The organism is Streptomyces sp. NPDC024555 (assembly GCF_055559335.1).
The window spans coordinates 1-57671 of record NZ_JBVHKV010000004.1 but is presented as its reverse complement, the minus strand read 5'-3'; the positions used below and the strand labels follow the sequence as shown (position 1 = coordinate 57671).

The window sequence follows — 57671 nt, the reverse complement described above, 5'->3', positions numbered from 1 at the left end:
CCCGTACGCGAAGCTCTTCGAGGAGCGCGTGATCTTCCTCGGCGTGCAGATCGACGACGCGTCCGCCAACGACGTCATGGCGCAGCTGCTGTGCCTGGAGTCGATGGACCCGGACCGGGACATCTCCATCTACATCAACAGCCCCGGCGGCTCGTTCACCGCGCTCACCGCGATCTACGACACGATGCAGTTCGTGAAGCCGGACATCCAGACGGTCTGCATGGGCCAGGCCGCCTCCGCCGCCGCCGTGCTGCTCGCCGCGGGCACGCCGGGCAAGCGCATGGCGCTGCCCAACGCCCGCGTCCTGATCCACCAGCCGTCCTCGCAGACCGGCCGTGAGCAGCTCTCCGACCTGGAGATCGCGGCCAACGAGATCCTGCGCATGCGGACCCAGCTGGAGGAGCTGCTGGCCAAGCACTCCACCACGCCGATCGAGAAGATCCGCGACGACATCGAGCGCGACAAGATCCTGACGGCCGAGGACTCCCTCGCCTACGGTCTGATCGACCAGATCGTGTCGACCCGCAAGAGCGCGGCCGGAGCGGCCGCCTGACGTCGGCCTTTACCCCTTGGCACGGCCCTCACGTCCGGCCCCGGCCGTGTGAACCGTGCCAAGGGGGGCCCGAACGGGGGGCCAGGCAAGGTACCGTCGGATAGAGGCACCAGGAGCCGCTGAACCAGGCGTCTCCCAGGCGAAGGGGAAGCACCTCGTGGCACGCATCGGTGATGGCGGCGACCTGCTCAAGTGCTCGTTCTGCGGAAAGAGCCAGAAGCAGGTGAAGAAGCTCATCGCGGGACCCGGTGTGTACATCTGCGACGAGTGCATCGATCTCTGCAACGAGATCATCGAGGAGGAGCTCGCGGAGACGAGCGAGGTGCGCTGGGAGGAGCTTCCCAAGCCCCGCGAGATCTACGAGTTCCTGGAGGGGTACGTCGTCGGGCAGGAGCCCGCGAAGAAGGCCCTCTCCGTCGCTGTGTACAACCACTACAAGCGGGTCCAGGCCGGCGAGAACGGCGGCGCCGGGAGCCGCGACGACGCGATCGAGCTGGCCAAGTCGAACATCCTGCTGCTGGGTCCCACGGGCTCCGGCAAGACGCTCCTCGCGCAGACGCTGGCCCGTATGCTCAACGTCCCGTTCGCCATCGCCGACGCGACGGCGCTGACGGAGGCCGGCTACGTCGGCGAGGACGTCGAGAACATCCTGCTGAAGCTGATCCAGGCCGCCGACTACGACGTCAAGAAGGCCGAGACCGGGATCATCTACATCGACGAGATCGACAAGGTCGCCCGCAAGAGCGAGAACCCGTCGATCACCCGCGATGTCTCCGGCGAGGGCGTCCAGCAGGCCCTCCTCAAGATCCTTGAGGGCACCACCGCCTCCGTCCCGCCGCAGGGCGGCCGGAAGCACCCGCACCAGGAGTTCATCCAGATCGACACGACGAACGTGCTGTTCATCGTGGGCGGCGCCTTCTCCGGCCTGGAGAAGATCATCGAGTCCCGGGCCGGCGCCAAGGGCATCGGCTTCGGCGCCACGATCCGCTCCAAGCGGGAGATCCAGGCGAGCGACCAGTTCCAGGAGGTCATGCCGGAGGACCTGGTGAAGTTCGGGATGATCCCCGAGTTCATCGGCCGCCTCCCCGTCCTGACCTCGGTCCACAACCTGGACCGCGAGGCCCTCCTCCAGATCCTCATCGAGCCGCGCAACGCGCTGGTCAAGCAGTACCAGCGCCTCTTCGAACTCGACGGCGTGGAGCTGGACTTCGAGCGCGAGGCCCTCGAAGCCATCGCCGACCAGGCCATCCTCCGCCAGACCGGCGCCCGCGGCCTGCGCGCGATCATGGAGGAAGTCCTCCAGTCCGTGATGTACGAGGTCCCGTCCCGCAAGGACGTCGCCCGCGTCGTCATCACCGCCGACGTCGTCCGCAACAACGTCAACCCCACCCTGGTCCCGCGCGAACCGCGCACGATCGGCAAGGGCGACGAGGGCCGGCACGAGAAGTCCGCGTAGCGGCCGTTTCTCCCCGTCACGCACGCGAAGGGGCGCCCGACCGGTGGATCCGGTGGGGCGCCCCTTCGCGGTGCCGAAGGTCAGAGCTTGGTGCGGGAGGTGTTGTAGAGCTTGGCGGTGATGCCGGCGACATCGTCCTGGCTCATGCCCTTGCCGGACATCGACAGCGCCACGTCCACACCGAGCACGGTGCCGACGGTGCTGTAGTCGGCCCAGACGCACACGGGGATCTGGAATTCCTTCGGCCCCTTCGCGACGGTCCCGTCGCCCTTCTCGTTCGTGATCTTGAGGTCCTGGCACTTCATGAGGGCGCCCTTGAAGCCGTCCGGCGTGACGGCCTTGGGGCTGCCGACGAGCTGGACGTCCATCCCGTTCTCGCCCTTCTTGAAGTCCGACTCCGCGTTGTTGAACGCGTTGTCGATGACCTTCGCCGGGTCGGTGACATCGCCCCAGTAGCCGGAGAGCGTGATCGACTTCGCCCCCATCGGGTTCGCCTCGGATCCCGACTCGTACGTGCCGCCCGCCTTCTGCGGGTCCTTGATGCCGAGCCCTTCGAGCCTGGTCTTCTCCTCGCCGGTCGCCGCACCGGACTCCCCGGAGCTGGACCCCTTCTTGTACCCGTCCAGCGTCGCCGCGGGCGTCAGCTTGTACCCCTTCGTGGAGTCCGCGACATCGCTGTTGCTCGCGCCGCCGCCCGAGGTCAGGAAGTACACGCCGCCGGCGATGACCGCCAGGGCGACCACGGTGACGCCGACGATGAGGCCGGTCTTCTTCTTGGGCTCGGCCGGGGGGAAGCCCGGCTGCTGGCCGTAGACCGGCTGGCCGCCGTACGGGGGAGTGGGGGGCTGCTGGCCGTAGGGGCCGGGCTGCTGGGGCTGGGGGTAGCCGTAGCCCGGCTGCTGCTGGGGGACTCCCTGGGGCGCCTGCTGCGGGTAGCCGTATCCGGGCTGGCCCTGCGGCGGCTGCTGGCCGTACGGGCCCGGCTGCTGCTGGCCGTAGGGTCCGGGCTGGCCCTGCGGGGGGCCGCCGTACGGTCCGGGCTGGCCCTGCGGCGGCTGGCCGCCGTACGGGCCCGGCTGGTTGTAGCTCATTGCGGTGTCCCCTGTTCGTGATGCTTACGCGTTCCGAACATCCTGGCGGAAGCTTCGCGCGCGTGGAGCACCGGGAGGTACACCGTTACCGAACAATCCCGTTTCAGTGCACTCCTGTGACGGCTCTAAACTGTGGTGCGTGACCGACAACGCAGCGCACCAGCCAGCCAGCAACCCCGAACTGCCGACCCAGTACACGCCGGCCGCGGTAGAGGGGACGCTGTACGAGCGCTGGGTAGAACGCGGTTACTTCGAGGCGGACGCCAAGAGCGAGAAGCCTCCGTTCACGATCGTCATCCCCCCGCCGAACGTCACCGGCGCCCTCCACCTGGGCCATGCCTTCCAGGTCACGCTGATGGACGCGATCACGCGCCGCAAGCGCATGCAGGGCTTCGAGACCCTCTGGCTGCCCGGCATGGACCACGCGGGCATCGCCACGCAGAACAAGGTCGAGCAGCAGCTCGCCGAGGAGGGCAAGTCCCGGCACGACATCGGCCGGGAGGCCTTCGTCGAGAAGACCTGGCAGTGGAAGGAGGAGTACGGCGGCCGGATCCTCGGCCAGCTGCGCCGCCTCGGTGCCGGTCTCGACTGGTCGCGTGAGCGCTTCACCATGGACGAGGGCCTGTCCCAGGCCGTCCAGACGATCTTCAAGAACCTGTACGACGACGGTCTGATCTACCGCGCCGAGCGCATCATCAACTGGTGCCCGCGCTGTCTGACCGCGATCTCCGACATCGAGGTCGACTACCAGGACGACGACGGCGAGCTGGTCTCGCTGACGTACGGCGAGGGCGACGAGACGCTCGTCGTCGCGACCACCCGCGTCGAGACGATGCTGGGCGACACCGCGGTCGCCGTCCACCCGGACGACCCCCGCTACGCCCACCTCGTCGGCAAGCGGATCAAGCTGCCGCTGACCGACCGCACCATCCCGGTCGTCGCCGACACCCACGTCGACCCCGAGTTCGGCACCGGCGCCGTCAAGGTGACGCCCGCCCACGACCCGAACGACTTCGCCATCGGCCAGCGCCACGGCCTGGAGATGCTCACCGTCATGGACGAGCGGGCCATCATCACCGTGCCCGGCCCGTTCGAGGGGCTCGACCGCTTCGAGGCCCGCGCCGCCATCGTCGCCGCCATGCGCGAGCAGGGCCGCGTCGTCGCCGAGAAGCGCCCGTACACGCACTCCGTCGGGCACTGCTCGCGCTGCAAGACGACCGTCGAGCCGCGCCTCTCGCTCCAGTGGTGGGTCAAGGTCGAGACGCTCGCCAAGGCCGCCGGTGACGCGGTCCGCGAGGACCGGGTCGCGCTGCACCCCAAGGACATGGAGAAGCGGTACTTCGACTGGGTCGACAACCTCAACGACTGGTGCATCTCGCGCCAGTTGTGGTGGGGCCACCGCATCCCCGTCTGGTACGGCCCCGAGGGCCAGGTCGTCTGCGTCGGACCCGACGAGCAGCCGCCGAGCGGCGAGGGCTGGACCCAGGACGAGGACGTCCTCGACACGTGGTTCTCCTCCGGGCTGTGGCCCTTCTCCACGCTGGGCTGGCCCGAGCGGACCCCGGACCTGGAGAAGTTCTATCCGACCGACGTCCTGCTCACGGGCCACGACATCATCTTCTTCTGGGTCGTCCGGATGATGATGTTCGGCCTGTACGCGATGGACGGCGAGGTCCCGTTCAAGACGGTCGCGCTGACCGGGCTCGTCCGCGACGAGTTCGGCAAGAAGATGTCGAAGTCCAACCCCAACGCCGTCGACCCGATCGACTGGATGGACGCCTACGGCTCCGACGCGGTCCGCTTCACGCTGGCCAACGGCGCCAACCCCGGTGCCGACGTCCCGATCGGCGAGGACTGGGTCAAGGCCTCCCGCAACTTCGCCAACAAGATCTGGAACGCGACCCGCTTCGCGCTGATGAACGGCGCGACGACCGAGGGCGAGCTGCCGCCCGCCGAACAGATGTCGGCGAACGACCGGTGGATCCTCTCCCGGCTCAACACGGTCGTCGCCGAGGCGGACGCGTACTACGAGGACTTCCAGTTCGCCAAGCTCTCCGACGCCCTCTACCACTTCGCGTGGGACGAGGTCTTCGACTGGTACGTCGAGCTGTCCAAGACCACGTTCTTCGCCGGCGGCGAGCCGGCCAAGGTCTCGGCCCGGGTCCTCGGCGAGGTCCTGGACAAGCTGCTGCGGATCCTCCACCCGATCGTCCCCTTCGTCACCGAGACGCTGTGGACCGCGCTCACCGGCCGCGAGTCCGTCGTCGTCGCCGAGTGGCCGGAGGACTCGGGCTTCCGCGACCCCGCCGCCGAGCAGGAGATCGCGCTCGTCCAGCAGCTCGTCACCGAGGTCCGCCGCTTCCGCACCGACCAGGGCCTCCAGCCCGGCCAGAAGGTCCCGGCCGAGCTGACCCTGACCGGGACGCCGCTGGCCCCGCACGAGGCGGCCATCCGCCAGGTGCTGCGGCTCCAGCCGGCCGGCGAGGGCTTCCACGCCACCGCCTCGCTGCCCGTCGCCGGGGCGACCGTCGCGCTGGACCTGTCCGGCACGATCGACGTCGGCGCCGAGCGCAAGCGGCTGACGAAGGACCTGGAGGCGGCGCAGAAGGAGAAGGCGCAGGCCACCGGGAAGCTCGGCAACGAGGCGTTCCTGGCCAAGGCCCCGGACAACGTGGTCGACAAGATCCGCGGCCGGCTCGCCAAGGCCGAGGCCGACATCGAGCGGATCACCGGCCAGCTGGCCGGACTGCCCCAGGGCTGATGTGCTGAGCACGGAGCCCCCGCACACCCGACCGACCGGGCGCGCGGGGGCTCCGTCGTTCCCGGCCGGCGCGGGCCGTGGCGCCGCCCCGGGCGGCTGCGCGCGTTGTCGGTGCCGGTCCGTAGACTGGGGCCCGTGAGTGAGCCCCGCCCTTCCGACCGGCACGACGCCTCCGATTCCGACGACGCCTTCGCGGAGATCGTCGGCGAAGCGACCCAGCGCGACCCCGACCTGGCGGTGATCGAGGCCGGGAGCCGTACGCTGCGCGCCGCCTCCGGCCCGCCGCAGGCCGACGAGGTCCCCGCCCGCCCCGCCGACCCGGAGGTGGACAAGGCACTGCGCGCGGTGGAGCAGGAGCTCGCCGGGCGCTGGGGCGAGACCAAGCTGGAGCCGTCCGTGGCGCGGATCGCCGCGCTGATGGACGTCCTCGGCGAGCCCCAGCGCGCCTACCCGTCGATCCACATCACGGGGACCAACGGCAAGACGAGCACCGCCCGCATGATCGAGGCCCTGCTCGGCGCCTTCGACCTGCGCACCGGGCGGTACACCTCCCCGCACGTCCAGTCGATCACCGAGCGGATCAGCCTGGACGGCGCCCCGATGGACCCGGAGCGGTTCATCGCCACCTACGAGGACATCAAGCCGTACGTCGAGATGGTCGACGCGCAGCAGCCCTACCGGCTCTCCTTCTTCGAGGTGCTGACCGGCATGGCGTACGCAGCCTTCGCCGACTCCCCGGTCGACGTCGCGGTGGTCGAGGTCGGCATGGGCGGCAGCTGGGACGCGACCAATGTCATCGACGCCGGGGTCGCCGTCGTCACCCCGATCTCCCTGGACCACACCGACCGGTTGGGCTCCACGCCCGGCGAGATCGCGGTGGAGAAGTCCGGGATCATCAAGCAGGGCTCCACGGTCATCCTGGCGCAGCAGCCCGTCGACGCCGCCCAGGTGATGCTGAAGAAGGCCGTCGAGGTCGACGCCACCGTGGCCCGCGAGGGCATGGAGTTCGGCGTCGTCTCCCGGGAGGTCGCGGTCGGCGGCCAGCTGCTGACGCTGCGCGGCCTCGGCGGGGAGTACGACACGGTCTTCCTCCCGCTGTACGGCGCCCACCAGGCGCACAACGCGGCGGTGGCCCTGGCGGCCGTCGAGGCGTTCTTCGGCGTCGGTGCCGAGCGGCCCGGCGCGCTGGACGCCGACATCGTCCGCCGCGCCTTCGCCTCGGTGGTCTCGCCGGGCCGCCTGGAGGTCGTCCGCTCCAGCCCGACCGTGATCCTGGACGCCGCGCACAACCCGGCGGGCGCCCTCGCCACCGCGGAGGGCCTGTCCGAGGCCTTCGGCTTCTCCCGGCTGATCGGTGTGGTCGGCGCCAGCGGCGACAAGGACGTGCGGGGGCTCCTGGAGGCCTTCGAGCCGATCTTCGCGGAGATCGTCGTCACACAGAACTCCACCGAGCGCGCGATGGACGCGGACGCCCTGGCGGCCGTCGCCGTCGAGGTCTTCGGCGACGAGCGGGTCCAGGTGGAGCCGCGGCTCGACGACGCGCTGGAAGCGGCGATCACCCTCGCCGAGGAGGAGGACGAGTACGCGGGCGCCGGGGTGCTGGTGACCGGTTCCGTGATCACGGTCGGCGAGGCCCGGCTGCTTCTGGGAAGGCGCTGACCCGTGCGTACGCTCTGTGCATCGACCCTGATCGGTGAATTCTTCGTCATCGGTTTCGCCGGGCTCGTCGCGATGAAGTCCGACGATCTGACGTCCGCCACGGTCTGGACGGTCTGCGGCATCGGCATGCTGCTCTCCGTGCTGCTGTGCGGGATGATCACCCGCCCCGGCGGCGTGCAGCTGGGCTGGGTGCTCCAGGCCGCGCTGGTCGCCAGCGGATTCGTGGTTCCGATGATGTTCATCCTCGGTCTGGCCTTCGGCGGCCTGTGGTGGGCCTCGGTGCACTACGGTCGCAGAATCGACGAGGCCAAGGCCCGCTGGGCCGCCCAGGAGGAGGCCCAGGCGGCCTCCGGCGCCTGAGCCCGGCGGTCCGCCCGCCGGCCGCCCCCTGTAATCTCGCCTCACCGCACCCGTATGCCTGCAAGGAGCCGCACATGACCCAGCGCACCCTCGTTCTTCTCAAGCCCGACGCCGTCCGTCGCGGTCTGGTCGGCGAGATCGTCGGCCGCATCGAGCGCAAGGCCGGCTGGAAGATCACCGCGCTGGAGCTGCGTACCCTGGACCGCGCCACACTGGAGCAGCACTACGCCGAGCACGTCGGCCGCCCGTTCTACGAGCCGCTGGTCGAGTTCATGCTGTCCGGCCCCATTGTCGCGCTGGTGGCCGAGGGCGAGCGGGTCATCGAGGGCGTCCGCGCCCTGGCCGGTCCGACCGACCCGATCGCCGCCGCGCCCGGATCGATCCGCGGCGACTTCGGTACGATCACCCGGGAGAACCTCATCCACGCCTCGGACTCCGAGGAGTCCGCGGAGCGGGAAATGAAGCTGTTCTTTCCCGGTCTCTCCTGAATCCGGATCAGCCGAACAGCGCTCATGACCTGGGGCGACCGAATTAATTCGGTCGCCCTTCGGCATAGGGTCCCGGATCGCGGGAACGCATCCCCTCGACGTAACGTCACCATGAGTGGAACGGCCACCCGTTCTGCCCAGCATGGCGAAGGACCCTCGCGCTGTGTCGGTGTTTCCGGCACTACGATGGAAGCTTCCACGCCCGCAGCGCTCATCTCGCCTACCAAATCAAGCCATCATCGCTTTCACTTGGGAAGGCCCGACGCATCCTCATGGGGAACAAGGGGAACTCAATGTCGTTCATCGGCCGTGACATGGCTATCGACCTCGGGACTGCCAACACGCTGGTGTACGTCAGGGGGCGCGGCATCGTCCTGAACGAGCCGTCCGTCGTGGCCATCAACACCAACACCGGCGGCATCCTCGCGGTCGGGTCCGAGGCCAAGAAGATGATCGGCCGTACGCCGGGCAACATCGTCGCCGTACGGCCCCTGAAGGACGGCGTGATCGCCGACTTCGAGATCACCGAGCGGATGCTCCGCTACTTCATCCTGAAGATCCACAAGCGGCGCTACCTGGCCCGCCCCCGGGTCGTGGTCTGTGTGCCCTCCGGCATCACCGGGGTCGAGCGACGCGCCGTCATCGAGGCGTCGACCCAGGCCGGGGCCCGCCAGGTGCACATCATCGAGGAGCCGATGGCGGCCGCGATCGGCTCGGGTCTGCCGGTCCACGAGGCCACCGGCAACATGGTGGTCGACATCGGCGGCGGCACCACCGAGGTCGCGGTCATCTCGCTCGGCGGAATCGTCACTGCCCAGTCGATCCGCGTGGCCGGTGACGAACTGGACAACGCGATCATCCAGCACATCAAGAAGGAGTACTCGCTCCTGCTCGGTGAGCGGACCGCCGAACAGATCAAGATCACCATCGGTTCGGCCTACGACCTGGAGAAGGACGAGCACACCGAGATCCGCGGCCGCGACCTGGTCTCGGGGCTGCCCAAGACCGTGGTCATCTCCGCCACCGAGGTCCGCAAGGCCATCGAGGAGCCGGTCAACGCGATCGTCGACGCGGTCAAGACGACGCTGGACAAGTGCCCGCCGGAGCTGTCCGGCGACGTCATGGACCGGGGCATCGTCCTCACCGGCGGCGGCGCGCTGCTGCGCGGACTGGACGAGCGGCTCCGCCACGAGACGGGCATGCCGATCCACATCGCCGAGGACCCGCTGGACTCCGTGGCCCTCGGGTCCGGCAAGTGCGTCGAGGAGTTCGAGGCGCTCCAGCAGGTGCTGGACGCCCAGCCCCGCCGCTAGAACACCACGCCCTCCGCGCGGACGCTGCCGCTCCGCGCGGAGGATCGTTGATATACAGGCACGAACATTCCTACGAGGAAGGCACGGCCGCCGCACGTGAGGGACACACGAGAGAGCCGGCTGCTCCTGGTGCTGCTGATCGCCATCGCATTCGCATTGATCACGGTGGACATCCGCGGGGGCGAGGCATCACCGGTGGACGGCGCCCGGCAGGCCGCCGCGACGGTCTTCGGACCGGTGGAGAACGGTGTGGCGGCGGCGGTGGACCCGGTGGGCAACGCCATAGGGGCCGTCCGCGCCTCCGGCAGCCGCCACGACAAGATCGCCGAGCTGGAGAAGCAGAACGCCGCGCTCAAGGCGGAGCTGGGCAGCGACGACCGCAACCGCAACCGGGTGCGCGAGCTCGACAAGATGCTGAAGAAGTCGGCGGCCGGCCAGTACGGCATCAAGGCCGCCGAGGTCATCGCCATAGGAGCGGCCCAGGGCTTCTCCTGGACGGTCACCATCGACGCCGGCTCCAAGGACGGCGTCAAGCGCGACATGACCGTGCTGAACGGGGACGGACTCGTCGGCCGCGTCACCACCGTCGGCCCCGACACCGCCACGGTGCTGCTGGCCAACGACCCCGACTTCACCGTCGGCACCCGCATGGAGTCCACCGACGAACTCGGCTTCGCCACCGGCCAGGGCTCGCGCCCGCTGTCCGTCCAGTTCCTGAACGGCAAGGCCAAGGTCAAGAAGGGCGACCGGCTCGTCACCTTCGGCTCCAGCAAGGACAAGCCCTTCGTGCCGGGCGTCCCGGTCGGCGAGGTCGTCCGGGTCGACCCCTCCGGCGGCGACCTGACCCGTACCGTCTACGTCCGTCCGTACGTCGGCTTCACCAAGCTCGACATCGTCGGCATCGTCGTCCAGGCCCCGCGCGAGGACCCCCGCGACATGGTCCTGCCGAAGAAGCCGAAGGCCCCGGCCAAGCCGAAGCCCACCCCGACCGTCACCGTCACCATCTCGCCCAACGGCGACATCGTCGACACCGAGGGCAACGTGGTCGGCAACATCCACCAGAGCCCACCCGCGAGCCCGGATCCCAGCGGGAACGCCACACCGAACGCCGGCAACGCGGTCAACGAACAGAGGTAGAGCTGATCCCCATGCGCCTCCACCGGACTCTGCTCTCCGTCCTCCTGGTCGTGATCGCCCTGGTCGTCCAGGTCTCCGTCCTCGCCAGGCTCCAGCTCCCCGGCGCCGTGCCGGACCTGCTGCTCATGGTCGTCGTCGGACTGGCCTTCGTGTACGGGCACGTCAGCGGGGCCCTCATCGGCTTCGGCGCCGGGCTCCTCGCGGACCTGGCCCCGCCGGCCGACCACGCCGCCGGGCGCTACGCCCTGGTCCTCTGTGTGATCGGCTACCTCGCCGGACTGGCCCGGCCCGAGAACGGGCAGCTCAGGTCGGCCTTCGTGCCGATGGCCGTGGTCGTCGCCGCCGCGATCGGCTCGACGCTGCTGTACGCGGGCGTCGGCGCCCTCGTCGGCGACACGGCCGCCCGCCATGTGGGCCTGGGCAGCCTGCTGTTCACCGCCGCCGTGTACGACCTGCTGCTCGCCCCGTTCACCGTTCCGCTGATCATGGCGATGGCCAGACGCACGGTGCACGATCCGCTGACCGAGTCCTCCTCCGGCCGCGGGGACGCCGCCGCGGGCTGGCTCGCCGCCGGTTCCGGTCTGCGGATCGGCAGCCAGCGCGGCGGACTGCGCGTGAAGGCCGCCCGCAACCGGGCCGCCCGCGCCGGACGCATCAAGGGAGTCAAGCGACTGTGAGGCCGCACCAGCCCGGGGCCGCCCGCACCGCGGCCCCGACCAGCCCGACCACCACCGGGGGCGCCCCGTGACCAACATCCCCGAGACGGGCCGGACCCAGCGCGTCCAGATCCGCCTCGTCGTCATCCAGGTCCTCGTCTTCTCGCTGCTGCTCACCCTGGGCGGCCGGCTCTGGTACCTCCAGATCCGCAACGGCCAGGAGTACTCCGACGAGGCCAAGAACAACCACGTCCAGCAGGTCGTCCAGCCCGCCGCCCGCGGCTCCATCCTCGACGCGCGGGGGGTGCCGCTCGCCGACAACGAGACCCGGCTCGTGGTCTCCGCCAGCCGCACCGAGCTGCTGAAGATGGACGACGACGGCAAGAGCGTCCTGACCCGGCTGGCCGGCGTCCTCGGCATGAAGCCCAAGGAGGTCCTCGACAAGGTCCGCCTCTGCGACGCGAAGACCCCGCAGCCCTGCTGGAACGGCTCGCCCTACCAGCCGATCCCGGTCACGGACGAGGCCACCACCCAGCAGGCCCTGACGATCCGCGAACGGGCCGAGGACTTCCCCGGCATCACCGCCGAACCCACCGCCGTCCGGCGCTACGCCGCGCCCGGCAAGGCCAACACCGCCCAGGTCCTCGGCTATCTCTCGCCCGTCACCGACGAGGAGATCACCAAGGCCCAGGACACCGACTCGCCGTATCTGCGCTCCGACATGGTCGGCCGCTCCGGCCTGGAGCGCACCTACGACAAGGAGCTGCGCGGCAAGGCGGGCGTCACCCGCTACGAGGTGGACAACCTCGGCCGGGTCATCGGCCACGCCAAGAACGACGAGGCGGAGGCCGGTTCCAGCGTCGTCACCTCGATCGACGCCCGGGTCCAGGCCGTCGCCGAGTACGAGCTGAACCAGGCGATGAAGGTCGCCCGTACCGAGTTCGACAACAACACCGGCGAGAACTACAAGGCCGACTCCGGTGCCGTCGTCGTCATGGAGGCCAAGACCGGCCGGGTCGTCTCCATGGCCTCGCTGCCCAACTACGACCCCAACGCCTGGGTCGGCGGCATCTCCGCCAAGGACTACGCCAAGCTGACCGGGAAGAACTCCAACTTCCCGCTGCTCAACCGCGCCATCCAGGGCCAGGCCGCACCCGGCTCCATCTTCAAGGTCATCTCCTCGACCGCCGCGGTCAACGCCGGATACCCCTTCGACGGGCACTACCCCTGCCCCAGCTCGTACTCCATCGGCGGCCAGACCTTCAAGAACTTCGAGTCCCAGGGCTACGGCGACATCACCATCGGCCGCGCCCTGGAGGTCTCCTGCGACACCGTCTACTACGGCCTCGCGCACCAGGAATGGCAGAAGGACGGCGGGAACAGCCCGAAGAAGAACCCGAAGGACTGGTTCTACAAGACCGCCCACCAGTTCGGCCTCGGCAAGGAGACCGGCATCGACCTCCCCAACGAGGTCAGCGGCCGCGTCCCGGACCGTGAGTGGAAGAAGAAGTTCGCCGCCGCCAACCACGACGCCTGGTGCAAGCAGGGCAAGAAGGACGGCACGTACGTCGAGAAGATCGCGTACGAGAACTGCCTCGAAGGCGACAAGATGCGCGCCGGTGACTCGGTCAACTACTCGATCGGCCAGGGCGACACCCTCGTCACCCCGATCCAGATGGCCACCATCTACGCGGCCATCTCCAACGGCGGCACCCTCTACGACCCCACCGTCGGCAAGGCGATCGTCAGCGGCGACGGCAAGACCGTCCAGGAGATCGAGCCCAAGGCGCACGGCAAGCTGCCGTTCACCAAGAAGACGCGCAACGAGATAGACGAAGCCCTCGCGGGTGTCGCGACCCGCGGTTCGGCCGCCTGGCGGTTCGGCGGCTGGCCGCAGGACAAGATCCCGATGCACGCCAAGACGGGTACCGCCGAGGTCTACGGCAAGCAGACGACCTCGTGGTTCGCCACGTACACCAAGGACTACTCGATCGTCATGACGATCTCCCAGGGTGGTACGGGTTCCGGCGCGTCCGGCCCCGCCGTCCGCAACATCTACAACGCGCTCTACGGCCTCGACGCCTCGGGCAAGCAGGACCTCAAGAAGGCCCTCCTGCCGACGCCCCAGAAGTCGCTGCCGAAGATCCAGGCCGACGGCACCATCGACGCCCCGACGATCAAGCCGTACAACCCCGACTCGCAGAAGCCGGCGGGCGAGCAGACGCTCGCCGCGGTGCTCGGGAGGCGTGACTGATGGCCGGATTCTCCGTCCCGCGCTACGGCCCGGAGCGCTCCGGCTGGGGCCGGCTCATGGCCCGCGACTCCGTCGTGCGCCGGCTGGACTGGCCGCTCCTCGGCTCGGCGATCGCGCTCTCCTTCATCGGCTCGCTGCTCGTCTGGTCGGCGACCCGGGGACGCGACTCGCTCACCCACGGCGATCCGTACTACTTCCTCTTCCGCCACGCCCTCAACACCGGCATCGGCTTCGCGCTGATGGTCGGCACGATCTGGCTCGGCCACCGCACCCTGCGCGGGGCCGTCCCGATCCTCTACGTGGTCTCCGTGCTGCTCGTCATGGCGGTGCTCACCCCGCTGGGCGCCACCGTCAACGGCGCGCACGCCTGGATCCTGCTGCCGGGCGGTTTCTCCCTCCAGCCCTCCGAGTTCACCAAGATCACGATCATTCTCGGGATGGCGATGCTGCTCGCCGCCCGGGTCGACGCCGGCGACCAGGTCCACCCCGACCACCGGACCGTCGCCAAGGCCCTCGGCCTGGCCGCCGTCCCCATGGTGATCGTCATGGGGATGCCCGACCTCGGCTCGGTCATGGTCATGGTCGTCATCGTGCTCGGCGTCCTGCTGGCCTCCGGCGCCTCCAACCGCTGGGTCTTCGGCCTCCTCGGCGCGGGCGTCGCCGGCGGTGTCGCCATCTGGCAGCTCGGACTGCTCGACGACTACCAGATCGCCCGCTTCGCCGCCTTCGCCAACCCGGCGCTCGACCCGGCCGGCGTCGGCTACAACACCAACCAGGCCCGCATCGCCATCGGCTCCGGCGGACTCTCCGGCACCGGCCTCTTCCACGGCACCCAGACCACCGGCCAGTTCGTCCCCGAACAGCAGACCGACTTCGTCTTCACCGTCGCCGGCGAGGAACTCGGCTTCCTCGGCGCCGGACTGATCCTGGTCCTCCTCGGCATCGTGCTCTGGCGCGCCTGCCGCATCGCCCGCGAGACCACCGAGCTGTACGGCACGGTCGTCGCCGCCGGGATCATCGCCTGGTTCGCCTTCCAGTCCTTCGAGAACATCGGCATGACGCTCGGCATCATGCCGGTCGCCGGACTGCCGCTGCCCTTCGTCTCCTACGGGGGCTCCTCGATGTTCGCCGTCTGGGTGGCCATCGGGCTGCTCCAGTCGATCCGGGTGCAACGGCCGATAACGGCCTGAGCGGTTTCCCCGGGGCGCGTTAGGTTCGTCGTATGGCGGACTCCAAGCGCGAGATCGAGCGGAAGTACGAGGCCACCGACGCCACCCGGCTGCCCGACCTGACCCGGGTGGCCGGCGTCGCGGCCGTGGACCACCTCGGCATCACCGTCCTCGACGCCGTCTACTACGACACCGAGGACTTCCGGCTCGCCGCCGACCGCCTCACCCTGCGCCGCCGCACCGGCGGGTCCGACGCCGGCTGGCACCTCAAGTTCCCCGTCTCCTCGGGCATCCGGGACGAACTGCGCGCCCCCCTCTCGGACGCCCTGCCCCCGGACCTGGCCGCCCTCGTCCGCTCCCGGGTCCGCGGCGCCGACCTCGTCCCCGTCGTCCGCCTCCGCTCCGCCCGCGACGTCCATCTGCTGCGCGGACCGGACGGAGCGCCCCTCGCCGAACTGAGCGTCGACGCGGTCCGCGCCGAACGGCTGCACGGCCCCGGCCGCTCCACCGCCTGGACGGAGATCGAGGCCGAACTCGCCGACGACGCCGACCCGGCCTTCCTCGACGCCGTCGAGGAGCGGCTGACGGAGGCCGGGATCCGCCCCTCCGCCTCCGCGTCCAAGGTCGCCCGCGCCCTCGCCGAGACCGCCCCGGACACGCCCCCCGGCCCCCGCCCGGACCCGCCGCGCACCGCGGGCGACCACGTCCTCGCCTACGTACGCGAACAGGCCGCCGAGATCGTCGCCCTCGACCCGGCCGTGCGCCGGGACCTGCCGGACTCCGTGCACCGGATGCGGGTGGCCACCCGACGGCTGCGCAGCGCCCTGCGCAGCCACCGGACCGTGCTGGACCGCACCGTCACCGACCCCGTCGCCGGGGAACTGCGCCGGCTCGCCGCGGAACTGGGCGTCGACCGCGACCAGGAGGTCCTCGACGCCCGGCTGCGCGCCCGGCTCGACACCCTGCCCCGCACCCTCGTCCTCGGCCCGGTCCGCGCCCGGCTGCGCCTGTGGTCCACCGCCCGCCGCGCCGGTACGCGCCGGCGCACGCTCGCCGTCCTCGACAGCGCCCGCCACCTCGCCCTGCTGGACGCCCTGGACGCGCTCGTCACCGACCCGCCCCTGCTCCCGGCCGCCGCCGGACCGCCCGGACCCGAGCTGGCCCGCGCCGTGCGCCGCGACCGCCGGCGCCTCGCCCACCGCGTCGACCGGGCCCTGGACCTCCCCCCGGGCCCCGGCCGCGACCGCGCCCTGCACGACGCCCGCAAGGCCGCCAAACGCGCCCGGTACGCCGCCGAGACCGCCCGCCCCGCCCTGGGGAAGCCCGCGAGGAAGGCCGCCAAGCGCCTCAAGGCCGTACAGACGCTCCTCGGCGACCACCAGGACGGCGTCGTCGCCCGCGAGGCACTGCGCACGCTCGCCGTCCAGGCCCACGCGGCCGGCGAGCCGTCGTTCACCTGGGGAGTGCTCTACGGGCAGGAACAGGCGGAGGCCGCGGCGCGCGAGCGGGAGCTGCCCGCGGTGTGGGCGCGGGCCGCCCGGGACGATCTCGGCGCGGCGTCCGGACGCTGAGCGTCGCGGTACGCTGGATGGTCACCCCTGCCGGCTCTCGAAAGTTCGCGATGTCTGTCGATTCGGTCTTCCCACAGCTCGAAGCTCTGCTCCCGCATGTGCAGAAGCCCATCCAGTACGTCGGCGGTGAGCTCAACTCCACCGTCAAGCCGTGGGACGAATGCGACGTCCGCTGGGCGCTGATGTACCCGGATGCCTACGAGGTCGGGCTGCCCAACCAGGGCGTCATGATCCTCTACGAGGTGCTGAACGAGCGCCAGGGCGTCCTGGCCGAGCGCACCTACAGCGTCTGGCCGGACCTGGAAGCGCTGATGCGCGAGCACCGGGTGCCGCAGTTCACCGTGGACAGCCACCGCCCCGTCAAGGCGTTCGACGTCTTCGGGCTCAGCTTCTCCACCGAGCTGGGCTACACCAACATGCTCACCGCCCTGGACCTGGCCGGCATCCCGCTGGCCGCGAAGGACCGCGGCCTGGACGACCCGATCGTGCTCGCCGGCGGCCACGCCGCGTTCAACCCCGAGCCGATCGCGGAGTTCATCGACTGCGCGGTCATCGGCGACGGCGAGCAGGCCGTCCTGGAGATCACCGAGATCATCCGCGCCTGGAAGGCAGAGGGCCGCCCCGGCGGCCGCGAGGAGGTGCTGTTCCGCCTCGCGAGGACCGGCGGGGTGTACGTCCCGGGCTTCTACGACGTGGAGTACCTCCCGGACGGCCGCATCGGCCGTGTCGTGCCGAACAGGTCCGGCGTCCCGTGGCGGGTGTCCAAGCACACCGTCATGGACCTCGACGAGTGGCCCTACCCCAAGCAGCCCCTCGTCCCCCTCGCCGAGACCGTCCACGAGCGGATGTCCGTCGAGATCTTCCGCGGCTGCACCCGCGGCTGCCGCTTCTGCCAGGCCGGCATGATCACGCGCCCCGTGCGGGAGCGAAGCATCACCGGCATCGGCGAGATGGTGGACAAGGGACTCAAGGCGACCGGCTTCGAGGAGGTCGGCCTGCTCTCCCTCTCCTCGGCCGACCACACCGAGATCGGCGAGATCGCCAAGGGCCTGGCCGACCGCTACACCGAGGACAAGATCGGCCTCTCGCTGCCCTCCACCCGCGTGGACGCGTTCAACGTGGACCTGGCCAACGAGCTGACCCGCAACGGGCGCCGCTCCGGCCTCACCTTCGCCCCCGAGGGCGGCTCCGAGCGCATGCGCAAGGTCATCAACAAGATGGTCTCGGAGGAGGACCTGATCCGGACCGTCGCCACCGCCTACGGCAACGGCTGGCGCCAGGTGAAGCTGTACTTCATGTGCGGCCTGCCCACCGAGACCGACGAGGACGTCCTCCAGATCGGCGACATGGCGGTCAACGTCATCGCCAAGGGCCGCGAGGTCTCCGGGCAGAACGACATCCGCTGCACCGTCTCCATCGGCGGGTTCGTGCCCAAGCCGCACACCCCGTTCCAGTGGGCGCCGCAGCTGAGCGCCGAGGAGACCGACGCCCGTCTCGCCAAGCTCCGGGACAAGATCCGCGGCGACAAGAAGTACGGCCGCTCGATCGGCTTCCGCTACCACGACGGCAAGCCCGGCATCGTCGAGGGCCTGCTCTCCCGCGGCGACCGCCGCGTCGGCTCCGTCATCCGCGCGGTCTACGAGGCCGGCGGCCGCTTCGACGGCTGGCGCGAGTACTTCAGCTACGACCTGTGGATGAAGAGCGCCGAGGCCACGCTGCCGGAGTACGGCGTGGACGTCGACTGGTACACCACCCGCGAGCGGACCTACGAGGAGGTCCTGCCCTGGGACCACCTCGACTCCGGCCTCGACAAGGACTGGCTCTGGGAGGACTGGCAGGACTCGCTCGACGAGACCGAGGTCGAGGACTGCCGCTGGACGCCGTGCTTCGACTGCGGGGTCTGCCCGCAGATGGACACCAGCATCCAGATCGGCCCCACCGGCAAGAAGCTCCTGCCGCTGACGGTCGTGAAGTAGCCGCGTGCACGCCATGACCGGGTGACAGCTCGGTGACGAAGGCCCGGCCGGGAAACTTCCGGCCGGGCCTTCGCGTCATGAGGGGCATGGAACAGGGAGAGCACCCGGTCCCCGAACGGACCGGTCACGGGGCGCACGGGACGCCCGCGCGGTACGAGGCCGGCGACGGCTGTCTGACCGCGGCCATCAGGATCCCGGTGCGGATCGTCGTCCTGGTCCTCGTCCTGCCGGTGCGGATGGTCTGGGACGCCCTGGTCGTGACGGCCCGCGCCGCCGACCGGGCGGTGCTGCGCCCGGCCGGCCGCGCCCTGGCACGGCTCTTCGGGATCCTGGTGGCCGCCCCCGCCCGCTGGCTGTGGCACACGGTCCTGACCCCGCTCGGCCGCGGACTGCTGTGGCTCGCGACGGCCGTCCTGGTGCGCCCCTGGCCCGCCCTCTGGCGGTACGTCCTGGTGCCCGGCGCGCGGTACGGGATCGTCGCCCCGCTGCGCCTGCTGTACGCGCACGTCCTCACCCCACTGGGCCACGGGCTGCGCTGGGTGTACCGCTCGCTGCTCGACCCGGCCGGACGGTGGACCGCCACGGCGGCGCGGTGGCTGCTCGTCGCCCTGCTCGTCGTTCCCGCCGTGGCCGTGTGGCGCTACGTCCTGGTGCCGCTCGGCCGGGCCGCCGCCTGGCTGGTCGAGCACCTGCTCGTGCTGCCGCTGGTGTGGACGTACCGGAGCGTGCTCACCCCGCTGGGCCGGGGGATCGCCTGGCTCCTCGATGTGCTGGCCCGAGGCGTGGCGGCCTGCTGCCGGGGGGTGTGGACCGCTCTGCGGTGGCTGGTCGTGGTGGGCCTCGTCACTCCGCTGCGGTGGCTGTGGCGCGCGGTCCTGGCCCCGGTCGGGCGCGAGGTCGTCGCCGCGTTCGCGGTGGCCTGGCGGATCGCCGGGATGATCTCGCGGGCCGTCGGGCGGCTCCTGGCCCGGCTCGCGTGGTACCTGGTCGGCGCACCCGTGCACTGGGCCTACCGTGCGGTGCTCACCCCGGTCGGCCACGTCCTGCGCGACGCGGTGCTGGCACCCGCCGGACGGCTGGCGCGCACGATCGGCCGGACCGCCCGGGAGACCCTGCGCACGGCCCGCGAGACCGTCCGCCGGGCCCGCCGGGACGCCTGGCGGGCACTGGCCGGAGGGGCCGGTGAACCCGAGCCCCGGGAACCGGCGGGCGTCCTTGCGCGTACTCTGGGTAGTACAACGACTGTGCCCAGCGCGGCGCCCGAACCAGAGATCTCCCTGCGGAAAGCGAAAGCCGACCCGCGGGGGTGAGCCGGACCGGACACCCCGGGCCACCCGCATTTCGAGGGCGGCGTGCCACCGCGTCCGCTCCGCACCGAGGAGAAGAACCACTGGGCAAGCGACAGCCCGAAGGCCCGCCGCCCGCACCGGCGGTGCAGCGCATCCGACTGCGCTACACCAAGCGGGGCCGCCTCCGGTTCACCAGTCATCGAGACTTCCAGCGTGCCTTCGAGCGGGCGCTGCGCCGCTCCGAGGTGCCCATGGCCTACTCGGCGGGCTTCACCCCGCACCCCAAGGTCTCGTACGCCAACGCCGCACCCACCGGCACGGGCAGCGAGGCCGAGTTCCTGGAGATCGCCCTCACCGAGGCCCGCGATCCGGAGACCCTGCGCGAGCTGCTCAACGACTCGCTGCCGGACGGTCTGGACATCACCGACGCCGTCGAGGCCCGCACCTCGGGTCTCGCCGACCGGCTGACCGCCTCCGTCTGGGAACTGCGGCTGGACGGCGTCGAGCCGGCCGAGGCCGAGAAGGCCGTGGCCGCGTTCAACGCCGCCGAGAGCGTCGAGGTCGAGCGCCGTACCAAGAACGGCATGCGGAGCTTCGACGCACGCGCCGCCGTCGTCGACCTGCGGGCCCTTGATCATCAGCCTGATAGGCCCGGGGACAAGGCCTGTGCGATACTGCGGCTGGTTGTTCGGCACGTGACACCTGCCGTTCGGCCTGACGACGTCCTGTCCGGTCTCCGCGTAGTGGCCGACCTGGCGCCGCCGGTCCCCGCAGCGGTGACCAGGCTGGCGCAGGGGCTCTTCGACGAGGAGTCCGGCACGGTGACCGACCCGCTCGCGCCCGACCGCGAGGCAGCCCCGGCCGCCGGGACCGCCGTCGCGACGGCGCCGGAAGGTGCAGGTTCCGCGTAAGGCGGTCGTTGTAGCGCAGCCCTCGGACTCGGGAGCCACCTGGGCCGGGCCGCGCGCTGACCCATAAGACTTTCGCCAGGCCGTGCGCACCACGCGTACGGAACCGGCGAGCCAGACATTCAGCCCCCGTGCGGCGCCCGCGCCCCGGACGGCAGAGCCGCGTGGACACGCGGACCGTGCCGGACCGGAATCAGACGCGGCGCCCGGGAGCGCGACGGGAGAAACGCCCGCATGCCCCAGCCGACCGAACCCGGCACGACCGGGAACGCAGAAGACAACAACACCCCCGGCGACAAGCTGCCGCCGCGCCGCAGGCGCCGCGCGGCCTCCCGCCCGGCGGGCCCGCCCACCACGGGCGCACCGGCAGCCGAGGCTCCGGCCATACCGGCCGTTGACGCCGGAGTGTCGGAGAACAGCACCGAGAACGCCGCGGAGGCCGAGGCCGCGCCGCCCGCGCGCACCCGCCGCCGCGCCACCCGCAAGGCGACGTCCCCCGCCGGACCGCCGCAGGCGGCCGAGACCGTCGAGGTCGTCGAGAGCGCCGCGCCCGCCGCGTCCGCCCCGGTGACCGAGGAGGAGCCCGCCGCCCCGGCCGAGGCCCCGCGCCGCCGTCGCGCCACCCGTAAGGCCACCGCGCCCGCCGGTGCGCCGCAGGCCGCCGAAGCCGCCGAGTCGGTCGAGGAGACCGTCGTCGCCGAGCAGGCGGAGCCCGCCGAGGCCGTCGCGCCCGTCGAGTCCGCTCCGGCCGAGACCCCGCGCCGCCGTCGCGCCACGCGCAAGGCCACCGCGCCCGCCGGTGCGCCGCAGGCCGCCGAGCCCGTCGAGGCCGTTGCGGAGACCGTCGTCGCCGAGCAGGCCGCGCCCGTCGAGGCACCCGCCGCCGAGGCGCCGCGTACCCGTACCCGCCGCCGGGCCTCCGCGCCTGCCGGTGCGCCGCAGGCCGCCGAAGCCGCCGAGTCGGTCGAGTCGGTCGAGGAGACCGTCGTCGCGGAGCAGGCGGAGCCCGTCGAGGCCGTCGCGCCCGTCGAGTCCGCTCCGGCCGAGACCCCGCGCCGCCGTCGCGCCACCCGTAAGGCCACCGCGCCCGCCGGTGCGCCGCAGGCCGCCGAGCCCGTCGAGGCCGTTGCGGAGCAGCCGGGCGAGAGCCTGCCCGAGGAGGCCGTCGAGGAGCTGGCCGCCGAGAGCGCCGAGATCGAGGAGGCCGCCCCGCGCGGCCGTCAGCGCCGCCGGGCCACCTCGCCCGCCGGCCGGCCCGAGTTCACCGCGAAGGCCGAGGAGCCCGCGCGCCGCGGCCGCCGGGCCACGCGCCCCGCCGTCGCCGTGTTCCAGGCGCCCGTCTTCGCCGAGCCGATGTTCCAGACGCCGGAGACCGCGGCCGCCGCCGCTGCCGCCGCCGCGTACGACGAGGAGCCCGAGGACGAGATCACGGCGGAGGAGCAGCCGGCCGTGGAGGCCGAGCCCGCCGCGCAGAGCGGCTCGCGCCGCCGCCGTCGCCGCCGTGGCGAGGCCGCCCCCGCCGAGGAGCAGGCCGCCGCGCCCGTCGAGGAGCACGCCGAGGACGAGCAGGAGCCGGAGCACGAGGCCGAGGCCGAGACCGAGCAGGACGCGGAGGACGCCGACGAGTACGGCGACCGTCCCTCGCGCCGCCGCCGCCGTGGGGGCCGTCGCCGCCGCCGCGGCGAGTCCGCCGACGAGGACTCCGCCGAGCAGCACCCGGAGGACGCCGACCACGCCGAGGACGAGTCCGCGCGGGCCCAGGAGCCGGAGGACGAGGGCGACGAGGAGCAGGACGACCACGACTCCGCCGCCTCCGGCTCCAGCAGCAGCCGTCGCCGCCGTCGCCGTCGCCGTCGCAGCGGGGACGCCTCGCCCGAGGCCGAGTCCGGCTCCGACGACCCGGAGCGCACGGTCGTCAAGGTCCGCGAGCCCCGCAAGAAGGACGCCGAGCGCGAGCCCGGCACCGGCTTCGACGAGGTGCAGTCCATCAAGGGCTCGACCCGGATGGAGGCCAAGAAGCAGCGCCGCCGCGAGGGCCGCGAGCAGGGCCGCCGCCGCGTGCCGATCATCACCGAGGCGGAGTTCCTGGCCCGCCGCGAGGCCGTCGAGCGCGTCATGGTCGTCCGCCAGTACGGCGAGCGCACCCAGATCGGCGTCCTCGAGGACAACGTGCTCGTGGAGCACTACGTCAACAAGGAGCAGGCCACCAGCTACGTCGGCAACGTCTACCTGGGCAAGGTCCAGAACGTGCTGCCGTCCATGGAGGCCGCGTTCGTCGACATCGGCAAGGGCCGCAACGCCGTGCTGTACGCGGGCGAGGTCAACTTCGAGGCGCTCGGCATGGCCCACGGGCCGCGCCGCATCGAGACCGCGCTCAAGTCCGGCCAGTCCGTCCTCGTCCAGGTGACGAAGGACCCGATCGGCCACAAGGGCGCCCGCCTGACCAGCCAGGTCTCGCTGCCCGGCCGCTACCTGGTCTACGTGCCCGAGGGCTCGATGACCGGGATCAGCCGCAAGCTGCCCGACACCGAGCGCGCCCGGCTCAAGACCATCCTCAAGAAGATCGTCCCCGAGGACGCGGGCGTCATCGTGCGCACCGCCGCCGAGGGCGCGAGCGAGGACGAGCTGCGCCGTGACGTCGAGCGGCTCCAGCAGCAGTGGGAGGACATCCAGAAGAAGTCGAAGAGCACCGGCAGCTCCAACGCGCCGACCCTGCTCTACGGCGAGCCGGACATGACCGTCCGGGTCGTCCGCGACATCTTCAACGAGGACTTCTCCAAGGTCATCGTCAGCGGTGACGACGCCTGGGAGACGATCCACGGATACGTCTCGCAGGTGGCGCCCGATCTGACGGACCGCCTCTCGCGGTGGACCTCCGAGGTCGACGTCTTCGCCACCTACCGGATCGACGAGCAGCTGATGAAGGCGCTGGACCGCAAGGTCTACCTGCCTAGCGGCGGCTCGCTGGTGATCGACAAGACCGAGGCGATGGTCGTCGTCGACGTCAACACCGGCAAGTTCACCGGCCAGGGCGGCAACCTGGAGGAGACGGTCACCAAGAACAACCTGGAGGCGGCCGAGGAGATCGTGCGCCAGCTGCGGCTGCGCGACCTCGGCGGCATCGTGGTCGTCGACTTCATCGACATGGTGCTGGAGTCCAACCGGGACCTGGTGCTGCGGCGTCTGCTGGAGTGCCTGGGCCGCGACCGTACGAAGCACCAGGTCGCCGAGGTCACCTCGCTGGGCCTCGTCCAGATGACCCGCAAGCGGGTCGGCCAGGGTCTGCTGGAGTCCTTCTCCGAGACCTGTGTCCACTGCAACGGGCGCGGCGTGATCGTCCACATGGAGCAGCCCGGCACGTCCGGTGGCGGCGGTGGCGGGAAGCGGTCCAAGAAGCGCCGCGGCGGTTCGGGCCACGACCACGAGCACGAGCACGAGCACGAGCACGTCTCCGAGCACGACCACGAGCACGTCTCCGAGCCCGAGACGGAGACCGAGGCCGAGGTGGCCGCCGAGGTCGCCGCCCCGGTGGCGCTTCCCGAGCCGGAGTTCGTCCCGGACGAGGAGCTGTACAGCAGCCCGGCCGAGGCCGAGGCCGCCGCCACGCGCGGCCGCGGCCGTCGGCGGGCGACGCGCAAGGCCACGGCGCCCGCCGGTGCCCCGAGGACCGCGTCCGCCCCGGCCCCCGTGGCCGAGCCGGCCGCGGAGCCGGAGACCACCGAGGCGCCGGCCGCCCCGGCCGTGGAGGCCGAGGCCCCCGTGGCCGAGGCGCCGCAGGGCCGCACCCGTCGCCGGGCGACCCGGAAGGCGACCGCCCCGGCGGGCGCCCCCGCCGCGGCCGAACCGGCCGAGGCCGCCCCGGCCGCCGAGGAGCCGGCACCCGCCGAGGAGCCGGCGCCCGTCGCCGACCCGGTCGCGGCCGAGGACCCGGTCGTCGAGGCGCCCGCGGAGGCGCTCGTCGAGGAGCCGGCCCCGCCGCGCGCCCGTCGCCGGGTGACCCGCAAGGTCAGCGCGCCCGCGGGCCCGCCCGCCGGTGCCGAGGAGGCCGAGGTCGTCGTGGTCACGGCGGCCGAGCCGGAGACCGCCCCCGAGGCGGAGGCCGAGCCGGCCCCCGCCAAGAAGGCGGCCCGCAAGACGGCGAAGAAGGCCACGGCCAAGAAGGCCGCCGTCAAGAAGACCGCGGCGAAGAAGACCGCGGCCAAGAAGACGACGGCCAAGAAGGCGGCGAAGAAGACGGTGGCGGCCGAGCAGTCCGCCCCGGCCCCCGTCACCGCTCCGGCCGACGAGGTCTGACCCACCTGGGGCCCGTACGGGGGCCGGTGCCACGGCGACCGGCCCCCTGCGGGCCCCGGCACCGCGCGCGACGCAGTCGGGCCGGTCCCGCCACGGGGCCGGCCGGCTGCGTTCCGGCGCCGGGCCGCCCCCGTACCCGACACGGAAGTCCCCGTACATGCACAAGATCCAGAAGGCCGTCATACCCGCCGCCGGGCTCGGTACCCGGTTCCTGCCGGCGACCAAGGCGACTCCCAAGGAGATGCTGCCGGTCGTCGACAAGCCGGCGATCCAGTACGTCGTCGAGGAGGCCGCCGCCGCGGGGCTGAACGACGTCCTGATGATCACCGGGCGCAACAAGCGGGCCCTGGAGGACCACTTCGACCGGAACTACGAGCTGGAGTCGGCGCTCACCCGCAAGGGCGACGACGAGCGGCTGGTCCGGGTCCAGGAGTCCAGCGACCTGGCGACCATGCACTACGTCCGGCAGGGCGACCCCAAGGGCCTCGGCCACGCGGTGCTGTGCGCGGAGCCCCATGTCGGCGCCGAGCCCTTCGCCGTGCTGCTGGGCGACGACCTGATCGACCCGCGCGACCCGCTGCTGGCCCGGATGACCGAGATCCAGGAGCGCGAGGGCGGCAGCGTCGTCGCGCTGATGGAGGTCGCCCCCGAGCAGATCCACCTGTACGGCTGCGCCGCGGTGGAGACCACCGCGGAGGACGACGTCGTCCGGGTGACCGGACTGGTCGAGAAGCCGGAGACCGGGGACGCCCCGAGCAATCTGGCCGTCATCGGGCGCTACGTCCTCGACCCCGCCGTCTTCGCGGTGCTGCGCGACACCGAACCGGGCCGCGGCGGCGAGATCCAGCTCACCGACGCACTCCAGCAGCTGGCCATGGACGAGAAGCTCGGCGGTCCGGTGCACGGCGTCGTCTTCCGGGGCCGCCGCTACGACACCGGCGACCGGGGCGACTATCTGCGCGCCATCGTCCGGCTCGCCTGCGAACGCGAGGACCTGGGCCCCGACTTCCGCGACTGGCTGCGCGGCTTCGTGTCCACCGAACTCTGAGCGCCGCCGCCCGGCGTCCGCACCCCATCCGAGACACCCGTACCGAGACCGAGGAGACACCCCATGATCGGCATGATCCTGGCGGCCGGCGCCGGCCGCCGTCTGCGCCCCTACACCGACACCCTGCCCAAGGCCCTCGTGCCGGTCGGCCCCGAGGGCGACGAGGAGAGCCTGACCGTCGTCGACCTGACGCTCGGCAACTTCGCCGAGGTCGGCCTGACCGACGTCGCGATCATCGTGGGCTACCGCAAGGAGGCCCTGTACGAGCGCAAGGCCGCCCTGGAGGCGAAGTACGGCGTCAGCATCACGCTGATCGACAACGACAAGGCCGAGGAGTGGAACAACGCCTACTCCCTGTGGTGCGGCCGTGACGCCCTCAAGGACGGCGTCATCCTCGCCAACGGCGACACCGTGCACCCGGTCTCCGTCGAGAAGACGCTGCTCGCCGCCCGCGGCGAGGGCAAGAGGATCATCCTCGCCCTCGACACGGTGAAGCAGCTCGCCGACGAGGAGATGAAGGTCGTCGTCGAGGACGGCAGGGGCGTCCGCCGGATCACCAAGCTGATGGACCCGGCCGAGGCCACCGGCGAGTACATCGGCGTCACCCTCATCGAGGGCGAGGCGGCCGAGGAGCTGGCCGACGCGCTGAAGACCACCTTCGAGCGCGACCCCGACCTCTACTACGAGGACGGCTACCAGGAGCTGGTCAACCGCGGCTTCAAGGTCGACGTGGAGCCGATCGGCGACGTCAAGTGGGTCGAGATCGACAACCACGACGACCTCGCCAAGGGCAGGAAGATCGCGTGCCAGTACTGACCCGGCTGATACCCGCGCCGGTCGTCGTCGACATCCGGGCCGGCGCTCTGGCGGATCTGGCGACGGTCCTCGCCGATCAGCGGATCTCCGGCTCCGGCAAGCTGGCGATCGCGATCAGCGGGGGTTCCGGCCGGGCGCTGCGCGAGCGGCTCTCGGACAGCCTGCCGGGTGCTTCCTGGTTCGAGGTGGGCGGCGGCACGCTCGACGACGCCGTCCGCCTCGCCGAGGCCATGAAGTCCGGCCGGTACGACGCCGTCGTCGGGCTCGGCGGCGGCAAGATCATCGACTGCGCCAAGTTCGCCGCGGCGCGCATCGGGCTGCCGCTGGTCGCCGTCGCGACGAACCTGTCGCACGACGGTCTCTGCTCCCCGGTGGCGACCCTGGACAACGACGCGGGCCGCGGCTCGTACGGCGTCCCCAACCCGATCGCCGTCGTCATCGACCTGGACGTCATCCGCGAGGCCCCGGTCCGCTTCGTGCGGTCCGGGATCGGGGACGCGCTCTCGAACATCTCCGCCGTGGCGGACTGGGAGCTGGCCCACCGGGTCAACGGTGAGGACATCGACGGTCTCTCCGCGGCGATGGCCCGGCAGGCCGGCGAGGCCGTGCTGCGCCACCCCGGGTCCCTCGGCGACGACGGCTTCCTCCAGGTGCTGGCCGAGGGGCTGGTGCTCACCGGCATCTCGATGTCGGTGGCGGGGGACAGCCGTCCCGCGTCCGGGGCCTGCCACGAGATCAACCACGCCTTCGACCTGCTCTTCCCCCGGCGCGCGGCCAGCCACGGGGAGCAGTGCGGTCTGGGCGCGGCGTTCGCGATGCATCTGCGGGGCGCGTACGCCGAGTCGGTGCGGATGGCCGGGGCGCTGCGGCGGCACGGTCTGCCGGTCACCGCGGAGGAGATCGGGTTCACCGCGGAGGAGTTCGTCTCCGTCGTGGAGTTCGCCCCCCGCACCCGGCCGGGCCGCTACACGATCCTGGAGCATCTGAACCTGTCCCCGGACCGGATCCGGGACGCCTACGCCGCGTACACCGAGGCCGTCGCGGCCTGAGCCGGAGCCCGGTTTGACCGGGCTGTCCGGGGCCCGTAACCTTGACCCTCGGCGTTTGTTCGCCACACCTCTGAGCACTGACCTCCCGCTCGTACGGGAGAGGCCGCTCGTCCAATCCGGATCATCGCGGGCCCCGGCCCGTGTGGGCGGCTGGCATCAGGGGTTTCCGCTTCGAGTGAGAGTGAGATCCGCGTGTACGCCATCGTGCGCAGCGGTGGTCGCCAGCACAAGGTTGCTGTCGGCGACATCGTTGAGGTTGACAAGATTTCCACTGCCAAGGTGGGCGACACGGTAGAGCTCTCTACCCTGCTCGTTGTCGACGGCGACGCCGTGACCAGCGACCCGTGGGTCCTGGACGGCATCAAGGTCCAGGCCGAGGTCGTGGACCACCACAAGGGCGCGAAGATCGACATCCTTCGCTACAAGAACAAGACCGGCTACCGCCGTCGCCAGGGTCACCGCCAGCAGTACACGGCGATCAAGGTCACCGGTATCCCCGCGGCTGCGAAGTAAGGGACTGAGGAGACATGGCACACAAGAAGGGCGCATCGTCCACCCGGAACGGGCGCGACTCCAACGCTCAGCGGCTCGGCGTGAAGCGCTTCGGCGGTCAGGCCGTCAACGCCGGTGAGATCCTGGTCCGCCAGCGCGGCACCCACTTCCACCCGGGCACGGGCGTCGGCCGTGGCGGCGACGACACGCTGTTCGCCCTGGCCGCCGGTGCGGTCCAGTTCGGCACCCACCGTGGCCGCAACGTGGTGAACATCGTTCCGATCGCCGGCTGAATCCCCGGCGCTCGTCGAGCGTGATGACGTGGAGGCGGACCTCACTTCCTGTGACGGGAAGTGGGTCCGCCTTTCGCGTGTTGTCCCTCGGGGACGCACGCGCGAGACTTTTCTGTACGGAGTAACTGGAGGTTCCACCCATGACCACCTTCGTGGACCGCGTCGAACTGCATGTCGCCGCGGGTAACGGAGGCCACGGCTGTGCCTCCGTCCACCGTGAGAAGTTCAAGCCGCTCGGCGGCCCGGACGGCGGCAACGGCGGCCGTGGCGGCGATGTGACCCTGGTCGTCGACCAGGACGTCACCACGCTGCTCGACTACCACCACCACCCCCACCGCAAGGCCACCAACGGCCAGCCCGGCGCGGGCGACAACCGCACCGGCAAGGAGGGCCAGGACCTGGTCCTGCCCGTGCCGGACGGCACCGTCGTCCTGGACCGGGCCGGCAACGTGCTCGCCGACCTGGTCGGCCAGGGCACCGCCTTCGTCGCGGGCCAGGGCGGCCGCGGCGGCCTGGGCAACGCGGCGCTGGCCTCCGCCCGGCGCAAGGCCCCCGGCTTCGCGCTGCTGGGCGAGCCCGGCGAGGCCCGGGACATCGTCCTGGAGCTGAAGACCGTCGCCGATGTCGCGCTGGTGGGCTACCCGAGCGCGGGCAAGTCCTCGCTGATCTCGGTCCTGTCGGCCGCCAAGCCGAAGATCGCCGACTACCCGTTCACCACCCTGGTCCCCAACCTGGGCGTGGTCACGGCGGGCTCCACCGTCTACACCATCGCCGACGTCCCCGGGCTGATCCCCGGAGCCAGCCAGGGCAAGGGCCTCGGCCTGGAGTTCCTGCGCCACGTCGAGCGCTGCTCGGTCCTCGTGCACGTCCTGGACACCGCCACGCTGGAGTCCGACCGCGACCCGGTCTCCGACCTCGACATGATCGAGGAGGAGCTGAAGCTGTACGGCGGGCTGGAGGACCGGCCCCGCGTCGTCGTCCTCAACAAGATCGACATCCCGGACGGCCAGGACCTCGCGGACATGATCCGCCCCGATCTGGAGGCCCGCGGCTACCGCGTCTTCGAGGTCTCGGCGGTCGCCCGCACCGGCCTCAAGGAGCTGTCCTACGCGCTGGCCGGCATCATCGCCGAGGCGCGCGCGGCCAAGCCGGTCGAGGAGGCCACCCGTATCGTCATCCGGCCCAAGGCCGTGGACGACACCGGCTTCACCGTGACGCTGGAGGACGACGGCATCTACCGGGTGCGCGGCGAGAAGCCGGAGCGCTGGGTGCGCCAGACCGACTTCAACAACGACGAGGCCGTCGGCTACCTCGCGGACCGGCTCAACCGGCTCGGCGTCGAGGACGAGCTGCGCAAGGCCGGGGCGCGGGCGGGCGACGGCGTCGCCATCGGCGCCGAGGACAACGCGGTCGTCTTCGACTGGGAGCCGACCGTCTCGGCCGGTGCGGAGATGCTCGGCCGCCGCGGCGAGGACCACCGTCTGGAGGAGCCGCGCCCGGCCGCCCAGCGGCGGCGCGACCGCGAGGCGGAGCGCGACGAGGTCAGCCAGGAGTACCAGGACTTCGACCCGTTCGCGTAACGAGGTTCCCGTCAGGGGTGTGTCCCCCGCACCGGCCGGTCCGGTACGGGGGACACACCCCTTTCGTCGTACGGATGTACGGTGATTCGACTGGATTTCGTACGCCATCACCAGGCTCGGTAGGCTATGGTCAAAGATTCGATAAACTTTCACTCCCCGCACAACCCTGTGACCTTCCTGTCCGTCTTCCTGGTGCGGGGGCCTGCCCTCGTACCAGCCGAGGGGGTAGGGGGAGCGCGGTGAAGACCGTGCGAGGCTGCCCTGGGACTGCCGCGCGACGCGGCCCAGCCGAAAGACGCAAGTGAAGATTTCATTTCTGGTGCGCGACCTCTGCCACATGGGCGGAGTGGTGAGTGCGACGCAGAACCTCGCGGGTGCGCTCGCTGCCCGGCACGAGGTGGAGATCGTCGCCCTTCGCAAGGTGCGGGACGAGTCGTACTTCCCCCTCGACCCGAGGGTGTCGGTGCGCGTCCTGACCGATCTGCGCAAGCACTCGCCGACATCGGACCTGGACGACCCGCTGATCGAGGTCTTTCCCAAGGTGTACCCGGTCGACCCGGCGGAGAAGAAGCCCGTGGTCAGCCGGCTCGCCGAGCTGCGGCTGCTCGAATTCCTCGCCACCACCGACGCGGACGTCGTGGTCAGCTCCAGCCCGCGCAACACGATCATGCTCTCGTACGCCGAGGGGAACTACCTGCGGGTCACGCAGGAGCACTCCATGCCCTCGATCTACGCGAAGTACTACCAGGGCCGGCTCTTCAAGGCGTACCACTCGCTGGACGCGCTCACCGCCCTCACCCCCGAAGAGGTCGTGAGCATCGGCAACCAGGTGCCGGGCGTGCGCAACCGCCTGGCCGTCATGCCCAACTGCGTGCCCGCCGCCCCCGTCCAGTCCAAGAGCACCAACAAGGTCATCATCGCGGCCGGACTGCTCAAGGAGAACAAGAACTTCGCCGCCGTCATCGACGCCTTCGCGACGGTCGTGGCCAAGCGCCCCGACTGGCGGCTGCGGATCTACGGCGGCGGCACCGAGAAGGCCAATCTGCGCAAGCAGATCGAGACCCTCGGCCTGCACAACACCGTGACCCTGATGGGGCCCGCCGCGCCGGTCTCGCCCGAGTTCAGCAAGGGTTCGGTCTTCGTCCTGCCGTCCAAGCGCGAGGCCTTCGGCAACGTCATCGTCGAGGCGATGGCGGCCGGTCTCCCGGTCGTCAGCACCGACGCCGACCACGGCCCGCGCAACATCATCACCCACGGCGAGGACGGGCTGATCGTCCCGCGCGGCGACACCGCCGCCATGGCCGAGGCCATCCTCGAACTGGTCGAGGACGACGAGCGCCGCAAGCGCATGGGCGCGGCCGCCGTACGCAACGCCGTGCGCTTCCACGAGCCCGCCAGCTGCGCCCGGTTCGAGGCGATCCTGCACGACGCCGCCGCCCGCCGCGCCCTGCCCACGACCGCCACCGCCCAGGTGGACGGCATGGGCGCGGTCCACATCGACGTCGGCACCCTGCCCCCCGAGGGCCACGGAGCCGAGATCGTCTGCCGCCGGACCGGCCGCAACCCGGCCGAGGAGCGCTTCGCCATCGACCCCGACGGCTCCGCCGTGGTGCCCTGGCGCGGCGGACTGCCCGAGGGCACCTGGGAGCTGTCCGTCCGCGCCCAGGACGGCAACGAGGTCCCGCTCACGGTCGACGGCTACGGCTGCGACGTACGCGATCTGCTCAACGTCCCGCTGCCCCGCCAGGCCGGCGCCCCCGCCCTGGAGTTGCTGCTGCCGCACCGGGGGGAGATGGACCGGCTGCGCATCCGCAGTGTGGTGCGGGAGACCCATGTCGAGATAGACGCACTGGACGTGGACAACGAGAGCGTCGAGGTCGCCGCCGCCGTCTGGGGGGTCGCCCCGGGCTCGGGCGCGATCCTGGAGGCCGTCCACCGCAAGGACAAGGAGCGGGTGCTGTCCTTCCCGGTGACGGCCGGCGAGGACGGCCGCATCACCGCTGTGGTCGACTGTGCCACGCTGGTGCGGGAGCACGAGGGACCCGAGCAGATCTGGGACGTGTGGCTGCGTCCCGCCGCCGGGGCGGAGCGGGTGCAGGTGGGCAAGCTGGCCACCGACGTCCTCGCCCCCATCGGGGTGTTCACCTTCCCCCGCCCGGTGATCCGCATCCTGCCCGACCCGAGCAGGACCCTGCTCGCCAAGGTCGGCCGCAGGGTCACGCGCACGCTCAACGGCGGCAAGCCGGCCCCGCGCCCCGTCACGAAGGTCGAGATCCGGCCGTACTACACGGCGCTGTCGCAGCTCGCCTTCAAAACCGTGGACGTCGCCCCGTAACGGAAGCGCCCGCACCGCCGCCACACGAAGGGGGCGGCCCGGAGAAGGAATCCCCGGGCCGCCCCCTTCGGCGTGTGCCGTTACTTCTCGCCCTTCAGCTCCGTCGCCTGCTCGATCATGCGGTCCACGACGCGCTGCGAGGCGCTGCCGTCGTCGAGGTCGCAGAAGAGGTGGTGGAAGCGGTCGAAGCGCTCGCCGTACTGCGGCCACACCGTGTCGATGTCACGGATCGAGTCGATCAGCTCGGAGGACGTACGGACCAGCGGTCCGGGGGAGTCCTTCTCGAAGTCGAAGTAGAACCCGCGCAGCGTGTCCCGGTAGTGCTCCAGGTCGTACGTGAAGAAGAGCATCGGCCGCTTGAGGTGCGCGTAGTCGAACATCACGGACGAGTAGTCGGTGATCATGATGTCGGACGCGAGGTACAGATCGGCGATGTCCGGGTACTCGGAGACGTCCCAGACGAAGCCGTTGCCCGCGCCCGGCACCTGGTCGACCACGTTGGAGTGGCGGCGGATCAGCAGGACGTGGTCGTCGCCGAGGCGGCGGCGGGCGTCCTCCAGGTCGAGCCGCAGGTCGAAGGAGTACTGACCGGCCCGGTGCGACTGGTCGTCGCGCCAGGTCGGCGCGTAGAGCACGACCTTCTTGCCCTCGGGCAGCCCGATGCGCTTCCTGATCGTCTCGGCGAGCTTGTCCCGCTCCTCCGAGTACAGGTAGTCGTTGCGCGGGTAGCCGGCCTCCAGGATCTCCCCGTCGTACGAGAACGCGCGCTTCAGGATCGGGGTGCTGAAGCGGTTGGAGGAGACCAGCATGCTCCAGTTCTTCGCCTCCAGCTCCAGACGCTTCTGGTACTCCTTGTCGAAGTGGAGCGTGTCGATGTCATGGCCGATCTTCTTCAGCATCGTGCCGTGCCAGGTCTGCACGATGACCTGGCCGGGACGGCGTACGACCCACTCGGGCAGGTGCGCGTTGGTCACGATGTACTTGCTGGAGGCCAGCGCGTCGAACCACTCGGTGCCCCACATCCGGACCTTCTCGGCCGTCGGGGGCAGCTCCACCTGGCCGTCGCGGACCGCCCACAGGTGCTTGAGGTCGGCGCCCCGGCGCACCAGCTCCTCGTGCATGGCACGCGGGCTGTCCGAGTACTGCTTGCCGTTGTAGCTCAGGTAGAACACCTGGTCGCGCAGCGGCTCCTGGCACTTGGCGTCGTAGACGTCGCGGCGCAGCTGGGCCTGGCGGTACGGGCCGCGCTCCACGTCGGCCAGCTCCGAGCGGCAGTTGAGCTGCGGGAAGTCGTGCCAGCGGGCCTCCAGCCAGTAGCGGCGGCCCCTCAGCGTGGTGTGCAGCGGGAACTGGTCGGAGGCGAGGCGGTCGATGACGAACTCGACGTCCGGGCCCTCGGTCCGGCGGAGGAAGAAGTTCCACCGGCCGGCCTTGAGCGGGATGGTGCCCTGGGCGCCGCCGCCCAGCGTCGACGGGTCGAAGGCCGTCTCGTAGGAGCCGTCCGCGCTCCAGGTGATCGGGACCAGCCGCTCGTCGAAGCGCTCCTTGGCCTTCAGCAGCAGTTCCGAGCCGACCAGGTGCAGCGGGGCGTGGCCGGACAGCACGATCTTGCCGTCCCGCTCGCTCACCTTGGTCATCACGGCGCGCTCGGTCTGGCCGCGGAACTTCAGATAGCCGTTGTGGCCGGCGATGACCGCCAGCTCGCGCCTGGACGCCTGCGGCTCCGTGCTCGCGGGCAGCGGGAAGCGGGCGTCCTCGATGCCCTCCTGGACGACGGGGCTCAGCCGGCGGGGCTGGGCGTTCTCGTCCGGTCCGGAGACCATGAGCGCGGTGCTCCAGTTGCGGACCCGGGGCTGGGCGTGGCCCTCCGTGGTCTCGGAGGTGACCAGGGCGATATCGGCCAGCGGCACCTCGACGCGGAAGGAGTGGGGTGCGGTGCCGCCCGCCTCGACGCTCACGTCGTAGCGGTGGATCTCCCCGCTCGCCTGGTTCGAGACCTGCAGCGTGACGGTCTCGTCGCTCGCCACCGGCGTACGGATCTCGCCCCGGACCACGATCCGGTCGCCGTCCAGCTCACGGCCGGTCACCAGCGCGTTGACCCGCTCGATGCGCAGCTTCAGGGCGGCGCCCTCGACGCTGGGCAGCATCCGGTGGTTCTCGTCGAGCCACTGGTAGGGCGGGAAGTTGGCGGCGCTGCCGCCGTTGGACTGGATGCCGCGGCGGCGCAGCAGCCCGGAGGACACGACGATGACACCGATGTGCCATATGCCCTCCTCCCACTGGCCGTTGTGGCGGAGCTTGGCCGGGTCGAAGGAGAACTCCCAGCCCGACCAGTCGTAGTTGTAGCGCTTCTGCCAGGTGTCCGAGGTGCGGCCGGGGCGGTAGACGTTCTTGGCCGGGAAGACCAGCCGGCGGCGCGAACCGCCCTTCTTGATCTGGATGAACTTGGCGGTGCTCCGCCGGTTCGGGATGTCGATCTTGTCGATCCAGGCGTCGCCGGTCAGCAGCAGCTTGCCCTTGCGCCACTCCACGCCGACCAGAGGGGTCCTGAGCTCCAGGTCCTTGTCGATGCGCAGGGTCTTGCGGGAGAGCGTGACCCCGCTGCGGTCCAGGGCCTTGAACCCGGCGTACTTGCGCAGGAAGCCGCTGACCTCGACCGGTTCGCGGCGGCGCTGGTCGGCGAGCAGGTCGATCAGCTCGGAGACGGCGCCGCGGCGCACCAGCGCGTACTGCACGCGCAGCACGGCGGGCAGCTCGTCCAGGACCTGCGGGTCGACCTGGTCGAGGTAGCGGTTGGCCGCGATCAGGAAGGCCTCGCGGTACTCCTCGTCGCCGTCCGGCACCACGTTGAGGAAGATGCGCAGGTCGTCGCGGAGCACACGGGCGTCGTACTCCCGCTTGAACTGGGCCCACTTGGCTCCGGGCCGGCCGGCCAGGAACTGGGTCACCGTCTCGCAGGCGGCGACGCGGTCGCGGACGCCCTGCGGGTCGGTCCGGCGCTGGGTGATCGATGGGGCGGACTCGCCCTCGCGCAGCCGCCAGTAGTAGACCGGCTCGCCGATCAGGTCGATGGCGTCGGCCAGGTAGTGGGCGCGCAGCACCACGGCGCTGTCCTCGTAGAGCACGCCCTCGGGAAAGGTGAAGGAGTGCTTCTCCCAGAACGTGCGGCGCCAGACCTTGTTGCACGAGATGCGGTCGGCGACGAGCTTGGGGTACTCGGAGATGTGGGTGCGCTTGCGGGCCTCGCCGGCCAGCATCTTCATGAGCGGGACCTGCCAGGACCGCTCGCCCTTGACGTGGAAGACGTTGCCGGTGGCGAAGTCGGAGCCGGTCTCGTCGAGGCTGGCGACCATCATGCGGTAGCCGTCCGGCGGGATGACGTCGTCGCTGTCGAGGAACGCGAAGTACTCGCTCTCGGGCGCCATGTTGGCCAGACCGGCGTTACGGGCCGAGCCGAGGCCGCCGTTCACCTTCGTCACCAGTTTGAAGCGCGGGTCGCGGGCGGCGAAGGCCTCGGCTATCGCCGCCGAGCCGTCGGTCGAGCCGTCGTCGACCATGACGCATTCGAAGTCGGCGAAGGTCTGCGCCTCCACCGAATCGAGACACGCCTCCAGATACGCCTCGACGTTGTACATCGGCACGATGACACTGAGCCGGGGGGTCATGTTGTTCGGCATTCCTTTCGGGTCAGACCCGCTCGACCGGTTCGAGCGCCTGGGCAGGAGATGGTGCGGGCTTGCGGTCGGCAAGCGGGACGACGGGAAGGACGTTCTTCTCGCCGAGGAAGACGGTGCGTACGACACGCTCGGCCGCGTGGCCGTCGTCGAAGTCGCAGAAGCGCTCGCGGAAGGCGCTGCGGAAGCGGGCGGACTTCTCGCTGTGCCACTCGTCGGAGCGGAGGATCCCGGTGAGCTGTTCCTGGCTGGTGGCGACGGCACCGGGCGGCTCCGCCATCAGGTCGAAGTACGTGCCCCGGACGACCTTGTACGTGTCCCAGTCGTCGGCGAAGATCACGATCGGCCGGTCCAGGTTGGCGTAGTCGAACATCGCCGAGGAGTAGTCGGTGATCAGGGCGTCGGCCGCCAGGTAGAGCTGTTCGACGGCCGGATGCGCGGAGACGTCGACGACCCGGCCGCTGGCCTGGAGTGCGGCGAGCTTCCCGGTCGGCTTGTAGAAGTAGTGCCCGCGCACCAGCAGCGTGACGTCGGGGCCCAGCTCCTCGGCCAGCTTCGGCAGGTCGATCCGCGGGGTGAACTCCTTCTGGTACTCGCGGTGCGTCGGCATGTAGAGGAAGACCGTGGAGCCGTCGGCCACGCCCAGCTCGCGGCGGGCCTGCGCGACCTCGCGGGCACCGGAGTTGATCAGCACGTCGTTGCGCGGGTAGCCGGTCTCCAGCGAGGTGTACGAGCAGGGGTACACCCGCTCCCACACCGAGGTGGAGAAGCGGTTGGAGGCGAGGCTGTAGTCCCAGCGGTCGCAGCGCCGCAGCAGGTCCTCCATGTCCATGCTGGTGGAGGCCGGGTAGTTCGCCTGGTCCAGGCCCATCGTCTTCAGCGGGGTGCCGTGGTGGGTCTGGAGGTGGATCTGGCCCTCGCGCTTGACCAGCGCGTCGGCGAAGTTCACGTTGTTGACGAAGTACGTGCCCCGGGCCAGCGCCGTCCAGTACTCACGGGAGCCGACGACGACCGTCTCGACGCCCTTGGGGACCCGCTTCACATGCTCGGCGCGCACCGCCCAGACCCGGCGGATGTGCGGGGCCAGCCGGGCCAGCTCGGCGTCGATCGCGGCCGGGTTGCAGGAGTAGCCCCGGCTCCAGTAGGCGGAGAAGACCGCGAGGTTCGGGTCCAGGGGCAGCCGCAGCTGCGACTGGTAGATCATCCGCATCGCGGCCCGCTTGGCCCGGCCGACCCGCTCGACGTTGCGCGCCCGGGTCCGGTTGCGCACCCGGCTGGCCCGGGTGACCCCGGTCAGACCGGAGTAGGAGTCCATGCCGAGCAGGGCGTACTTGTATCCGCGGCCGCCGCCCGGACGCTCGAAACCCTCGGGCATCCGTCGTTGGTAATCGGCCGCCGCCCGGTGGAAGAATTCGGACCGCGCACCCTTCGGGAGGCGGCCCGGCTTTTCCATGACGGTGAGATAGTGGTCGACCATTTTGCGGAAAATGGCCGGCCGCCAGGAATCGAGTTCCGGGCGCTCGTCGAGATAGGCGAAGACGCGGTCGTACTGGTCGAACACGTCGAAATGCTTGCGGCTGACCGTCTTGAGGATGTTCCCGCCCTCGCGCCGCTGGCGGTAGAGCACACAGGTGCGGTCGAGCAGGGCGATGCGCTCGGCGGTGACCAGCGTGGAGTACGTCCAGGGGGCGTCCTCGTAGTAGCCGGTGGGGAAGCGGAAGCCGTGGGCCTCGACGAAGTCCCGGCGGTAGGCCTTGTTCCAGACGATCTGCAGCAGGTCCAGCAGCTCGGGGCGCTCGGAGAGCGGGAAGACGTCCGGGCCGGGGCGGGAGAGCAGCTCGGCGCGCTGGTTGGGCAGCAGCCGGCCGTCCCAGTAGCTCCGGGTGTAGTCGTAGACCAGGACGTCGGGATCGTCCGTCTCGGCGAGCCGGGCGGCGATCGCGGAGAGCGAGCCGGGCGTCAGGGTGTCGTCGCTGTCCAGGAAGAGCAGATAGTCACCGGTCGCCTGCTCCATTCCGGCGTTGCGGGCGTGGCCCAGGCCCACGTTCTCGCTGAGGTGCAGCACCCGGACCCGGGGGTCGCGTCCCGCGTACTCGTCCAGGATGGCGCCGGAGTTGTCCGGCGAGCAGTCGTCCACGGCGACGACCTCGAAGTCGGTGAAGTCCTGCCGCAGCACGGAGTCGAGGCACTCCCGGACATACCCCTGCACGTTGTACGCAGGCACGATGAGTGTCAGTCGAGGCATCCTTCACCAGTCCAGAGAGCTGTCTGCAGGGTCCGTGCGAGGCACCGATTCGCACCGCGGAATCATGGGGGAGCGCCTGAGCACCTGAACAGCGTAATTGATTGACATCGGCCCGCTGTGGCCTTGTGTTTGCCCCGGCTTCATCCGAGGGTGCCCGGCTTCACCCGGGTTGTTCCCCGGGCGTCGTCCGGACAAGGCCTTGTATCGCACGATAATACTGTTGGTTCATATTTGTCTGATTCGGTTTCCGTGCGCGTAGGGTGATCCCCACGCAGGACCACGTACAGAGGGAGAGACGCGCACAATGACCTGGATGGTTACGGGCGGGGCCGGATACATAGGTGCGCACGTCGTGCGGGCGATGCTCGCCGGGGGCCTGCCCGTGGTCGTGTACGACGACCTGTCCACGGGCACCGCCGCCAACGTGCCGGACGGCGTGCCGCTGGTCACGGGCAGCGTGCTGGACCGCGCGACGCTGGACGCGGCGATCCGTGACCACACCGTGACGGGTGTGGTGCATGTCGCAGGCAAGAAGCAGGTCGGCGAATCCGTCGAGCGCCCCCTCTACTACTACCGGGAGAACGTCACCGGTCTGGAGGTGCTGCTGGAAGCCATGGTCGACGCGGGCGTCGACCGGCTCGTCTTCTCGTCGTCGGCCGCCGTCTACGGCATGCCCGACGTCGACCTCGTCACCGAGGACACCCCCTGCGCGCCGATGAGCCCGTACGGGCAGACCAAGCTGGTCGGCGAGTGGCTGATCCACGCCGCCGCCGCGGCCCACGGGCTGCGCTGCGCCTCGCTGCGCTACTTCAACGTCGCCGGCGCGGCCTCGCCCGAGCTGGCCGACGCCGGCGTGTTCAACCTCGTCCCCATGGTCTTCGAGCGCCTGGAGGCGGGGGAGGGGCCCCGGATCTTCGGCGACGACTACGCGACGCCCGACGGCACCTGCGTCCGCGACTACATCCACGTCGAGGACATCGCCTCCGCCCACCTCGCCGCCGCCCGCCGGCTGGAGTCCGCCGGGCCCGGCACGGACCTCACGCTGAACATCGGCCGGGGCGAGGGCAGCTCGGTGCGCGAGATGGTCGACCGGATCCTCAAGGCGACCGACCGTACGGACATCGCCCCCGAGGTGACCGCCCGCCGCCCCGGCGACCCGGCCCGCGTGGTCGCCTCCGCCGACCGCATCCGTACGGAGCTGGGCTGGTCCGCGCGGTACGGCATCGACGAGATGATCGCCTCCGCCTGGCAGGGCTGGCGGCTGCGCCACCCCTGAGGCGGGGCGCCGTCCACGGGGCCGCAGTCCGCAGGGCATGCGGACTGCGGTGAATTCCGCAATTCGGTATTCCGTTCGCCCGCCGCCCGCGCATTCCCTTTCCGTCCGCGCTCCCGGGGGAGCGGAAGAAGCGTTTCGGTTACGGGGGGCCGGCGCATTTCCCCCGGATGTGTCGGCAAGCGGGCGGCGGCGGAAGTTTCGCCGCGGACGGTGCACCGAATATCAGTAGGGTCGGCGGGTCGCAGCCGCGACGGAACCGCCGACTCACCGTGGGGCTGAAACAGTGAAGGCTCTCGTACTCTCCGGCGGGGCAGGCACCCGGCTCCGCCCCATCACGCACACCTCGGCCAAACAGCTCGTCCCGGTGGCCAACAAACCCGTGCTGTTCTACGGGCTCGAAGCCATCGCGGAGGCCGGCATCACCGATGTCGGGATGATCGTCGGGGACACCGAGGAGGAGATCCGCGCGGCGGTCGGCGACGGCTCCCGCTTCGGCCTCGACGTCACCTACATCCCCCAGTCCGAACCGCTCGGCCTCGCCCACGCCGTGCTGATCGCCCGCCGCTACCTCGGCGACGACGACTTCGTCATGTACCTCGGCGACAACTTCATCGTCGGCGGCATCACCGGCCTGGTCGAGGGGTTCCGCACCGACCGGCCCGACGCCCGGATCCTGCTGACCCAGGTGCCCGACCCGACCTCCTTCGGCGTCGCCGAACTCGACGGGGAGGGCAGGGTGGTGGCCCTGGAGGAGAAGCCCAGGGAGCCCAAGAGCGATCTCGCCCTCGTCGGCGTCTACCTCTTCACCCCGGCCATCCACGAGGCCGTCCGCTCCATCCACCCCTCCTGGCGCGGCGAACTGGAGATCACCCACGCCATCCAGTGGCTGATCGACCGGGAACGCGACGTGCGCTCCACGCTCATCCGGGGCTACTGGAAGGACACCGGCAACGTCACCGACATGCTGGAGGTCAACCGGACCGTGCTGGAGAGCGTCGAACCGTGCACCGAGGGCGCCCACGTCGACGGCGAGAGCGAGATCATCGGCCGGGTGCGCCTGGAGCCGGGCGCCCGGGTGACCCGCAGCCGGATCGTCGGGCCCGCCGTCATCGGGACCGGCTCGGTGATCAGCGACGCCTACGTCGGCCCGTTCACCTCGGTCTCCCAGAACTGCCGCATCGAGGACAGCGAGATCGAGTACTCCATCGTGCTGCGGGGCGCCTCGATCGACGGCGTCCGCCGCGTCGAGGCCTCCCTCATCGGCCATGACGTCGAGGTGACCCCCGCCCCGCGCAGCCCGTCCGCCCACCGACTCGTCCTCGGCGACCACAGCAAGGTGCAGATCTCCTCATGACGACCCGCCTCCTGGTGACCGGCGGCGCCGGATTCATCGGCTCCCACTACGTACGGACGCTGCTCGGCCCGGACGGCCCCGGCGACGTCTCCGTCACCGTCCTCGACAAGCTCACCTACGCCGGCAATCCCGCCAACCTCGACGAGGTCCGCGACCACCCGGGCTTCTCCTTCGTCCGGGGCGACATCTGCGATCCCGCCCTCGTCGGCGCGCTCATGGCCGAGCACGACCAGGTGGTGCACCTCGCCGCCGAATCCCATGTGGACCGCTCTATCGACGGCGGCGCCGCGTTCGTCCGCACCAACGTCCTCGGCACCCACACCCTCGTCGACGCCGCCCACCGGGCCGGGATCGACACCTTCGTGCACGTCTCCACCGACGAGGTCTACGGCTCGATCGACGAGGGCTCCTGGACCGAGAACGAACCCCTCGCGCCCAACTCCCCCTACTCCGCCTCCAAGGCCTCCAGCGATCTCATCGCCCTCGCCCACCACCGCACCCACGGACTCGACGTCCGGGTCACCCGCTGCTCCAACAACTACGGCCACCACCACTTCCCCGAGAAGGTCGTCCCGCTCTTCGTCACCCACCTGCTCGACGGCCTGCCCGTCCCGCTCTACGGTGACGGGGCCCACGTCCGCGACTGGCTGCACATCGACGACCACGTCCAGGGCATCGAACGCGTCCGCACCGGCGGCCGCGCCGGCGAGGTCTACAACATCGGCGGCGGCACCGAACTCTCCAACAAGGAACTGACCCGGCTGCTCCTGGAGGCCTGCGAGGCCGACTGGGACACCGCCGTCGTCCACGTGGAGGACCGCAAGGGCCACGACCGCCGCTACTCCGTCGACTGCACCAAGATCCGCGAGGAACTGGGGTACGTGCCCCGCAAGGACTTCCGCACCGGCCTCGCCGAGACCGTGCGCTGGTACCGCGACAACCGCGCCTGGTGGGAACCGCTGAAGGAGAGGGCCGCCCTGTGAACCCCGTCTGGCTGGTCACCGGCGCCGCCGGAATGCTGGGCCAGGACCTGCTGGCCGCCCTCGCCCGGGAGCGCGTCACCGCCGTCGCCGCCGGCCGCGCCGTCCTCGACATCGCCGATCCGGCCCGGGTGGCCGAGGCCTTCACCGTCCACCGCCCCGCCGTCGTGGTCAACTGCGCGGCCTGGACCGCCGTCGACGACGCCGAGAGCCGGGAGGCGGAGGCCCTGCGCGTCAACGGCACCGGGCCCGCCGTCCTTGCCGAGGCCTGCCGCGCGCACGGCGCCGTCCTCCTCCAGGTCTCCACCGACTACGTCTTCGCCGGCGACGCCACCCGCCCGTACGGCGAGAACGACCCCACCGGCCCCCGCACCGCCTACGGCCGCACCAAGCTCGCGGGCGAACGGGCCGTCCTGGAGACCCTGCCCGACACCGGCTACGTCGTGCGCACCGCCTGGCTCTACGGCGCGGGCGGCGCCAACTTCGTCCGCACCATGATCCGGCTGGAGGGCGTCAAGGACACCCTCGACGTCGTGGACGACCAGCGCGGCCAGCCCACCTGGACCGCCGACCTGGCCGCCCGGCTGGTCCGGCTCGGCCGCGCCGCGCTCGACTCCACCGCGCCCCCCGGCGTCTACCACGGCTCCAGCACCGGCGAGACGACCTGGTGCGGCTTCACCCGCGAGATCTTCCGGCTGCTGGGCGCCGACCCCGGCCGGGTGCGCCCCACCACGACCGGGGCCTTCCCCCGCCCGGCGCCCCGGCCCGCGTTCAGCGTGCTCGGGCACGACCGGTTCGCCGCCGCCGGGATCGAACCCATCCGGGACTGGCGCGCCGCCCTCGCGGAGGCGTTCCCGGCCCTGCTCGCCGCCGAGCGCCCCGGTCAGCCCCCGGCCGCGCTCAGCTCCGCCGAGCCCGCCCGCAGCCGGGCGTAGTACGCCTCGCAGGCCGCGTACGAGGGCAGCAGCCCCTGCTCCTCGGCCGCGGCCAGCGAGGGCGCCGCCGCGTCCTTCGGGGAGAGCAGCGGGGTGATGTCCGCGGGCCAGTCGATGCCCAGCGCCGGATCGAGCGGGTCCACCCCGTGCTCGCGGCCCGGCGCGTACCCCGCGGAGCAGAGGTAGAGGACGGCCGCGTCGTCGGTCAGCGCCATGAAGGCGTGGCCCAGCCCCTCCGCGAGGTAGACCGCCCGGTGGTCGGTGTCGTCGAGGCGGACCGCCTCCCACCGTCCGAAACCGGGCGAGCCCGTGCGGACGTCCACGATCACGTCCAGCACCGCGCCCCGTACGCACTTGACGTACTTCGCCTGGCCCGGCGGCACGTCCGCGAAATGCACCCCGCGCAGCGTGCCCCGGCGGGAGACGGAGAAGTTGGCCTGCGCCAGCTCCAGCCCGTGCCCCGCCGCAGCCCCCAGATCCGCCGCCCTGAACCACTCGTGGAAGCTGCCCCGGCTGTCGGGGATGAGCCGGGGCTCGTGCACCCAGGCCCCGGGGATGGACAGCTGGCGCATGCGATCACGTCCTGTTCCTGGAGTCCGCCCGGCCGTCGGGCGACGTCTCCTGCAACGAGCCGGGGTGCCGAACAGATACGGAACGGTACGGATCAGGACGAAAGCGGGTCCACGGTGCGGAACGCGAAGGCGCCGCGATCCGCGCTCGCGTAGATTGCGGGGTCCATCGAGCGGCGAACCAGGGGGATGCGGGTGTCAGGGGCAAGGCAGGGCGTCAGCGAGGCCCGAAGGATCGTGGTCAAGGTCGGTTCCTCCTCCCTCACCACGGCGGCCGGGGGCCTCGACGCCGACCGGGTCGACGCCCTCGTCGACGTTCTGGCCAAGGTCCGCGACGGAGGCGAGCGCGAGGTCGTCCTCGTCTCCTCCGGCGCCATCGCGGCCGGACTCGCCCCGCTCGGACTCCACCGCCGCCCCAAGGACCTGGCCCGCCAGCAGGCCGCCGCCAGCGTCGGCCAGGGACTCCTGGTCGCCCGCTACACCGCCTCCTTCGCCCGCTACGGCGTCCGCGTCGGCCAGGTCCTGCTGACCAGCAACGACACCAGCCGCCGCGCCCACTACCGCAACGCCTACCGCACCCTGGACCAGCTCCTGGACATGGGCGCGCTGCCGATCGTCAACGAGAACGACACCGTCGCCACCGACGAGATCCGCTTCGGCGACAACGACCGGCTCGCCGCGCTCGTCGCCCATCTCGTCCGCGCCGACCTGCTCGTCCTCCTCTCCGACGTGGACGGCCTCTACGACGGCGACCCGAGCATCCCCGGCACCACCCGCATCGCCGAGATCACCGGCCCCGCCGATCTCGCCGGGGTCAGCATCGGCAGCGCCGGCAAGGCGGGCGTCGGCACCGGCGGCATGGTCACCAAGGTCGAGGCCGCCCGCATCGCCACCGCGGCCGGCGTTCCCGTCGTCCTCACCTCCGCGAGCCACGCGGCCGACGCCCTGGCCGGCCGCGACACCGGAACCTACTTCCACCGCACCGGCCGCCGCTCCGCCGACCGGCTCCTCTGGCTGGCCCACGCCTCCACCCCGCAGGGTTCGCTGACCCTGGACGACGGAGCCGTCCAGGCCGTCGTCGAACGCCACAGCTCGCTGCTGCCGGCCGGGATCGCCTCGGTCGAGGGCGAGTTCACCGCGGGCGACCCGGTGGAACTGCGCGACCTGCGCGGACACGCCGTCGCCCGCGGTCTCGTCAACTTCGACGCCAAGGAGATCCCGCAGCTCCTCGGCCGTTCCACCCGCGATCTGGCCCGCGAACTCGGACCCGCCTACGAGCGCGAGGTCGTACACAGGGACGATCTCGTCGTCCTGCACGGCTGACGGACCCCGAAACGGCTGAAAGTCCAGCCTCAGTAAGGAGACCTTCACGAAAACCGCCCCATCCCGGCCCGCGGACTGGTCCACTTTGTTGCAGGGACACAGCGAAGGACCGCACAGCACCACATTCACAGGAGGCCGCCGGTGAGACGAGCGCGCCCGGGGGCGCCGCCCCGAGGAACGGGAGGCCGCGCCCTGACCAGCGTCGGGACCGGCCCCGGCTGCGAGAGCGGACCGGCCGACCGCAGGGAGGGACGGACCACCGGCCCCGAACCGGCGGCCGCGCCGCAGCGCCCGCCGTCCCGGCTGTGGCACATCACGCTCTGCGTCTCCGGGACCGAGGTCCCCCTGAAGGAGGTCAGACGCGGCCTCGAACAGCTCGCGCACGACCACCCCTTCCTGCTGACCAGCCGCTACGCCAACGACCACGCGGAGATCCGCTACTGGGAGGAGGCCCGCGACCTGCACGACGCGGCGGCCGTGGCCCTGCGGCTGTGGGGCGAGCACCGCTCCAGCGCCGGACTGCCGCCCTGGGAGATCGTCGGCCTGGAGGTCATCGACCGCGAGACGTACCACCAGCGGGTCGCCGAGGGATACGGTCCGCCGCCGGCCGCCCCCGTCGGCGTGCATCCGTACTGACCGGGGCCCCGCGGCGGGGCGCCGGAGCGGCCGTCTCGCATCACGGGATATGTACCGGTTGGCCTCGCCCCGCGCACTACGCTGCGGGGCATGACCACGCTCTCGCCCTACGACAACATGTCCCCGGTCGCCCAGGCCGCCTACCGGGCCCGCTCCGCGGCAGCCGACATCGCGCCACTTCCGCGCGCGGCGAAGGACGACGCGCTGCTGGCGATCGCGGACGCGCTCGAAGTACGCACGAGCGACATCCTGGAGGCCAACGCCGAGGACGTGGCACGCGCCCGCGAGGCCGGGACCAGCGAGTCCGTGGTCGACCGGCTGACCCTCACCCCCGAGCGCATCCGGGCCATCGCCGCCGACGTCCGGGACGTGGCGGCCCTGCCCGACCCGGTCGGCGAGGTGGTGCGCGGCTCCACCCTGCCCAACGGCATCGACCTGCGCCAGGTCCGCGTCCCCCTGGGCGTGGTCGGGATCATCTACGAGGCCCGGCCCAATGTGACCGTGGACGCCGCGGCCCTCTGCCTGAAGTCCGGCAACGCCGTGCTGCTGCGCGGCTCCTCCTCGGCCCGCTCCTCCAACCAGGCCCTCGTCCGGGTGCTGCGCGACGCCGTCGGCGGCTCCGGCCTCCCGGCCGACGCGGTGCAGCTGGTCCCGGGCGACAACCGTGACTCCGTACGCGAACTCATGCGGGCCCGCGGTCTGGTCGACGTCCTCATCCCGCGCGGCGGCGCCTCGCTGATCCGCACCGTCGTCGAGGAGTCCACCGTCCCGGTCATCGAGACCGGCACCGGCAACTGCCATGTGTACGTGGACGCGGAGACCGACCTCGACATGGCCGTGGAGATCCTGGTCAACTCCAAGGCGCAGCGCCCCAGCGTCTGCAACGCCGCGGAGACCCTGCTCGTCCACCGGGACGTGGCCGCCGCCTTCCTGCCCCGGGCCCTGGACGCGCTCGCCGGGGCCGGGGTGACCGTGCACGGCGACGAGACGGTCCTGGAGCTCGCCGAGGGCTCCAAGGCCACGGTGGTGCCCGCGACCCCGGAGGACTGGGAGACCGAGTACCTCTCCTACGACATCGCCGCCGCCGTCGTGGAGTCGCTCGATGCGGCCGTCGCCCACATCCGGCTCTGGTCCTCCGGCCACACCGAGGCGATCGTCACCACCTCGCAGGCCGCCGCCCGCCGCTTCACCCAGCTGGTGGATTCGACGACGGTGGCCGTGAACGCCTCGACGCGCTTCACGGACGGCGGACAGTTCGGCTTCGGCGCGGAGATCGGCATCTCCACCCAGAAGCTGCACGCCAGGGGCCCGATGGGCCTTCCCGAACTGACCTCCACCAAGTACATCGTGACCGGCGACGGCCATGTGAGGTGACGGCCGGTACGCGTCGAATACGCCGTCTCCCTGCCCAAAACCACCGCACGGGTCTAGGCTGAAGCCGTGCCGGACGACGTGGGGGGCAAGCCGTTCCCGAACGGCTGGGAGCCCGACGACGACCGCGGGGGCGCTGACGAGGACTTCGCCTCCGTGGTGTTCGACGAGGACTTCGTGCGGGCCGCGGAGTTCCACGAGCCGACCGCCGTGGAGCGTCTGACGGCCGCCGCGGAGGCGCGCGCCGAAGCCTTCCGGGCCCGCGCGGGCGCCGGTCCGCCGGACGACGACCTCTACGACGAGGGCTACGTGACGGGCGGCGGCTACGGCCGCGCCTACGGCGACTCCCTCGACGCGGACGACTTCTACGACGACGACGGCCCCTACGGCCGCCACGGCGGCGCACTGCGCCCCTACCGGGGCTCCGCGCGCTGGCACCGCCCGGTCGCCTGGCTGCTGGCCGTGCTGATGGGCGTCGGCATGATCGCCCTGGCCTTCAGCGCCGTCTACCGCAACACCTCGGGCGACCGGCAGGACCAGGTCCCGCCGCCCGCCACGAGCGGCGTCGACAGCGCACCGGCTCCCAGCGCGGCCCCGTCCGCCGCCGACGGCCCCCCGCGCCCGCTGGTCTCCGCCGTCCCCCGCACCCCCTGACGGCCGCCGCGTCCCCCGGACGCATCCGTCCGCGCGGGCGAACTCCGGGGCAGTTCCCACCCGTCCCCGCGTTTACCTCCGTCGCAATCGACCTACTCTGAAGATATGACCCCTCGTCCGCTCGAAGAGGGGGCTTCTCACCTGTCCGCGCATGCCCCCGCGTGCCGGACGGGACCTGTCCGGAGCACCTCGGCCGGAAGGGGTGCACCGTGTCGGCCCCGGTCGGTGGCGTGGAGTCGGGAGAAGTCATGGCAGACCGCGGAGATCCACCCGAGGGCCCTTCGGAGAACGGCGCGGGCGACGACGAGTACCGCTCCCTGGTCTTCGACGAGTCCTTCGTCCGGGCCGCCCGGCTGCAGGAGTTCTCCGCCCAGGAACGCATGGGCGAACACGCCCGTGCCGTACGGAGCCTGCCCGGTCGCGCCGTCCGCAACGGCTCACGGGCCGCGCTGGCCCTGCTCCTCCTGATCGCCCTGGCCTTCGGCACCGCCGTCTTCATGGGCTTCCGCCGCCCCTACGAGAACCCCGTCACCAGAACGGCCGAGCCGCTGCGGATGACGATCGTCCCGCTCGCCCCGACCGGCACCGTCCCGGCCGGCACCCCCGCCTCCCTCTTCGCGGGCAGCCCCGCCGCCACCCACCCCAGGGGCGAGGCCGGCATCACCCTCCCGGGTGCCCGGCGCACCGACCACTTCACCGAGAACCAGGTCTACGCCGCGCTCTCCACCGTCAAGGACTACCTCGTGGCCTCCGCCCTCGACCCCGACGTCCTCGGCTCCGCCGCCGTGCGGCCGGTGCAGTCCCTGCTCGATCCGGACCAGACGGCCCAGTTCGAACGGAGCGTGAACGAGCCCGACGACGACGGCCGGCACGCCGCGACCGGCTGGCTGGTCCGCTTCGACCCGGCCGTCGTCACCGCCGATCCGCAGGTCCGGGTCCGGGGCACCCTGACCTACGCCGAGGAGGCGGCCGACGCCCTGGACGTCGTGGCGGACCACACCTTCACCTACGCCCTCCACCCGGCGGCCCCGGGCCCGCAAGCCACCGGGGGAGCCTCGCTGTTCACCGTGCACCGGGAGACGCGCTTCCGCTTCGACCGGGAGGACGTCCGGCTGCACCGGCTGGAGGTGCGCACCAGCTACGTCGAGGCGGGACCGCAGTCCTGCGCGGCCGACGCCACCGGCGCCCTGCGGCCGCTGCTCGCCGGCCGCCGGGCGGACCCCAGGGCCCCGGCGGGCACCGACCCGTACGCCACGGGCCGGCCCGCCGCCGTCTGCGGAACGCTGAAGGTCAGTCCTTCCCGGTCTCCCGGGGACCCTCGGTCCCCTCGGAGTCCGACGGCTCCGGCGAGCCGTCCGTAGCCCCGTCACCGGCCGTCCCGGGCCGCTTGGCGCCCGCCGCTCCGGTGAACTTGTCGCGGAGCTTGCCGCCCAGGTCCCCGGCGCCGCCGGCTATGTCGTTGACCAGCTTCATCAGCGGGTCCTTGCTGCTGCGGACCGAATCGGCGTAGTGCGAGGCGGACTCCTTGAAGGAGTCCGTCACGGAGGTGTCCTTGTCCTCGTCGCGCCTCGGGTAGTGGCCGTCCATGATCCGCTGGTAGTCGCGGGTCTCCGACCACTTCTTCAGTTCGGCCGCGCGCACGGTGGTGAAGGGGTGCGAACGGGGGAGCACATTGAGGATCTTCAGCACGGAGTCGCGGAGGTCGCCGGACTTCTCGTACTCGTCGGCCTGGGCGAGGAAGGCGTCCACGTTCATCTCGTGGAGGTGGTTGCCACCGGCGATCTTCATCAGTCCGCGCATCGAGGCCTGGAGGTCCTGGCCGACCAGCAGCCCGGCCCGGTCCGCGGACAGCTCCGACTTGCGGAACCATTCGCGCAGGGCGGTGACGATGGCCATGACCGCCACGTTCCCCAGGGGGATCCAGGCGACCTTGAGGGCGAGGTTGGTGAGGAAGAGCAGGATCGTGCGGTACACCGCGTGGCCGGAGAGGGCGTGGCCCACCTCGTGCCCGACGACGGCGCGCATCTCCTCCTCGTCGAGCAGCTCCACCAGGCCGGTGGTCACCACGATGATCGGCTCGTCCAGGCCGATGCACATCGCGTTGGGCTGCGGATTCTGCGTCACGTACATCGGCGGGACCTTCTCCAGGTCCAGGATGTAACAGGCGTCGCGCAGCATGTCGTTGAGATGGGTGAACTGGGCGTCGCTCACCCGGACGGAGTCCGAGAGGAAGAGCAGTCGCAGACTGCGCTCCGGCAGCAGGCCGCTCAGCGCCTTGAAGACCGTGTCGAACCCGCTGAGCTTGCGCAGGGCCACCAGGGCCGAGCGGTCCGCCGGGTGTTCGTACGCCCGGGACGAGATCCCGGGGAAGCGCCGGCGCTGCCTGCTCGGCACCCGCTCGTGGTTCTCGTGGCTGCCTTCGGTCATGGAATGGGCCCCCTGTTCGTACGAGACGTCGCTCGCCCCCCTGACGCCACCAGCCTAGGTGCTGGGGCTACGGTGTGCGGGGGGCTGTGGATAACTGAGGAGACGCCCGACATGCCGCACACCGTTGCTCTGATCGCCGCCGCATCCGATGGTCAGGGGCCGGGCAACACGATCCGTGTCGTGCTGGTCGTCTCGCTCGTGGGAGCCGCCCTGCTGGCCTGGTTCCTGTTGCGCGGATACCGCAGCGACGACAACAACGACTGAGTCGGCGTGAGCGTGCCCGGGACGCCCGCATACGATGTCCGCGACGTCTTCCCCCGCTCCCGATCGAATAGGTCCTGCCGAAGATGAGCCTCACGAGCACCGCACACCAGCTGGTCACCGTCGCCTCCGAGGGCGAGCACGGTGGCAACCACGAAAGCCTCAGCCCCCTCCTGACCGGTGGCGGTGCCTTTGTCGCGCTTCTCCTCCTGCTGTGGATCACCACGCGCTTCAACCGCGACCGCTGAGGCGGAGTCGTACGGCTGTGCCAGTAGGCTCTGCACGCATGGGAGAGCAGGAAGTGCCTACTGGCCGCGGAAAACGCCGACTCGGCGTGATGGGCGGGACGTTTGACCCGATTCATCATGGACACCTGGTGGCGGCCAGTGAAGTGGCCGCCCAGTTCCAGCTCGACGAGGTGATCTTCGTACCGACCGGGCAGCCGTGGCAGAAGAGCCACAAGCACGTCTCCCCGGCCGAGGACCGCTATCTGATGACGGTCATCGCCACGGCGTCCAACCCCCAGTTCTCGGTCAGCCGCAGCGACATCGACCGCCAGGGCCCGACGTACACGATCGACACCCTGCGGGACCTGCGCACCCTGCACACGGACGCGGACCTCTTCTTCATCACCGGCGCCGACGCGCTCTCCCAGATCCTCACCTGGCGCGACGCCGACGAGCTCTTCTCGCTGGCCCACTTCATCGGAGTGACACGGCCGGGGCACGTGCTCACCGACGACGGGCTGCCGGAGGGGGGCGTCTCCCTGGTGGAGGTGCCCGCGCTCGCGATCTCCTCCACGGACTGCCGGGAGCGGGTCGCCCAGGGGGAGCCGGTCTGGTACCTGGTGCCCGACGGCGTGGTCCGCTACATCGACAAGCGCCAGCTGTACCGCGGCGAATGAGGGGCGGAGAGGGGCACCGGTGAACGACCGACAGAATCCGTACGACCCGTACTACCAGCAGCAGCCGCAGATCGTCGGCTACGACGAGTACGGGCAGCCGGTGTACCAGCAGCAGCCCGTGCAGCAGCAGTACGACCCGTACGCGCCGCAGCAGCCAGTGCCGCCGCAGCAGGCGCCCCAGGGAGGGCAGGGGTACGGCTACGACCCGTACGCCCAGCAGCAGCCCCCGGCTCCGCAGCAGCCGTACGACTCCTACGGCGTCCAGCAGCCGATACCCCCGCAGCAGCAGGGCTACGGATACGACGGCGGTTACGGCTACGACACCGGCCAGCAGCCGGCCGTGGTCGACACCACGCAGCAGTGGAGCATTCCGCAGCAGCAGGCCCCGGCCCCGGAGGCCCCGCCGCAGCGCCCGGGGCCGCCCCCCGCCGCCGAACCGGACACGGGCGTTCCGGGGCCCCGCCGGGCCGAGCGCGACTACCGCACCGAGCAGTTCTCGTTCATCGAGGAGCCCGACGAGGACTCCGAGGACGTCATCGACTGGCTCAAGTTCACCGAGAGCCGCAGCGAACGCCGTGAGGAGGCGCGCCGCCGGGGACACAACCGGATGGTCGCGCTGATCGTGGTCGCCGCCCTCGTGGTGCTCGGCGGCGTCGGCTATCTGTGGTCGGCGGACAAGATCCCGGGCCTGTCCTCCTCCGACAAGGAGAGCGCCACGACGGCCGGCCCGCAGAAGCGCGACGTCATCGTCGTCCACCTCCACAACACCAAGGGCGGCGGCACGTCCACCGCCCTGCTCGTCGACAACGTCACCACCAAGCAGGGCACCACCGTCCTGCTGCCCAACTCGCTGGCCGTCTCCGACGAGGACGGGGCCACCACCACGCTCGGCAAGTCCGTCGACGACGACGGCACGGCGGGTACCCGCGAGTCCATCGACACCCTGCTCGGCACCCACATCAGCGGCACCTGGCGGCTCGACACCCCGTACCTGGAGAACCTCGTCGACCTGGTCGGCAACATCGAGATCGACACCGACACCGACGTCCCCGACACCAAGAAGGGCGCCGCCCCGCTGGTGAAGAAGGGCGAGGCGCAGACGCTCAGCGGCCCGATGGCCGTCGCCTACGCCACCTACCGGGGCCCGGACGAGGCCGAGACCAAGCAGCTGATGCGGTTCGGCGAGGTCATGCGTGGCGTGCTGCGCAAGATCTCCGACGACCCGAAGGCCGCCACGGTCACCGTCCAGACGCTCGCCCAGATCCTCGACCCCTCGCTGCCCGAGCAGGACCTCGGTGCCTCGCTGGCCAAGCTCGCCCAGCACGCGAAGATCGGCGACTACAAGACGGCGCTGCTGCCGGTCCAGGACGACGGCACGCTGACCGACGCGGCCACCGACAGCGTCGTCAAGGACATCCTGGGCGGCACGGTCAAGGCCCCGTCCGCAGACGCGGCGGTCCGGGTCGGCATCAAGAACGGCACCGGGGACGACCGGGGCACGGAGTCCGCCCGGATCAAGCTGGTCAACGGCGGCTACGCCTTCGTCAACAGCGGGAAGTCGGACACGGTGTCCTCCTCCGAGGTCCTCTACCGGGAGGCGGCCGACAAGCAGAAGGCGACCGAGGTCGCCAAGACGCTCGGCCTGCCGACCAGTGCGGTCAAGCAGGGCAAGCCCGCGGGGAACGCGGACGTCTCGGTCGTCCTCGGCCAGGACTTCAAGATCGAGTAGGGCACGCGGGCGGGCCGGCACGGCTCCCGGACACCCCCGGGGGCCGTGCCCGCCGGCCCGCGCCGAACGGGACTGCGTGGACTGTCGGCGGTCCGTGAGATCCTGGGAAGGTACCGAGGACCCGGGACCGGGCTCGCGAGGCCGGTTCCCGGCCCCTCCCGAGAGGGCCGGCCGTTCCTCGGCCCCTCCCCGAGGGGTGCATCCGACCGCCGACGAAAGCCACCTTGTGACCGCCACGGACCGCTCCATCGAGCTCATCAACGCCGCCGCCCAGGCGGCCGCCGACCGGCTCGCGCACGACATCATCGCGTACGACGTCAGCGACGTGCTGTCGATCACGGACGCCTTCCTGCTGGCCTCGGCCCCCAACGACCGCCAGGTCAAGTCGATCGTCGACGAGATCGAGGAGCGGCTCCAGAAGGAGCTGGGTGCCAAGCCGGTCCGCCGCGAGGGCGACCGCGACGCCCGCTGGATCCTGCTCGACTACGTCGACATCGTCATCCACGTCCAGCACAGCGAGGAGCGCGTCTTCTACGCGCTGGAGCGCCTGTGGAAGGACTGCCCCGAGATCGCCCTTCCCGAGGACGCCGTGAATACCCGCGGCAAGGCCGAGGAGCACGCACAGCTCACCGGCGGCACGGAAGGCGACCCGAGCTGAACGGCACCGGAAGCGGCCGGGGCCGCAAGATCGTCCTCTGGCGCCACGGCCAGACGGCGTGGAACCTGGAGCGCCGCTTCCAGGGCTCCACGGACATCGAGCTGACCGAAACCGGCGTCGGGCAGGCCCGCCGGGCCGCCCGGCTGCTCGCCTCGCTCCGGCCGGACGCCATCGTGGCCTCCGACCTGAGCCGGGCGGCGGCCACCGCCGCCGAGCTCGCCTCGCTCACCGGGCTCCCGGTCGCCCACGACCCGGGCCTGCGTGAGACCTACGCCGGTGCCTGGCAGGGCCTCACCCACGAGGAGATCGTCGGGCTCTACGGCGAGCAGTACGCCGCCTGGAAGCGCGGCGAGCCCGTGCGGCGCGGCGGCGGCGAGCTGGAGACCGAGGTCGCCGACCGGGCCGCCCCCGTCGTCCTCGCGCACGCCGACAAGCTGCCCGACGGCGGCACCCTCGTCGTCGTCAGCCACGGAGGCACGATCCGGACCACCATCGGCCGCCTCCTGGGCCTGGAGGCGCACCACTGGGAGGGGCTGGGCGGGCTCACCAACTGCTGCTGGTCGGTGCTGGGCGAGGGCGCCCGCGGCTGGCGGCTGCTGGAGCACAACGCGGGCACCCTGCCCGAACCGGTGCTCGGCGACGACACCTGACCGGACGCCCGCCCGGCGTCCGGGTCCCGCACCGGCCGGATTTCACTTTCCGGCTGGTCACAGGCTAGAGTTCTTCTTGTTCGCAGCGCGGAAACGCAGGGAAACACAGCGAACAGCGGGGCTATAGCTCAGTTGGTAGAGCGCCTGCATGGCATGCAGGAGGTCAGGAGTTCAATTCTCCTTAGCTCCACACTCAGGATCCCGTCCCCGTCAGGGGGCGGGATCCTTGCTCGTTCTGCGCTCGTTCCGTCGTCGGGGCTCAGGGGCTCAGGGGCTCAGGGGCGCCGTGCGGCCCGCAGCACCGCGAGCTGTCGCGCGCTCTCCTCGTCGGCGGGCGTGTACGCGACGATCCGGCACTCCGGCAGCCCGTTGACGGACAACGACACCGACGTCATCCGTATCTCGGAGGCCGCCGCCCGGTGCCGGAAGGTCTTCACCCGCGGCCCCGGCTGGGTGACGTCCCCGCTGCGCCACAGCCGGGAGAAGTAGGGGCTGGCCTCCGACAGCCGCGCGACGAACGTCTCCCAGGCGGGCTCGCCCGCATGACGGCCGTAGGCGTCGCGCAGTGTCGCGACCATGAGGGGCAGCTCCTGGGAGCGGTGGACGACCGGGCAGGTCTCCTCGGACGCGGTGAACAGGACCCACAGCACGTTCCGGGTGCCGATCCTCGTCACTTCGGGCGCGTCGAACAGGTCCCGGTACGCGGGGTTGGTCGCCAGCACGTCGTACCGCGCGTTGTAGACGACCGCCGGATGGGGGTCGAGGGCGTCGATGATGCCCTGGATCTCCTCGCCGACCTCGGCCGTGTCGGCCTGCCGGCCCGGCGAGTACGCCACCTCCGCCAGGTGGTACAGATGCTCGCGCTCCGGCGGATCCAGCCGCAGCGTCCTCGCCACCGCGTCCAGGACCTGCGGGGACGCGTTGATCGGACGGCCCTGTTCCAGCCAGGTGTACCAGGTCACGCCGACGCCCGAGAGCTGGGCGACCTCCTCGCGGCGCAGCCCGGGGGTGCGCCGGCGCAGGCCCGGGGGCATGCCCACATCGGCGGGCGTCACCCGCGCCCGGCGGCTGCGCAGGAACGCGGCGAGCTCGGGTCTGCGCCCGGCCTGCTGCCCGCGGCCGGTCCCCGTCGCCTCGTACCGCTGTGTCGTCACCGTCGTCACGCCCCCATCGTCGGTGCCCCGCCCGGGTGTTGCCAGGTGCTGCCAGTACCAGCATCGGCAGGCTCTCGTTACCCGTATGCGACGACGGCCAGCCTTGCGGTCATGGCCACGACCTCCGAGACAACCCCCCGATCCCCGTCCAGTAAAGCGCCCGGCACCGACAACCGGCCCGGACGCCTGCTCGCCCTGGTGCTGGCGGCCCAGTTCATGGCGCTGCTCGACACGTTCATCGTCAATGTCGCCGCCCCCACGATCCGTAGCGAACTCGGCTCCTCCGGGGCCCAGTTGCAGCTCGTGGTGGCGGGTTACACCATCTCGTACGCCGTCCTGCTGATCACCGGTGCCCGGCTCGGCGGTCTGCTCGGGCACGGGCGCGCGTACCTGACCGGGCTCTCCGTGTTCACGGCCGCCTCCCTCGCCTGCGGACTGGCCACCGGCACCGGGCAGTTGATCGCCTTCCGGGTGCTCCAGGGGGTGGGCGCCGCGGTGATGATTCCGCAGGTGCTCAGCCTGATCCAGAAGACCTTCTCCGGACCGGCCCGGGTGCGTGCGCTCGGCGCCTACAGCGCGGTGCTGGCGATCGGCGCGGTGGCCGGGCAGGTGGTCGGCGGTGTGCTGGTCAGCGCGGACCTGTTCGGGGCGAGCTGGCGCCCGGCCTTCCTGGTCAATGTGCCGATCGGCCTGGTCCTGCTGGTGCTCGGGGCCCGGGTGCTCCCGGCCGAACCGCGCGGCGGCGAGGCCCGGCGGGCGGCGCGCGAGCGCGGTCTCGACACCACGGGTCTGGTGCTCCTCGCCGCGAGCGTCACGCTGCTCACCGTCCCGCTGGTGCTCGGCCAGGAACTGGACTGGCCCGCCTGGACCCGGGGCTGTCTGCTCGCCTCCGCCGCCCTCCTCGCCGCGTTCGCCGCGTACGAGTCACGGCTCGCCGCACGCGGTGGTGCGCCCCTCATCGCGCCCGCCGTGCTCCGCGTCCCCGGGATCGCGCGGGCGGCCGTGCGCATCCTGCTGGTGATGGCCATCAACGCGGGGTCCCTCTTCACCCTGACCCTGCACCTCCAGGGCGGACTGGGGTACTCCGCCCTGCGCACCGGGCTGATGTGCGTGCCGACCGCCACGGTGTTCGGCGTCGTCGGGATGACCTGGCGGCGCTGGCCTGAGGGGCTCCGGAAGGCCCTGATACCCGGTGGATTCGTACTGGCCGCGGCCGGTTCGGTGGTGTCCGCCCTGGCACTGCGCCACGGGGGCGACGGCGGGGCCGCCCTCTACGCGGGGTTCCTGCTGCTCGGTTCCGGTGTGGCGCTGGGCTTCAGTCCCACGCTCACGGGTGCCCTGGCGAACGTACGGCCGCAGGACGCCGCCGATGCCAGCGGACTGCTGGTGACGGTCACCCAGCTCGGACAGCTCATCGGGGTCGCGGCCTTCGGCGCGCTCTACCTCGACCGCCTGGGCGCCCCCGGCGCACAGGGGTCGGGAGAGGCGCTCTGGGGGTGCGGACTGGCCCTGGCGGGCGCCGGCGCGGCGGGTGCGCTCGCCGGTCTCGTACGAGGCCGGCGCCGGGCGGGAACTCCGGCGGGCTGACCCCGTTGCGGGCTCATGGCAGAATCGGACCGCCGGAGGGGGAGACGGACCGAACGGGGAGGAGTGCGCGATGCCTGCGAGCCGCCACGACGTCCCGGACCTGCCCTTCGTCCGCCGGGCCCCCGCCCGCGCCGGCCACCCGGCCGGCAGCGCGCCCCCGGCGGTCCGCCCGCCCGGCGACGGCACCCGCACCCTCCGCACCTGTACGGCCTCCGGCCGCGGCCGGGGCTGATCCATGGGTGCACACAGGCGGAAGTGCGACTGGTGCGGCAGCGGTACGCCCATCGTCCGGGACATGGACCCGGTCAACGCGGACTACCAGTACTGGTGCGAGGAGTGCGCGCGGGCGCTGATCATAAAGGGCGACCCCATCGAGACGTACCGGGAGCTGGAGGGCGAGCCGATCTACGGCCGGCTGCTGGAGGAGCACTGCACGCTGAAGCGTTTCTACTCCTTCGCCACCGCCTGACCGACCCCCTCGGACCGGCCCGGCGGGGGCCGACCGGAAACGATTTGGTGGACGGCAGGGGTGACCGGTAATGTTCTCGATGTCGCCAGGGAGACCGGGCAACACAACAAGGGGCTATAGCTCAGTTGGTAGAGCGCCTGCATGGCATGCAGGAGGTCAGGAGTTCAATTCTCCTTAGCTCCACAAGAGAAACAAACGTCGTGGGGGGGCCCCCAACGGCTGGCCCCCCCCGCGGTGGGGGGGGGGGGCGGCGCCCCCCCCCCCCCCC

The 57671-nt window shown here is 71.4% G+C and carries 47 protein-coding genes and 2 tRNA genes (1 of these 49 running past the window's edge); 43 read left to right on the top strand and 6 right to left on the bottom strand.

Annotated features, from left to right (window positions below; translation table 11 throughout):
• On the top strand, positions 1 to 553 hold the 3' portion of the coding sequence (locus ACZ4FH_RS07970) for an ATP-dependent Clp protease proteolytic subunit (protein ID WP_383633374.1). Its footprint begins 131 nt before the window's first position; 553 of the gene's 684 nt are visible here — the last part of the coding sequence; its start codon lies off the left edge, out of view; the stop codon is at positions 551 to 553.
• A gap of 157 nt (positions 554 to 710) precedes the next feature.
• On the top strand, positions 711 to 2009 hold the full coding sequence (clpX, locus tag ACZ4FH_RS07965; protein WP_467303142.1) for an ATP-dependent Clp protease ATP-binding subunit ClpX: 1299 nt from the start codon (positions 711 to 713) through the stop codon (positions 2007 to 2009).
• A gap of 80 nt (positions 2010 to 2089) precedes the next feature.
• On the opposite strand, the gene ACZ4FH_RS07960 is transcribed toward clpX, so the two are convergent.
• Positions 2090 to 3100, bottom strand: a complete 1011-nt coding sequence (locus ACZ4FH_RS07960) for a hypothetical protein (RefSeq protein ID WP_467303140.1) — start codon at positions 3098 to 3100, stop codon at positions 2090 to 2092.
• A gap of 139 nt (positions 3101 to 3239) precedes the next feature.
• Between ACZ4FH_RS07960 and ACZ4FH_RS07955 the strand changes: the two genes are divergently transcribed.
• The 21 genes from ACZ4FH_RS07955 to ACZ4FH_RS07855 all read left to right on the top strand — a co-directional run bounded on the left by ACZ4FH_RS07955 (position 3240) and on the right by ACZ4FH_RS07855 (position 32547).
• Positions 3240 to 5861, top strand: coding sequence for a valine--tRNA ligase (locus ACZ4FH_RS07955; protein ID WP_467303139.1), 2622 nt, complete (start codon positions 3240 to 3242; stop codon positions 5859 to 5861).
• Between the two features lie 135 nt (positions 5862 to 5996).
• The gene (gene folC / locus ACZ4FH_RS07950) at positions 5997 to 7520 is read left to right on the top strand and encodes a bifunctional tetrahydrofolate synthase/dihydrofolate synthase (protein ID WP_467303137.1); all 1524 of its coding nucleotides are present in this window, start codon (positions 5997 to 5999) and stop codon (positions 7518 to 7520) included.
• A 3-nt stretch (positions 7521 to 7523) separates the two neighbouring features.
• Positions 7524 to 7880 (top strand): DUF4233 domain-containing protein, encoded by a 357-nt coding sequence (locus ACZ4FH_RS07945; protein WP_383633360.1) that lies wholly within the window; start codon positions 7524 to 7526, stop codon positions 7878 to 7880.
• A gap of 74 nt (positions 7881 to 7954) precedes the next feature.
• Positions 7955 to 8368: a nucleoside-diphosphate kinase gene (ndk, locus tag ACZ4FH_RS07940; protein ID WP_383633357.1), complete on the top strand. Its 414-nt coding sequence runs from the start codon at positions 7955 to 7957 to the stop codon at positions 8366 to 8368.
• Between the two features lie 293 nt (positions 8369 to 8661).
• Positions 8662 to 9681 carry a rod shape-determining protein gene (locus ACZ4FH_RS07935; RefSeq protein ID WP_383633355.1) on the top strand — a complete coding sequence of 340 codons (1020 nt, stop codon included), beginning with the start codon at positions 8662 to 8664 and terminating at the stop codon, positions 9679 to 9681.
• 96 nt (positions 9682 to 9777) lie between these two features.
• Positions 9778 to 10818 (top strand): rod shape-determining protein MreC, encoded by a 1041-nt coding sequence (mreC, locus tag ACZ4FH_RS07930; RefSeq protein WP_383633352.1) that lies wholly within the window; start codon positions 9778 to 9780, stop codon positions 10816 to 10818.
• An 11-nt stretch (positions 10819 to 10829) separates the two neighbouring features.
• Positions 10830 to 11495 (top strand): rod shape-determining protein MreD, encoded by a 666-nt coding sequence (gene mreD / locus ACZ4FH_RS07925; protein WP_467303133.1) that lies wholly within the window; start codon positions 10830 to 10832, stop codon positions 11493 to 11495.
• A 67-nt stretch (positions 11496 to 11562) separates the two neighbouring features.
• The gene (gene mrdA, locus ACZ4FH_RS07920; RefSeq protein WP_467303131.1) at positions 11563 to 13728 is read left to right on the top strand and encodes a penicillin-binding protein 2; all 2166 of its coding nucleotides are present in this window, start codon (positions 11563 to 11565) and stop codon (positions 13726 to 13728) included.
• Positions 13728 to 14918 carry a rod shape-determining protein RodA gene (rodA, locus tag ACZ4FH_RS07915; protein WP_467303130.1) on the top strand — a complete coding sequence of 397 codons (1191 nt, stop codon included), beginning with the start codon at positions 13728 to 13730 and terminating at the stop codon, positions 14916 to 14918. The genes mrdA and rodA overlap by 1 nt, the downstream gene beginning before the upstream one ends.
• Before the next feature lie 32 nt (positions 14919 to 14950).
• Positions 14951 to 16468, top strand: coding sequence for a CYTH and CHAD domain-containing protein (locus ACZ4FH_RS07910; protein ID WP_467303128.1), 1518 nt, complete (start codon positions 14951 to 14953; stop codon positions 16466 to 16468).
• Between the two features lie 50 nt (positions 16469 to 16518).
• On the top strand, positions 16519 to 18444 hold the full coding sequence (locus ACZ4FH_RS07905) for a TIGR03960 family B12-binding radical SAM protein (RefSeq protein ID WP_467303127.1): 1926 nt from the start codon (positions 16519 to 16521) through the stop codon (positions 18442 to 18444).
• An 86-nt stretch (positions 18445 to 18530) separates the two neighbouring features.
• On the top strand, positions 18531 to 19754 hold the full coding sequence (locus ACZ4FH_RS07900; RefSeq protein WP_467303126.1) for a hypothetical protein: 1224 nt from the start codon (positions 18531 to 18533) through the stop codon (positions 19752 to 19754).
• Between the two features lie 122 nt (positions 19755 to 19876).
• Positions 19877 to 20644 (top strand): TIGR03936 family radical SAM-associated protein, encoded by a 768-nt coding sequence (locus ACZ4FH_RS07895; protein WP_385110108.1) that lies wholly within the window; start codon positions 19877 to 19879, stop codon positions 20642 to 20644.
• A 231-nt stretch (positions 20645 to 20875) separates the two neighbouring features.
• Positions 20876 to 24934, top strand: coding sequence for an Rne/Rng family ribonuclease (locus ACZ4FH_RS07890; RefSeq protein WP_467303124.1), 4059 nt, complete (start codon positions 20876 to 20878; stop codon positions 24932 to 24934).
• A 157-nt stretch (positions 24935 to 25091) separates the two neighbouring features.
• Positions 25092 to 25982 carry a UTP--glucose-1-phosphate uridylyltransferase GalU gene (galU, locus tag ACZ4FH_RS07885; protein ID WP_383633327.1) on the top strand — a complete coding sequence of 297 codons (891 nt, stop codon included), beginning with the start codon at positions 25092 to 25094 and terminating at the stop codon, positions 25980 to 25982.
• A gap of 63 nt (positions 25983 to 26045) precedes the next feature.
• The gene (locus tag ACZ4FH_RS07880; protein ID WP_467303122.1) at positions 26046 to 26798 is read left to right on the top strand and encodes a phosphocholine cytidylyltransferase family protein; all 753 of its coding nucleotides are present in this window, start codon (positions 26046 to 26048) and stop codon (positions 26796 to 26798) included.
• Entirely contained in the window at positions 26786 to 27847 is a 1062-nt protein-coding gene (locus ACZ4FH_RS07875) for an iron-containing alcohol dehydrogenase family protein (RefSeq protein ID WP_383633321.1), read from the top strand. Before ACZ4FH_RS07880 ends, ACZ4FH_RS07875 begins: the two co-directional genes overlap by 13 nt.
• A gap of 192 nt (positions 27848 to 28039) precedes the next feature.
• Entirely contained in the window at positions 28040 to 28360 is a 321-nt protein-coding gene (gene rplU / locus ACZ4FH_RS07870; RefSeq protein ID WP_014045903.1) for a 50S ribosomal protein L21, read from the top strand.
• A gap of 14 nt (positions 28361 to 28374) precedes the next feature.
• The gene (rpmA, locus tag ACZ4FH_RS07865; protein ID WP_018551605.1) at positions 28375 to 28632 is read left to right on the top strand and encodes a 50S ribosomal protein L27; all 258 of its coding nucleotides are present in this window, start codon (positions 28375 to 28377) and stop codon (positions 28630 to 28632) included.
• 140 nt (positions 28633 to 28772) lie between these two features.
• Positions 28773 to 30212, top strand: coding sequence for a GTPase ObgE (gene obgE / locus ACZ4FH_RS07860; RefSeq protein ID WP_467303120.1), 1440 nt, complete (start codon positions 28773 to 28775; stop codon positions 30210 to 30212).
• Between the two features lie 301 nt (positions 30213 to 30513).
• On the top strand, positions 30514 to 32547 hold the full coding sequence (locus ACZ4FH_RS07855; RefSeq protein ID WP_467303119.1) for a glycosyltransferase family 4 protein: 2034 nt from the start codon (positions 30514 to 30516) through the stop codon (positions 32545 to 32547).
• Between the two features lie 80 nt (positions 32548 to 32627).
• On the opposite strand, the gene ACZ4FH_RS07850 is transcribed toward ACZ4FH_RS07855, so the two are convergent.
• Positions 32628 to 36212: a bifunctional glycosyltransferase/CDP-glycerol:glycerophosphate glycerophosphotransferase gene (locus ACZ4FH_RS07850; RefSeq protein WP_467303118.1), complete on the bottom strand. Its 3585-nt coding sequence runs from the start codon at positions 36210 to 36212 to the stop codon at positions 32628 to 32630.
• A gap of 22 nt (positions 36213 to 36234) precedes the next feature.
• Positions 36235 to 38466, bottom strand: a complete 2232-nt coding sequence (locus ACZ4FH_RS07845; protein ID WP_467303116.1) for a bifunctional glycosyltransferase/CDP-glycerol:glycerophosphate glycerophosphotransferase — start codon at positions 38464 to 38466, stop codon at positions 36235 to 36237.
• Positions 38467 to 38770: 304 nt separating this feature from the next.
• Here ACZ4FH_RS07845 and galE point away from each other — a divergent pair, with 304 nt between their 5' ends.
• The 4 genes from galE to rfbD all read left to right on the top strand — a co-directional run bounded on the left by galE (position 38771) and on the right by rfbD (position 43011).
• On the top strand, positions 38771 to 39742 hold the full coding sequence (gene galE, locus ACZ4FH_RS07840; protein WP_467303114.1) for a UDP-glucose 4-epimerase GalE: 972 nt from the start codon (positions 38771 to 38773) through the stop codon (positions 39740 to 39742).
• 283 nt (positions 39743 to 40025) lie between these two features.
• Positions 40026 to 41096, top strand: coding sequence for a glucose-1-phosphate thymidylyltransferase (locus tag ACZ4FH_RS07835; protein ID WP_467303112.1), 1071 nt, complete (start codon positions 40026 to 40028; stop codon positions 41094 to 41096).
• Entirely contained in the window at positions 41093 to 42079 is a 987-nt protein-coding gene (rfbB, locus tag ACZ4FH_RS07830) for a dTDP-glucose 4,6-dehydratase (RefSeq protein WP_467303111.1), read from the top strand. The genes ACZ4FH_RS07835 and rfbB overlap by 4 nt, the downstream gene beginning before the upstream one ends.
• Entirely contained in the window at positions 42076 to 43011 is a 936-nt protein-coding gene (gene rfbD / locus ACZ4FH_RS07825) for a dTDP-4-dehydrorhamnose reductase (protein ID WP_383633298.1), read from the top strand. The genes rfbB and rfbD overlap by 4 nt, the downstream gene beginning before the upstream one ends.
• Here the strand turns inward: rfbD and ACZ4FH_RS07820 are convergent.
• Positions 42960 to 43583, bottom strand: coding sequence for a dTDP-4-dehydrorhamnose 3,5-epimerase family protein (locus tag ACZ4FH_RS07820; RefSeq protein ID WP_383633295.1), 624 nt, complete (start codon positions 43581 to 43583; stop codon positions 42960 to 42962). The two genes, rfbD and ACZ4FH_RS07820, sit on opposite strands and share 52 nt — an antisense overlap.
• Before the next feature lie 234 nt (positions 43584 to 43817).
• Here ACZ4FH_RS07820 and proB point away from each other — a divergent pair, with 234 nt between their 5' ends.
• The 5 genes from proB (at position 43818) to ACZ4FH_RS07795 (ending at position 48925) form a co-directional block, all read left to right on the top strand.
• Positions 43818 to 44903: a glutamate 5-kinase gene (gene proB, locus ACZ4FH_RS07815; protein WP_383633559.1), complete on the top strand. Its 1086-nt coding sequence runs from the start codon at positions 43818 to 43820 to the stop codon at positions 44901 to 44903.
• Between the two features lie 141 nt (positions 44904 to 45044).
• The gene (locus tag ACZ4FH_RS07810) at positions 45045 to 45539 is read left to right on the top strand and encodes a hypothetical protein (protein ID WP_383633292.1); all 495 of its coding nucleotides are present in this window, start codon (positions 45045 to 45047) and stop codon (positions 45537 to 45539) included.
• 90 nt (positions 45540 to 45629) lie between these two features.
• Complete coding sequence (locus tag ACZ4FH_RS07805) at positions 45630 to 46913, top strand: glutamate-5-semialdehyde dehydrogenase (protein WP_383633289.1); 1284 nt, start codon at positions 45630 to 45632, stop codon at positions 46911 to 46913.
• A 66-nt stretch (positions 46914 to 46979) separates the two neighbouring features.
• Complete coding sequence (locus ACZ4FH_RS07800; RefSeq protein WP_467303107.1) at positions 46980 to 47564, top strand: SCO2584 family spore wall biosynthesis protein; 585 nt, start codon at positions 46980 to 46982, stop codon at positions 47562 to 47564.
• A gap of 248 nt (positions 47565 to 47812) precedes the next feature.
• A complete protein-coding gene (locus ACZ4FH_RS07795) occupies positions 47813 to 48925 on the top strand; it encodes an SCO2583 family membrane protein (RefSeq protein ID WP_467303105.1) in 1113 nt (370 codons plus the stop codon).
• Here ACZ4FH_RS07795 and ACZ4FH_RS07790 read toward each other — a convergent pair.
• The gene (locus ACZ4FH_RS07790; protein ID WP_467303103.1) at positions 48855 to 49991 is read right to left on the bottom strand and encodes a M48 family metallopeptidase; all 1137 of its coding nucleotides are present in this window, start codon (positions 49989 to 49991) and stop codon (positions 48855 to 48857) included. The two genes, ACZ4FH_RS07795 and ACZ4FH_RS07790, sit on opposite strands and share 71 nt — an antisense overlap.
• A 111-nt stretch (positions 49992 to 50102) precedes the next feature.
• Between ACZ4FH_RS07790 and ACZ4FH_RS07785 the strand changes: the two genes are divergently transcribed.
• From ACZ4FH_RS07785 to ACZ4FH_RS07755, 7 genes are all read left to right on the top strand, one after another.
• Positions 50103 to 50255, top strand: a complete 153-nt coding sequence (locus ACZ4FH_RS07785) for a hypothetical protein (RefSeq protein WP_383633277.1) — start codon at positions 50103 to 50105, stop codon at positions 50253 to 50255.
• 83 nt (positions 50256 to 50338) lie between these two features.
• A complete protein-coding gene (locus ACZ4FH_RS07780; protein ID WP_383633274.1) occupies positions 50339 to 50500 on the top strand; it encodes a hypothetical protein in 162 nt (53 codons plus the stop codon).
• A gap of 38 nt (positions 50501 to 50538) precedes the next feature.
• Complete coding sequence (gene nadD / locus ACZ4FH_RS07775) at positions 50539 to 51156, top strand: nicotinate-nucleotide adenylyltransferase (protein ID WP_383633271.1); 618 nt, start codon at positions 50539 to 50541, stop codon at positions 51154 to 51156.
• Between the two features lie 19 nt (positions 51157 to 51175).
• Positions 51176 to 52885 carry an LCP family protein gene (locus tag ACZ4FH_RS07770; protein WP_467303101.1) on the top strand — a complete coding sequence of 570 codons (1710 nt, stop codon included), beginning with the start codon at positions 51176 to 51178 and terminating at the stop codon, positions 52883 to 52885.
• A 226-nt stretch (positions 52886 to 53111) separates the two neighbouring features.
• Positions 53112 to 53543 carry a ribosome silencing factor gene (gene rsfS / locus ACZ4FH_RS07765; RefSeq protein ID WP_467303099.1) on the top strand — a complete coding sequence of 144 codons (432 nt, stop codon included), beginning with the start codon at positions 53112 to 53114 and terminating at the stop codon, positions 53541 to 53543.
• Positions 53540 to 54193 (top strand): histidine phosphatase family protein, encoded by a 654-nt coding sequence (locus ACZ4FH_RS07760; RefSeq protein ID WP_467303540.1) that lies wholly within the window; start codon positions 53540 to 53542, stop codon positions 54191 to 54193. Before rsfS ends, ACZ4FH_RS07760 begins: the two co-directional genes overlap by 4 nt.
• Positions 54194 to 54310: 117 nt before the next feature.
• Positions 54311 to 54383, top strand: a tRNA-Ala gene (locus tag ACZ4FH_RS07755).
• Between the two features lie 85 nt (positions 54384 to 54468).
• Here the strand turns inward: ACZ4FH_RS07755 and ACZ4FH_RS07750 are convergent.
• Positions 54469 to 55356 carry a helix-turn-helix transcriptional regulator gene (locus ACZ4FH_RS07750; protein ID WP_467303097.1) on the bottom strand — a complete coding sequence of 296 codons (888 nt, stop codon included), beginning with the start codon at positions 55354 to 55356 and terminating at the stop codon, positions 54469 to 54471.
• A 102-nt stretch (positions 55357 to 55458) separates the two neighbouring features.
• Here ACZ4FH_RS07750 and ACZ4FH_RS07745 point away from each other — a divergent pair, with 102 nt between their 5' ends.
• The 4 genes from ACZ4FH_RS07745 (at position 55459) to ACZ4FH_RS07730 (ending at position 57586) form a co-directional block, all read left to right on the top strand.
• Entirely contained in the window at positions 55459 to 56934 is a 1476-nt protein-coding gene (locus ACZ4FH_RS07745; protein ID WP_467303095.1) for an MFS transporter, read from the top strand.
• Positions 56935 to 57004: 70 nt separating this feature from the next.
• On the top strand, positions 57005 to 57166 hold the full coding sequence (locus ACZ4FH_RS07740; protein WP_467303094.1) for a hypothetical protein: 162 nt from the start codon (positions 57005 to 57007) through the stop codon (positions 57164 to 57166).
• A gap of 3 nt (positions 57167 to 57169) precedes the next feature.
• Positions 57170 to 57403 carry a hypothetical protein gene (locus ACZ4FH_RS07735; RefSeq protein ID WP_018103228.1) on the top strand — a complete coding sequence of 78 codons (234 nt, stop codon included), beginning with the start codon at positions 57170 to 57172 and terminating at the stop codon, positions 57401 to 57403.
• A 110-nt stretch (positions 57404 to 57513) separates the two neighbouring features.
• A tRNA-Ala gene (locus tag ACZ4FH_RS07730) sits at positions 57514 to 57586 on the top strand.
• Positions 57587 to 57671 lie beyond the last annotated feature (85 nt).

Excerpts from the sequence above, each read along its gene's own strand:
- mreD (WP_467303133.1), top strand. The coding sequence starts at position 10,830 with ATGCGCCTCCACCGGACTCTGCTCTCCGTCCTCCTGGTCGTGATCGCC.
- ACZ4FH_RS07745 (WP_467303095.1), top strand. The coding sequence starts at position 55,459 with ATGGCCACGACCTCCGAGACAACCCCCCGATCCCCGTCCAGTAAAGCG.
- galU (WP_383633327.1), top strand. The coding sequence starts at position 25,092 with ATGCACAAGATCCAGAAGGCCGTCATACCCGCCGCCGGGCTCGGTACC.
- obgE (WP_467303120.1), top strand. The coding sequence starts at position 28,773 with ATGACCACCTTCGTGGACCGCGTCGAACTGCATGTCGCCGCGGGTAAC.
- ACZ4FH_RS07805 (WP_383633289.1), top strand. The coding sequence starts at position 45,630 with ATGACCACGCTCTCGCCCTACGACAACATGTCCCCGGTCGCCCAGGCC.
- nadD (WP_383633271.1), top strand. The coding sequence starts at position 50,539 with ATGGGAGAGCAGGAAGTGCCTACTGGCCGCGGAAAACGCCGACTCGGC.
- galE (WP_467303114.1), top strand. The coding sequence starts at position 38,771 with ATGACCTGGATGGTTACGGGCGGGGCCGGATACATAGGTGCGCACGTC.
- ndk (WP_383633357.1), top strand. The coding sequence starts at position 7,955 with ATGACCCAGCGCACCCTCGTTCTTCTCAAGCCCGACGCCGTCCGTCGC.
- ACZ4FH_RS07880 (WP_467303122.1), top strand. The coding sequence starts at position 26,046 with ATGATCGGCATGATCCTGGCGGCCGGCGCCGGCCGCCGTCTGCGCCCC.
- rfbB (WP_467303111.1), top strand. The coding sequence starts at position 41,093 with ATGACGACCCGCCTCCTGGTGACCGGCGGCGCCGGATTCATCGGCTCC.
- ACZ4FH_RS07850 (WP_467303118.1), bottom strand. The coding sequence starts at position 36,212 with ATGACCCCCCGGCTCAGTGTCATCGTGCCGATGTACAACGTCGAGGCG.
- ACZ4FH_RS07735 (WP_018103228.1), top strand. The coding sequence starts at position 57,170 with ATGGGTGCACACAGGCGGAAGTGCGACTGGTGCGGCAGCGGTACGCCC.
- ACZ4FH_RS07905 (WP_467303127.1), top strand. The coding sequence starts at position 16,519 with ATGTCTGTCGATTCGGTCTTCCCACAGCTCGAAGCTCTGCTCCCGCAT.
- ACZ4FH_RS07845 (WP_467303116.1), bottom strand. The coding sequence starts at position 38,466 with ATGCCTCGACTGACACTCATCGTGCCTGCGTACAACGTGCAGGGGTAT.
- ACZ4FH_RS07780 (WP_383633274.1), top strand. The coding sequence starts at position 50,339 with ATGAGCCTCACGAGCACCGCACACCAGCTGGTCACCGTCGCCTCCGAG.
- rodA (WP_467303130.1), top strand. The coding sequence starts at position 13,728 with ATGGCCGGATTCTCCGTCCCGCGCTACGGCCCGGAGCGCTCCGGCTGG.
- ACZ4FH_RS07900 (WP_467303126.1), top strand. The coding sequence starts at position 18,531 with ATGGAACAGGGAGAGCACCCGGTCCCCGAACGGACCGGTCACGGGGCG.
- ACZ4FH_RS07820 (WP_383633295.1), bottom strand. The coding sequence starts at position 43,583 with ATGCGCCAGCTGTCCATCCCCGGGGCCTGGGTGCACGAGCCCCGGCTC.
- rpmA (WP_018551605.1), top strand. The coding sequence starts at position 28,375 with ATGGCACACAAGAAGGGCGCATCGTCCACCCGGAACGGGCGCGACTCC.
- ACZ4FH_RS07935 (WP_383633355.1), top strand. The coding sequence starts at position 8,662 with ATGTCGTTCATCGGCCGTGACATGGCTATCGACCTCGGGACTGCCAAC.
- ACZ4FH_RS07785 (WP_383633277.1), top strand. The coding sequence starts at position 50,103 with ATGCCGCACACCGTTGCTCTGATCGCCGCCGCATCCGATGGTCAGGGG.
- ACZ4FH_RS07795 (WP_467303105.1), top strand. The coding sequence starts at position 47,813 with ATGGCAGACCGCGGAGATCCACCCGAGGGCCCTTCGGAGAACGGCGCG.
- ACZ4FH_RS07790 (WP_467303103.1), bottom strand. The coding sequence starts at position 49,991 with ATGACCGAAGGCAGCCACGAGAACCACGAGCGGGTGCCGAGCAGGCAG.
- ACZ4FH_RS07740 (WP_467303094.1), top strand. The coding sequence starts at position 57,005 with ATGCCTGCGAGCCGCCACGACGTCCCGGACCTGCCCTTCGTCCGCCGG.
- ACZ4FH_RS07890 (WP_467303124.1), top strand. The coding sequence starts at position 20,876 with ATGCCCCAGCCGACCGAACCCGGCACGACCGGGAACGCAGAAGACAAC.
- ACZ4FH_RS07960 (WP_467303140.1), bottom strand. The coding sequence starts at position 3,100 with ATGAGCTACAACCAGCCGGGCCCGTACGGCGGCCAGCCGCCGCAGGGC.
- ACZ4FH_RS07910 (WP_467303128.1), top strand. The coding sequence starts at position 14,951 with ATGGCGGACTCCAAGCGCGAGATCGAGCGGAAGTACGAGGCCACCGAC.